At 64.4% G+C, this 56,284-nt stretch carries 49 protein-coding genes; 23 read left to right on the forward strand and 26 right to left on the reverse strand.

The genetic code is table 11. From position 1 onward, the window contains the following. Nucleotides 1–116 precede the first annotated feature (116 nt). Nucleotides 117–809: a Crp/Fnr family transcriptional regulator gene (locus tag ACOI1H_RS09370; protein ID WP_422436910.1), complete on the reverse strand. Its 693-nt coding sequence runs from the start codon at nt 807–809 to the stop codon at nt 117–119. Nucleotides 810–943: 134 nt separating this feature from the next. On the opposite strand from ACOI1H_RS09370, the gene ACOI1H_RS09375 reads away from it, so the two are divergent. After that, complete coding sequence (locus ACOI1H_RS09375; RefSeq protein ID WP_422436912.1) at nt 944–2,047, forward strand: AAA family ATPase; 1,104 nt, start codon at nt 944–946, stop codon at nt 2,045–2,047. After that, nucleotides 2,044–3,267, forward strand: a complete 1,224-nt coding sequence (locus ACOI1H_RS09380) for a DUF2201 family putative metallopeptidase (protein WP_422436913.1) — start codon at nt 2,044–2,046, stop codon at nt 3,265–3,267. Before ACOI1H_RS09375 ends, ACOI1H_RS09380 begins: the two co-directional genes overlap by 4 nt. Here the strand turns inward: ACOI1H_RS09380 and ACOI1H_RS09385 are convergent. Beyond that, nucleotides 3,264–3,938, reverse strand: coding sequence for a hypothetical protein (locus ACOI1H_RS09385; protein WP_422436915.1), 675 nt, complete (start codon nt 3,936–3,938; stop codon nt 3,264–3,266). The genes ACOI1H_RS09380 and ACOI1H_RS09385 overlap by 4 nt on opposite strands. Before the next feature lie 208 nt (nt 3,939–4,146). On the opposite strand from ACOI1H_RS09385, the gene treZ reads away from it, so the two are divergent. The 3 genes from treZ (at nt 4,147) to glgX (ending at nt 10,306) form a co-directional block, all read left to right on the forward strand. After that, nucleotides 4,147–5,883 (forward strand): malto-oligosyltrehalose trehalohydrolase, encoded by a 1,737-nt coding sequence (gene treZ, locus ACOI1H_RS09390; protein WP_422436917.1) that lies wholly within the window; start codon nt 4,147–4,149, stop codon nt 5,881–5,883. After that, nucleotides 5,880–8,108, forward strand: coding sequence for a malto-oligosyltrehalose synthase (treY, locus tag ACOI1H_RS09395; protein ID WP_422436918.1), 2,229 nt, complete (start codon nt 5,880–5,882; stop codon nt 8,106–8,108). The genes treZ and treY overlap by 4 nt, the downstream gene beginning before the upstream one ends. Before the next feature lie 131 nt (nt 8,109–8,239). Further along, nucleotides 8,240–10,306, forward strand: a complete 2,067-nt coding sequence (gene glgX / locus ACOI1H_RS09400; RefSeq protein WP_422436919.1) for a glycogen debranching protein GlgX — start codon at nt 8,240–8,242, stop codon at nt 10,304–10,306. Between the two features lie 43 nt (nt 10,307–10,349). On the opposite strand, the gene ACOI1H_RS09405 is transcribed toward glgX, so the two are convergent. Next, a complete protein-coding gene (locus tag ACOI1H_RS09405) occupies nt 10,350–11,879 on the reverse strand; it encodes an alpha-amylase family glycosyl hydrolase (protein WP_422436921.1) in 1,530 nt (509 codons plus the stop codon). After that, nucleotides 11,869–12,723: a glucose 1-dehydrogenase gene (locus tag ACOI1H_RS09410; protein WP_422436923.1), complete on the reverse strand. Its 855-nt coding sequence runs from the start codon at nt 12,721–12,723 to the stop codon at nt 11,869–11,871. The genes ACOI1H_RS09405 and ACOI1H_RS09410 overlap by 11 nt, the downstream gene beginning before the upstream one ends. A 144-nt stretch (nt 12,724–12,867) precedes the next feature. Here ACOI1H_RS09410 and ACOI1H_RS09415 point away from each other — a divergent pair, with 144 nt between their 5' ends. From ACOI1H_RS09415 to ACOI1H_RS09485, 15 genes are all read left to right on the forward strand, one after another. After that, nucleotides 12,868–13,650 (forward strand): SDR family NAD(P)-dependent oxidoreductase, encoded by a 783-nt coding sequence (locus ACOI1H_RS09415; protein ID WP_422436924.1) that lies wholly within the window; start codon nt 12,868–12,870, stop codon nt 13,648–13,650. Next, nucleotides 13,650–14,486, forward strand: coding sequence for an alpha/beta hydrolase (locus ACOI1H_RS09420; RefSeq protein ID WP_422436925.1), 837 nt, complete (start codon nt 13,650–13,652; stop codon nt 14,484–14,486). Before ACOI1H_RS09415 ends, ACOI1H_RS09420 begins: the two co-directional genes overlap by 1 nt. 78 nt (nt 14,487–14,564) lie before the next feature. After that, on the forward strand, nt 14,565–17,420 hold the full coding sequence (locus ACOI1H_RS09425; RefSeq protein ID WP_422436926.1) for a monovalent cation/H+ antiporter subunit A: 2,856 nt from the start codon (nt 14,565–14,567) through the stop codon (nt 17,418–17,420). A gap of 2 nt (nt 17,421–17,422) precedes the next feature. Next, nucleotides 17,423–17,800, forward strand: coding sequence for a Na+/H+ antiporter subunit C (locus tag ACOI1H_RS09430; protein ID WP_422436927.1), 378 nt, complete (start codon nt 17,423–17,425; stop codon nt 17,798–17,800). After that, nucleotides 17,797–19,392, forward strand: coding sequence for a monovalent cation/H+ antiporter subunit D (locus ACOI1H_RS09435; protein ID WP_422436928.1), 1,596 nt, complete (start codon nt 17,797–17,799; stop codon nt 19,390–19,392). Before ACOI1H_RS09430 ends, ACOI1H_RS09435 begins: the two co-directional genes overlap by 4 nt. A 1-nt stretch (nt 19,393) precedes the next feature. Next, the gene (locus tag ACOI1H_RS09440; RefSeq protein WP_422436930.1) at nt 19,394–19,897 is read left to right on the forward strand and encodes a Na+/H+ antiporter subunit E; all 504 of its coding nucleotides are present in this window, start codon (nt 19,394–19,396) and stop codon (nt 19,895–19,897) included. Then, nucleotides 19,894–20,163 (forward strand): K+/H+ antiporter subunit F, encoded by a 270-nt coding sequence (locus ACOI1H_RS09445; RefSeq protein ID WP_422436931.1) that lies wholly within the window; start codon nt 19,894–19,896, stop codon nt 20,161–20,163. The genes ACOI1H_RS09440 and ACOI1H_RS09445 overlap by 4 nt, the downstream gene beginning before the upstream one ends. Continuing rightward, on the forward strand, nt 20,160–20,519 hold the full coding sequence (locus tag ACOI1H_RS09450) for a Na+/H+ antiporter subunit G (RefSeq protein ID WP_422436933.1): 360 nt from the start codon (nt 20,160–20,162) through the stop codon (nt 20,517–20,519). Before ACOI1H_RS09445 ends, ACOI1H_RS09450 begins: the two co-directional genes overlap by 4 nt. Nucleotides 20,520–20,660: 141 nt before the next feature. Beyond that, nucleotides 20,661–21,695, forward strand: coding sequence for a LacI family DNA-binding transcriptional regulator (locus ACOI1H_RS09455; RefSeq protein ID WP_422436934.1), 1,035 nt, complete (start codon nt 20,661–20,663; stop codon nt 21,693–21,695). A gap of 113 nt (nt 21,696–21,808) precedes the next feature. Further along, nucleotides 21,809–23,122 (forward strand): ABC transporter substrate-binding protein, encoded by a 1,314-nt coding sequence (locus tag ACOI1H_RS09460; protein WP_422436973.1) that lies wholly within the window; start codon nt 21,809–21,811, stop codon nt 23,120–23,122. Nucleotides 23,123–23,262: 140 nt separating this feature from the next. Then, the gene (locus tag ACOI1H_RS09465; protein ID WP_422436935.1) at nt 23,263–24,129 is read left to right on the forward strand and encodes a carbohydrate ABC transporter permease; all 867 of its coding nucleotides are present in this window, start codon (nt 23,263–23,265) and stop codon (nt 24,127–24,129) included. A 13-nt stretch (nt 24,130–24,142) separates the two neighbouring features. Next, nucleotides 24,143–24,973, forward strand: coding sequence for a carbohydrate ABC transporter permease (locus ACOI1H_RS09470; protein WP_422436937.1), 831 nt, complete (start codon nt 24,143–24,145; stop codon nt 24,971–24,973). Between the two features lie 10 nt (nt 24,974–24,983). Continuing rightward, nucleotides 24,984–25,988: an ABC transporter ATP-binding protein gene (locus tag ACOI1H_RS09475; protein ID WP_422436938.1), complete on the forward strand. Its 1,005-nt coding sequence runs from the start codon at nt 24,984–24,986 to the stop codon at nt 25,986–25,988. Further along, complete coding sequence (locus tag ACOI1H_RS09480) at nt 25,985–26,758, forward strand: L-iditol 2-dehydrogenase (RefSeq protein ID WP_422436939.1); 774 nt, start codon at nt 25,985–25,987, stop codon at nt 26,756–26,758. The genes ACOI1H_RS09475 and ACOI1H_RS09480 overlap by 4 nt, the downstream gene beginning before the upstream one ends. A 41-nt stretch (nt 26,759–26,799) precedes the next feature. Further along, nucleotides 26,800–28,266: a mannitol dehydrogenase family protein gene (locus tag ACOI1H_RS09485; RefSeq protein ID WP_422436940.1), complete on the forward strand. Its 1,467-nt coding sequence runs from the start codon at nt 26,800–26,802 to the stop codon at nt 28,264–28,266. A 17-nt stretch (nt 28,267–28,283) separates the two neighbouring features. Here the strand turns inward: ACOI1H_RS09485 and ACOI1H_RS09490 are convergent, their stop codons facing one another. From ACOI1H_RS09490 to uxaC, 10 genes are read right to left on the reverse strand one after another with little or no spacing between them, the layout of a single operon-like run. Next, nucleotides 28,284–29,807, reverse strand: a complete 1,524-nt coding sequence (locus ACOI1H_RS09490) for a UxaA family hydrolase (RefSeq protein ID WP_422436942.1) — start codon at nt 29,805–29,807, stop codon at nt 28,284–28,286. Beyond that, nucleotides 29,800–30,984, reverse strand: a complete 1,185-nt coding sequence (gene uxuA, locus ACOI1H_RS09495) for a mannonate dehydratase (RefSeq protein WP_422436944.1) — start codon at nt 30,982–30,984, stop codon at nt 29,800–29,802. The genes ACOI1H_RS09490 and uxuA overlap by 8 nt, the downstream gene beginning before the upstream one ends. Further along, nucleotides 30,981–32,414 (reverse strand): mannitol dehydrogenase family protein, encoded by a 1,434-nt coding sequence (locus ACOI1H_RS09500; RefSeq protein WP_422436945.1) that lies wholly within the window; start codon nt 32,412–32,414, stop codon nt 30,981–30,983. Before ACOI1H_RS09500 ends, uxuA begins: the two co-directional genes overlap by 4 nt. Next, nucleotides 32,392–33,132: a 2-dehydro-3-deoxy-D-gluconate 5-dehydrogenase KduD gene (kduD, locus tag ACOI1H_RS09505; RefSeq protein WP_422436946.1), complete on the reverse strand. Its 741-nt coding sequence runs from the start codon at nt 33,130–33,132 to the stop codon at nt 32,392–32,394. Before kduD ends, ACOI1H_RS09500 begins: the two co-directional genes overlap by 23 nt. Further along, entirely contained in the window at nt 33,129–33,953 is an 825-nt protein-coding gene (gene kduI / locus ACOI1H_RS09510; RefSeq protein WP_422436947.1) for a 5-dehydro-4-deoxy-D-glucuronate isomerase, read from the reverse strand. Before kduI ends, kduD begins: the two co-directional genes overlap by 4 nt. Nucleotides 33,954–33,971: 18 nt before the next feature. Further along, nucleotides 33,972–34,277, reverse strand: a complete 306-nt coding sequence (locus ACOI1H_RS09515; protein ID WP_422436949.1) for a cupin domain-containing protein — start codon at nt 34,275–34,277, stop codon at nt 33,972–33,974. A gap of 11 nt (nt 34,278–34,288) precedes the next feature. Beyond that, nucleotides 34,289–35,569 (reverse strand): TRAP transporter large permease, encoded by a 1,281-nt coding sequence (locus ACOI1H_RS09520; RefSeq protein WP_422436950.1) that lies wholly within the window; start codon nt 35,567–35,569, stop codon nt 34,289–34,291. Beyond that, nucleotides 35,570–36,097, reverse strand: coding sequence for a TRAP transporter small permease (locus tag ACOI1H_RS09525; protein ID WP_422436951.1), 528 nt, complete (start codon nt 36,095–36,097; stop codon nt 35,570–35,572). Nucleotides 36,098–36,156: 59 nt separating this feature from the next. Then, entirely contained in the window at nt 36,157–37,137 is a 981-nt protein-coding gene (locus ACOI1H_RS09530) for a TRAP transporter substrate-binding protein (RefSeq protein ID WP_422436953.1), read from the reverse strand. Nucleotides 37,138–37,165: 28 nt separating this feature from the next. Beyond that, nucleotides 37,166–38,572, reverse strand: coding sequence for a glucuronate isomerase (uxaC, locus tag ACOI1H_RS09535; RefSeq protein WP_422436954.1), 1,407 nt, complete (start codon nt 38,570–38,572; stop codon nt 37,166–37,168). Between the two features lie 153 nt (nt 38,573–38,725). On the opposite strand from uxaC, the gene ACOI1H_RS09540 reads away from it, so the two are divergent. Beyond that, nucleotides 38,726–39,451, forward strand: a complete 726-nt coding sequence (locus tag ACOI1H_RS09540) for a GntR family transcriptional regulator (protein ID WP_422436955.1) — start codon at nt 38,726–38,728, stop codon at nt 39,449–39,451. Then, nucleotides 39,448–40,347, forward strand: coding sequence for a sugar kinase (locus ACOI1H_RS09545; RefSeq protein ID WP_422436956.1), 900 nt, complete (start codon nt 39,448–39,450; stop codon nt 40,345–40,347). The genes ACOI1H_RS09540 and ACOI1H_RS09545 overlap by 4 nt, the downstream gene beginning before the upstream one ends. A 13-nt stretch (nt 40,348–40,360) precedes the next feature. On the opposite strand, the gene ACOI1H_RS09550 is transcribed toward ACOI1H_RS09545, so the two are convergent. The 7 genes from ACOI1H_RS09550 to chvE form a co-directional block, all read right to left on the reverse strand. Then, nucleotides 40,361–41,884 carry an aldehyde dehydrogenase (NADP(+)) gene (locus ACOI1H_RS09550; RefSeq protein WP_422436957.1) on the reverse strand — a complete coding sequence of 508 codons (1,524 nt, stop codon included), beginning with the start codon at nt 41,882–41,884 and terminating at the stop codon, nt 40,361–40,363. Between the two features lie 16 nt (nt 41,885–41,900). Further along, nucleotides 41,901–42,812: a Gfo/Idh/MocA family protein gene (locus ACOI1H_RS09555; RefSeq protein WP_422436975.1), complete on the reverse strand. Its 912-nt coding sequence runs from the start codon at nt 42,810–42,812 to the stop codon at nt 41,901–41,903. Between the two features lie 52 nt (nt 42,813–42,864). Continuing rightward, nucleotides 42,865–44,607 carry an L-arabinonate dehydratase gene (gene araD, locus ACOI1H_RS09560; RefSeq protein WP_422436958.1) on the reverse strand — a complete coding sequence of 581 codons (1,743 nt, stop codon included), beginning with the start codon at nt 44,605–44,607 and terminating at the stop codon, nt 42,865–42,867. 9 nt (nt 44,608–44,616) lie between these two features. Continuing rightward, a complete protein-coding gene (gene araD1, locus ACOI1H_RS09565) occupies nt 44,617–45,606 on the reverse strand; it encodes an AraD1 family protein (protein ID WP_422436960.1) in 990 nt (329 codons plus the stop codon). Nucleotides 45,607–45,609: 3 nt separating this feature from the next. Next, nucleotides 45,610–46,821 (reverse strand): multiple monosaccharide ABC transporter permease, encoded by a 1,212-nt coding sequence (gene mmsB / locus ACOI1H_RS09570; RefSeq protein ID WP_422436962.1) that lies wholly within the window; start codon nt 46,819–46,821, stop codon nt 45,610–45,612. Continuing rightward, on the reverse strand, nt 46,818–48,350 hold the full coding sequence (gene mmsA / locus ACOI1H_RS09575; protein ID WP_422436963.1) for a multiple monosaccharide ABC transporter ATP-binding protein: 1,533 nt from the start codon (nt 48,348–48,350) through the stop codon (nt 46,818–46,820). Before mmsA ends, mmsB begins: the two co-directional genes overlap by 4 nt. Before the next feature lie 124 nt (nt 48,351–48,474). Continuing rightward, on the reverse strand, nt 48,475–49,518 hold the full coding sequence (gene chvE / locus ACOI1H_RS09580) for a multiple monosaccharide ABC transporter substrate-binding protein (protein ID WP_422436977.1): 1,044 nt from the start codon (nt 49,516–49,518) through the stop codon (nt 48,475–48,477). 202 nt (nt 49,519–49,720) lie between these two features. Here chvE and ACOI1H_RS09585 point away from each other — a divergent pair, with 202 nt between their 5' ends. Continuing rightward, nucleotides 49,721–50,701, forward strand: a complete 981-nt coding sequence (locus ACOI1H_RS09585) for a LysR family transcriptional regulator (protein ID WP_422436964.1) — start codon at nt 49,721–49,723, stop codon at nt 50,699–50,701. On the opposite strand, the gene ACOI1H_RS09590 is transcribed toward ACOI1H_RS09585, so the two are convergent. The 5 genes from ACOI1H_RS09590 to ACOI1H_RS09610 all read right to left on the reverse strand — a co-directional run. Beyond that, entirely contained in the window at nt 50,693–51,562 is an 870-nt protein-coding gene (locus ACOI1H_RS09590; RefSeq protein ID WP_422436966.1) for an NAD-dependent epimerase/dehydratase family protein, read from the reverse strand. The two genes, ACOI1H_RS09585 and ACOI1H_RS09590, sit on opposite strands and share 9 nt — an antisense overlap. Beyond that, the gene (locus tag ACOI1H_RS09595) at nt 51,559–52,362 is read right to left on the reverse strand and encodes a glycosyltransferase (RefSeq protein ID WP_422436968.1); all 804 of its coding nucleotides are present in this window, start codon (nt 52,360–52,362) and stop codon (nt 51,559–51,561) included. Before ACOI1H_RS09595 ends, ACOI1H_RS09590 begins: the two co-directional genes overlap by 4 nt. Then, nucleotides 52,362–53,576: an NAD-dependent epimerase/dehydratase family protein gene (locus ACOI1H_RS09600; RefSeq protein WP_422436970.1), complete on the reverse strand. Its 1,215-nt coding sequence runs from the start codon at nt 53,574–53,576 to the stop codon at nt 52,362–52,364. The genes ACOI1H_RS09595 and ACOI1H_RS09600 overlap by 1 nt, the downstream gene beginning before the upstream one ends. Before the next feature lie 133 nt (nt 53,577–53,709). Next, nucleotides 53,710–55,098: an NAD(P)/FAD-dependent oxidoreductase gene (locus tag ACOI1H_RS09605; RefSeq protein WP_422436971.1), complete on the reverse strand. Its 1,389-nt coding sequence runs from the start codon at nt 55,096–55,098 to the stop codon at nt 53,710–53,712. Nucleotides 55,099–55,318: 220 nt separating this feature from the next. Beyond that, nucleotides 55,319–56,284: LysR family transcriptional regulator (locus ACOI1H_RS09610; RefSeq protein ID WP_422436972.1), on the reverse strand; the 966-nt coding region annotated here is incomplete at its 5' end.

Below are 56,284 nucleotides of genomic sequence, written 5' to 3' on the forward strand. Positions count from 1 at the left end.
CATTCTGTGTCATCGGTCAGTTCCTTCTGTCTGTGAGTTGCGACTCACCTGTAGGCTATCGCACAGCATCTGTCGGTGACCTTGTCACCGACCCAAGACAAAACGGAAAAATTGTGCTAAGCGGCCTGCGCCAAACCGGCGATGGCGTCGCGGTCCAGCAGCGTGACGCGCCCCCGCGATTGGGCAATCCAGCCCCGGCGCTGAAATTCGGCCAACTGCCGAGAGATCACTTCCCGTGCGGTTCCCAGTTCCACCGCAAGCTCCTGATGGGTCGTCTGCACATCCTCGGCATCACCGGCAAGCACCTGCAATCGCTGGGCCAACCGGATGTCGAGACGTTGGAACGCGATCTCCTCGATCACATGAAACAGGTCGGTGATGCGCTGCGAATAGGCGGCGAAGACAAAATTGCGGAACGGCACCGACCGAGAGATCAGGTCGTCGAAGACCATTCGCGGAATGCCAACCGCGCGCACGTTTGAATCGGCATGGCCTTCGGCGGAATAGGTGTCGTGGGCCAGCATGCACGCCGTCGTCAGCACGCAGCTTTCGCCGGCGTTCACGCGGTACACGCAGCTTTCGCCGGCGTTCACGCGGTAAAGGACGATCTCGCGCCCCTGATCCGATGTCTGATGCACACGCACCGTCCCTTCAAGCAGCAGCAGAAGGTTTTCAGGCGACTGTCCGGGACCGAAGACGCGGGTGCCCTTCGGCACCTCGACAATCGCGCTTTTGCTGACCAGCGTGTCGCGCACGTCAGGCGACAGGGCAGCCAGGCCGGGAAATCGCGCGATCCAGTTTTCGGGCATGGGGCTCTCTGATGTGCGGTTGCTATCACATCTAGGGACGGCGCGCCCCGAAATCCATTGCTATCGCGTGGTGTCGCCGCCGACTTGTCCTGTTGTTGCGATCCGCTACCCTACCGGTCTGCGCAGGAGGCTTCATGACCGTCAACACCACCCCGATTTCGGCCGGTCGTGCCCTGGATGCGCTGCGGGCCGGTCACGCGGCACAGCGGGCGGGCACGTTGACCGCATCCTGGATGCTGCATGGCCGCCCCGGCATCGGCAAGACCGAGATCGTGAGCCAATTTGCGCGAGAGACCGGCAGTCGCCTGTGCGACCTGCGGCTGACGACCATCGAACCACAGGACCTGCGCGGCCTGCCCTTCTACGATCACGACACCCAGCGCACCGTCTGGTATCCGCCGCAAGACCTGCCCGACGATCCCGCGGTGCCGACGATCCTGTTCCTCGACGAACTCACCGCGGCCGCACCGAGCCTGCAACCGACGGTCTATGGCCTGTTGCAGGAACGGCGGGTCGGTCTGCACGTCCTGCCCGCAAACACCTTCATCGTCGCGGCGGGCAACAGCGTCGATGACGGGGCCATAGCCTACGAGATGGGCACGGCCCTGTCGGACCGCCTGATCCACCTGTCCGTCGTCGCCGAAGCCGGCGACTGGATCACGCGATATGCCGTGCCGCATGGCCTGCACCCGGCCGTGACGGCCTTCATCCGGACTCGGCCCGATCTGCTGGACACGACCGAAGCCGCGCTGCAAGGCGGTCGCACGATCGCCTGCACACCGCGCAGTTGGGCGCGGGTCAGCGCGATCATGGGCGCGATCAAGGATCGTTCGCTGCGCGACACGCTGATCGCCGGCACGATCGGCGATGCCCCCGCGGCCGAATTCATCCTGTTGGAGCGGGACATCGCAGCGACCGTGCAGGTCGCCGACATGATCGCCGCCCGCCCCGTGGACCGCGCGGCGCTTTACCCGGCCAACCTGCACGGGCTGACCGCACTCGTCTATGCCCTCGTCACGCTGGCGGAACGGAATACGCTGCCCGACACCATCGCGATCATGGCTGACATCCGCAGGCTGGCGACCCTGCGTGACGACAGCTTTGCGCGGCTTCCGCTGGCAGAGCTTGCGACCTACGGCATGGAGCTGCTGATCGACCGGGCCTTGGCGCAGGGCTGGCAAGAGGCGTTTCGCGGCTCGCCCGCCTATGACGCCTACCTGCGCGACCGGACGACGTGACTCAGCACCACAGCAGCCGCGCGCGGGCCGCCCTGACCACGTTGGCAGAGGAGGACCCGGCGCTTGGCGCGCTGGCGCTATGGTGCGAACACCGGGACGGGGACGCGACGCGCACCCGCGGCACGACAATCACCTATGGGCCGGATTTCGCGGCTCTGCCGCGTCACGAACAGGTCGGCCTTGCCGCCCATCACATCTTGCATGTGGCCCTGCGCCACCCAGCTCGTCTGGCCGATCTGCAGGGCCGCTACGGCATGGCCTGCGACGCCGACATCTTCAACCTCGCCGCCGACGCATTGGTGAACACGGTGCTGGAGGGTGCGGATCATGCCCTGCCGCGTCCTGCCGTCACCCTTGCCAGCCTGAAGGCCGAAGGGTTGCCCCTCGCGACCGACCTTGCGGACTGGGATGTCGAACGGCTGTATTTCGCGCTGATGCCGCGCGACGGCTCCGGCAGCGACCGGGACGACACCGACTGCGTCAGGGCTTACGCCAGACGACAGGGCTTCAAGGCCGACCTCGACCCGGAGGACGCGGCAGATGGTGACGCCGCCGCCGAGGCCGCCCGGTGGCGTCAGCACCTGTCGCGCGCGGCCGACGCCGGCCGTGCGGCCGGACGCGGCATCGGTGCCGCGCTGCATCGCCTGACCGATCTGCCGGACCCGCAAACACCGTGGAACGTGATCCTGCGCCGCCTGCTCTCGCGTGCCGTGATGCAGGAAAGGCAACCTGCCACGATCCGACCCGCGCGTCGCTGGATCGCGACGGTTGCCGAGGCGCAGCGTCGTGGCACGCCGCAACCTGCCTTTCAGCCCGGCCATGCAGCGCAGACCCAGGTGCCACGTGTCGTCGTGGCCATCGACGCCTCCGGCAGCATCGACGACGCTCGCCTTGCCCTGTTCTGGGCCGAAGTCACGGGCATCGCCCGCCGCCTGACCATCGAGCTTCATCTGGTCGTCTTCGACGACGCGATCAGACATACCGCCCGCATCGCGCCACAGGACACGCGCCTGTCCCTGCCCGACATGCCCCGTGGCGGCGGCACCGCCTTTGCGCCGGTGATCCTGCATGCCCGGTCCCTGATGGCCAGCGCCCTCGTCATCCTGACGGACCTTGACGGCGACCCTGGCCCGGCCCCGCCGCTGCCCGTCGTCTGGGCGGTGCCGGACGGTCACGCAACGATCGCCCCCTTCGGGCAGCTGATCGACCTGTCGCGCTAGTCCTGCGCCAAGGCCGCGGCCAGACGCGCGTGTGCCGACACGGCGCGCGCGTCCAGCATGATGTCGCGCAGAAAGATGTTCTGCGATTGATTGATCCGGTGCAGCACCCCTTCCGACAGGGGCGGCTGGAACAACTGGTCGCGCAACACCTGTCGCTCCGTCGCCGTCAGGGCCAGCACCTGCGGTCCGTCCTCGGATTGGACGGACACATAGGTCAGCGGCGGCAGGCCGCGCAGATCGGACTGTTCGATGACAAGGTGCAGCATACCGCTGCGCAGACCGCGCCCGGCACCGATCCGGGTCAGCGCGGCCCGCCCCTGCACCCGCAGCAGATCAAGCCCCCGCTCCGCCGCGGCGGGGTCGATCAGCGACGACCGCTTGCTGGCCTTTACCCGCAGCACCCGCATCTCGATATACCAGATGATGAACAGCATCAGCAGCGGGGCCTGCGCCAAGGGCAACGCCGCACCGTTCCACACCAGCCCGACCACCACCAGCGGCAACAGTGCCAGCATGTAGCGGACGGTCTGAAGCTCGATCAGCAGACGAAGACGCTGGCCCATACCGACGGCGCGGGGCCGCGGCGTGACCCGGTTGAAGAAGCGACGCGGCAGTTGCCTGACCTGCAGGATCGCCGGATTGCGCAGGGTCGCGTGGGTCAGGATCAGCATTGGTGGGGGCCGCGACCCATGATGCTGCGGCTCACTGCTGCGGCGTGGCACTTTGGCCCTGTCGGCCGTTTGGACATGGCGCCCCTTTCCTGCATCACCGGCACCCGCAACCTAGATTGCCGCGACCGATTGACCAAGCGTCGGCGTGCACGGATTAGGGAACCCCGGCGGGCTTCGCAGGTTTTGTGCAGAGCAAAGAGGATTTTCGATGAGGACGCGAGACCGGCAGTACTGGGGAGCCTTGCCAAAGGCGGACGGCATCTGGTCCGTCGCGATCTGGGCCCCCGCCGCCAAGGCAGGGTTTGTCAATGTGGACGGCAAGGCGCATCTCCTGACGAAAGCCGACGACGGCACCTTTCGCGGCCTGATCGACGCAGTCCCCGGCGCGCCCTATCACTTCGTGATCGATGATCAGCGCCTGCCGGACCCCGCCGCCCGCCTTCAATCCGGCGACGTGCACGACGATTCCCGCCTCGCGACCTTGACCGCAGACCGGACGGGGCGCGACTGGCGCGGACGCGATTGGCGCGACAGCGTCATCAGCGAGATCCACATCGGCACGTTCACCGCCGAAGGCACATTTGCCGCTGCCGCGCGCCGTCTGTCCGATCTGGCCTCCCTTGGCATCAATACGGTCGAGGTCATGCCCATAGCCCAGTTTGCCGGACATCGCGGCTGGGGCTATGACGGCGTGCTGCCCTATGCCGTTCAACCGGACTACGGCACGCCGGATGACTTCGCGGAATTTGTGAGGACCGCCCACTCTCTGGGCGTCTCGGTCATCCTCGATGTGGTCTACAACCATTTCGGTCCAGAGGGAGCCTATCTGGGTAGCATCTGCCCCGCCTTTTTCGATGCAGACCGCACCACACCGTGGGGGCCCGCGATCGACTTCACCCGGGCCCCTGTGCGAGAGTTCTTCATCCAGAATGCGATCATGTGGGTCAGGGACTACGGTGTCGATGGCCTGCGCCTGGATGCGGTGCATCAACTGCAGGACCCCTCCACACCCGAGTTTCTTGCGGAACTGGCGACGCGCCTTCGCGCGCTCGATCTGCCCCGTCCGGTCCACCTGATCACCGAAGATGAACGCAACCTGTCCGTTCACCGCGACGTGGGCCTTATCGACGCGACCTGGAACGACGACTACCACCACAGCCTGCATTGCCTGCTGACCGGCGAGTCCGAAGGGTATTATGCCCCCTTCGCCGTCGATCCCATCGCCGACCTTGCCAAGGCGCTGACCGAAGGCCACGTCGCGCAGGGCCAAGCGCGGCCAGACGATGCGCACGACGGTTCGCCCCGCGGTGCGCCAAGCGCCCATCTGCCGCCCGACGCCTTCGTCAACGCCAATCAGACCCACGACCAGATCGGCAACCGGGCCTTGGGCGACCGCCTGATCGCACTGACGTCACCGCAGCCGATGCGGGTTGCCCATGCCATGCTGCTGACTTCGCCGTTCGTGCCGATGCTGTTCCAGGGCGAGGAGATCGGGGCCCGCACGCCGTTTCCCTTTTTCTGCGACTTTCAGGGAGATCTCGCCGATATCGTTCGCAAGGGCCGCCTGGCGGAGTTCTCGGCTTTTCAGGGCTTCGGGGGTGACTTCCCCGATCCGCTGGAGGTTGAAACCTTTTCCCGCGCCCGACCCTACGACTCACCGCCCGACGATGCCGATGAGTGGCTGACACTGACGGCCCGTCTGCTGGCCTGGCGACGCGACCGGGTATTGCCCTTGCTGCAGAGCGGCCAGACCGGCTCCAGCGCGACGGTCATCGGGCCAAGGGCGTTGGCGGTGACGTGGTCTTTTGGTGCGGGCGATCTGCACAGCGTCATACAACTGGGGCAAGCCATCGACAAGGATCACTGGCCCGGTGGCGGCGACAGCCTAGCTATAGGCGCATCCCAGGACGATTTCGCCTTTTGCACATGGACCAGTCCCACATGATTCCCCTGACCGCCACCTACCGCCTGCAACTACGCGATGGCCTCGATTTCGCGGCGGCCGGAGCGTTCCTGCCGCATCTGGCCGACAACGGCATCAGCCATCTTTACCTGTCGCCGATCTTTTGCGCGCAACCGGGATCGACCCACGGCTACGACGTGATCGACCCCAACGCGATCGAACCCGACCTTGGCGGCGAGGCGGGGTTCGCGGCGCTGGCGCAGGCGGCAAAGGCTGCGGGTATCGGCATCATCATCGACATCGTGCCGAACCACACGGCCTTCACGCTGGACAATCCCTGGCTGCGGGACGTGCTGCGCCACGGCACCGACAGCGCCTTCGCCCCGCACTTCGACATCGACTGGTCGGAACGCCTGCTGCTGCCCTTTCTGACCGACAACTTCGAGGCGCTTGTGGACGCGGGGGCAGTCAGCGTCGACCGCGCCGCGGACGGTCCGGTCCTGCGGGTGGGCGACCTTGCCGTGCCGCTGAACCCCGCAACAGCCGCCGACACCGACGATCTTGCCGCCCTGCACGCAGCACAGGCATGGCGGCTGACGCCCTGGGCGCGCGAACGCGACAGCATTACGCATCGCCGCTTCTTCAACGTCACGGGCCTGATCGGCATGCGGGTCGAGGATCAGGCGGTTTTCGACGACATGCACCGCAGGGTGTTCGAACTGGTCGATGCGGGGCTGGTCCAGGGCCTGCGGCTGGATCACATCGACGGACTGGCCGATCCCGACGCCTATCTGGCACGGCTGAAGGCGCGTGTCGGCGATACGCCGGTCTGGGTCGAGAAGATCCTGACCGGCGACGAGGCGCTGCCTGACTGGGACATCGCCGGCACGACAGGCTACGAGGCGGCCCGCCAGATCGCGCGGTTGCTGACGGACGGCAGCGGCCATGCCCACCTGCTGGCGGCCTGGCTGGATCAGACCGAACGCGAGGGGACGTTTCACGCCACCTTGATCGCGGCCAAACACGAGGTCCTGCGGCAGGACCTTGCCGCCGAGTTGCAGCAGATGATCGGCCTTGCCGATGCCGCCGCACGCGCCGCCGATGACGAACAGGGGCAGGAAGCGTTGCGTGAAGCGGTCATCGCCCTGCTGATCGCCTTTCCGCGCTATCGCACCTATCTGACCGGATGCAGCAACCGACCCGAGGATCTGGCCCTCATGCAATCCGTGGCTGACACGGCCGCGCTCGACCTGCGCAACGACCACGTCGTGCGCCTGCTGACCGACTGCATCGTCTCACCCCAGACGCCAGAGGCGCAGCGGCTTCAGATCCGCTATCAGCAGGTCACGGGCGCGCTGCTGGCGAAGTCGCACGAGGATACCGCCGGTTTCCGCTGGAACGCCTATATCGCCGCGAACGAGGTCGGGGCCGACCCGGACGTCGTGACGATCACGGATGAGGGCATGAACGCCTGGCTGGCCGACCGCCAGCCCACGGCGCTGACGCTGACCTCGTCCCACGACACCAAGCGGTCAGAGGATGCGCGGATGCGCCTTGTCGCATGCAGTCATCTGCCGGACGACCTGCTGCACCTGATCGCGGACAGCGCCCTGCTGGATGGCGCGGATGCCGTGCAGCCCAACACGCGCTGGTATCTGGTGCAAAGCGCGCTGGCGATCTGGGACACATGCGCGCATGTCGATGTTCGGCTGAAGGATCACATGACGAAGGCCCTGCGCGAGGCCAAGCGCGTGACAAACTGGACCTATCCGGATACCGAGGCCGAGGCCCGCGTGCTGGACCTGATCCCGCATCTGACCGCCCGTTGGCGCGACACGGCCCCGGCCGCCTTGGACCGCATCGTCGCCCTTGGCGAACGGCTGTCCCTGATCCAGACCGCCCTGAAGATCACCATGACCGGCACGCCCGACATCTACAGGGGCTGCCTTGGCCCGCACTTCGCGCTGACCGACCCGGACAACCGCCGCCCGGTCGATCTTGCGACTTTGCGCAGACTGACTGAAGCGGAGGGTTTTGCTGGGGCCAAGGCGCGGCTGTCGCGGCACCTGCTGGGCCTGCGCCATGCGGACCCTGCCTTCTTTGCAGAGGCCGAATGCCGCGTCGAGCGGGACGCTGACGGCGCGGTCGTGCTGCACCGCACCACCGGTCGACGCAGCCTGACGATCCGTTGCGATCCGACGTCGCATGATCCCGTCCACGTCACGGACAATGACGAACCCGCCGCTTTGCCGGGCGCGGTCGCTTGATCCGGTGGCATCGCGGGTCCTTTCTGCAATGCAGCGGAACAGGTCATGCCGACCGGCGTTGAAACGGGAATGCGGTGGGTCACCCTCCGCAGGAATGGCGCAGACCCGCGCTCCCACAGGATGAACATGACATGAAAGACCAATCGCCCGTCGATGTGACCTTCGACCTGTCGCTAGCACGACCGGACAAGATGGGGGCCGACGTCCGCGACGGCGGCACCAACTTCGCGCTTTTCTCGAACGCCGCCGAAAAGGTGGAGCTTTGCCTCTTCGACGAGGCGGGCCAGACCGAAACGGCACGCATATCTCTTCCCTGCATGGAAGGCGGGGTCTGGCACGGCTTCGTTCCCGGCGTGTCGGCGGGCCAACGCTATGGCTACCGCGTCCACGGCCCCTACGACCCCGAGAACGGTCACCGGTTCAACCCCAACAAGCTGCTGCTGGACCCCTATGCCCGCGCGCTGATGGGCAAGATCACCTGGGACGACGCCCTGTTCGGCTATCAGGTGGGCGAGGACGACCTGACCTTCGACGACCGCGACAGCGCCGCATTCATGCCCAAGGGCGTCGTAGTCGACGACAACTACCAGTGGGACCGGGCCGATGCCCTGCGCACCCGCTGGGACGAGACGGTGATCTACGAGGCGCACGTCAAGGGCCTGACGATGCAGCACCCCGGTGTCGTGCAGGCGGACCGCGGCACCTTTGCCGCCCTGTCCGCCGACCCGGTGCTGGACCATTTGACCAAGCTCGGCGTCACCGCGATCGAACTGCTGCCAATCCACGCCTTCAGCAACGACCGCTATCTGGTGGACAAGGGCCTGTCGAACTATTGGGGATACAACACGCTGTCCTTCTTCGCGCCGCATCAGGGCTATCTGCAGGGCTGGGATATTCAGGAGGTCAAGCAGGCCATCGACCGCTTTCATGCGGCCGGGATCGAGGTGATCCTCGACGTGGTCTACAACCACACCTGCGAAGGCAACGAAATGGGGCCGACGCTGTCATTCCGCGGCATCGACAACGCAACTTATTACATGACGGGTGACGACAAACGCCACGTCTATGACACCACCGGCACCGGCAACACGCTGAACGTCAACCACCCCATGGTCCTGCGGATGGTCATGGATTCCCTGCGCTACTGGGTCGAGGTCATGCATGTCGACGGCTTCCGCTTCGACCTCGCCTCGACCCTTGCGCGCGATGCGGACGGTTTCGATCGCAGCGGCAACTTCTTTGCCACGATCCGGCAGGATCCGGTGCTGTCCGCGGTCAAGCTGATCGCGGAACCCTGGGACATCGGCCACGGCGGCTATCAGGTGGGCGGCTTCGTCTGGCCGTTCCGCGAATGGAACGACAAGTCGCGCGACGACATCCGCGCCTTCTGGCGGCGCGATGACAGCATGACCGGCCCGCTGTCCGAACGGCTGTCAGGTTCCCCGGTGCAGTTCGACCATGACAACCGGCCTGCGACATCCTCGGTCAACTTCGTGGCGGCCCACGACGGCTTCACCCTCTGGGACACGACCGCCTACAACGACAAGCACAACGACGCCAACGGCGAGGACGGCCGCGACGGGCACGACAACAACCTGTCCGACAACCTCGGAACCGAAGGTCCGACCGACGATCCCGCGATCCTCGAGGCACGCAGGCGGCGGGTCAAGGCGATGATGGCCACTGTGGTGCTGAGCCAGGGCGTGCCGATGATCCTGGCAGGCGACGAATTCGGCCAGACGCAGGGCGGCAACAACAACGCCTATTGTCAGGACAACGAGACCGCGTGGCTCGACTGGGACAATGCGGATGACGGGTTGATCCGGTCGGCGGCTGCGGCCATCGCCCTGCGCCGCGACATCGACGGCTTCGTCGACAGCGCGTTTCACGACGCGGGCACGGGCGACGGCAAGGCGGTGCGCTGGCATCACCCCGAAGGCCGCGAGATGACCGAGGACGACTGGCACGACGGCGGCCTGCGCTGCCTTGCGCGCCGCACGATCACCACAGGCGGACCGGACGTGCTGATGATCTTCAACGCCGGCGACCCTGCCGCCTTCACCTTGCCGGACGGCCAGTGGACACGACGCCTCGATACCAGCAGCGACGAGCCCGCCGCAGAGATGACGTGCGAAGACACGCTCGAGATCGACTGGCAGTCGGTGGTGGTCCTGACCAAAGAGGCCGACCTGTCCTGAACCGTCGCGCCGCCCGGTTCGCGAGATACCGGGCGGCAGCGCGTCACAACCGCCAGATGGCCCCATGCCAACCCTTCGGGTCGCGCGGCGGCCGAAGGCGGTCCGCGCTGACCAGCACATTGCCCGTCGGAGCGTCATCGGCGCGTCCCGACCCATGACAGAAGATTCCGCGATACCGCGCGCCCGCGGTCGTGGCGATGGTCAGATCAAGCCGGTCATCATTGGCATGACAGGCCTCGACCGACGCCGTATGCCAGCCCAGGTTGCTGCGCATCTCGAGAATCTGGCGATAGAACGGGACAAGCTGTGCCTGGGCGCGTTGCAGATCCGCTCGATCCCAGGACATCGGCAGCCAAGGTGTGCCTTTGGTAAAGGCATAGTTGTCCGCCACGGCGTCCCATGGCACGGGTACACGCGCGCCTTCGCGCCCCGGCCCGTCGGGCCAATACAGCAGATCGAAAGGGTCGGTCACGTCCCGAAACGCCAGATCGGGCTGCGGCAAACCGTACTCCTCGCCCTGATAGATGATCCACGGCCCCGGCAGGACCGCCATCTGCAAGGCCAGAACCGCATCTGACGCATCGCCCCTTCCATGGCGCGGCTGATCATGGCTCGACAGCCAGCCGACGATGCGTTGCAGGCTACCGGCACGGCCGATCATGTCCGCCACGGTCGCCGGATTGCCTCGGTTCGCGGGCAGATCGGTCGTGTAGACGGCGTCGAGGCGCCCCGGTTCGGTAAAGGCCATCGCCAGTTCGATGGAATGGTTGCCAGAAGTGTTTTCTCCGAAAAGATAGGCGTCGTCCCCCGCCCAGGCCCGCAGCTTTTCGGCATAGGACGCGCCGTCGCCGGGCAGCATGTCATAGACATGGTCCTGATAGGTGTAGGGGTTGAAGACCTCGCCCGCGACCTTGCGATGGACCTCTGGCGTGGCGGGAGGGTTGTCCAGCATCACCGTATCCCAGAGAAATGCGGTCACGACGTCAAAGCGGAAGCCGTCCACCCCGCGATCCTGCCAATGCTTCATCTGCGCGGCGATGGCCGTCTGCACCCCCGCGCAGCGCAGGTTCAGCGCGGGTTGCTGCGGCAGGAACTGCGTATAGTAATACTGCCTCCGCTTGTGATTCCAGTGCCAGGCCGGCAGCCCGAATTGCGACAGCCAGTTTGTCGGCGGCGTGCCGTCGGGCTTTGGGTCGCACCACAGATAGCGTTCCGCCATGGCTTCATCGCCGTCAATGGAGGCAAGGAACCAGGGGCTTTGATCGCTGGTGTGGTTCAACACCTGATCGAGGTAGACCTGCAAGCCAAGGTCATGCGCCCGCGCCACCAGTGCGTCGAAATCAGCCATCGTGCCGTAAAGCGGATCAATGGCGGTGTGATCGATGATGTCGTAACCACCATCGACCATGGGCGAGACATAGATCGGCGACAGCCAGATCGCGTCAACCCCCAGCCCGGCGATGTGGTCGAGCCTGCGAGTGACGCCCTCCAGGTCGCCGACGCCGTTGCCGGTCGTATCCTGAAAGGACCGGGGATAAATCTGGTAGATCGCCGGCGCGGCGTTACGCGCCAACGATCATGCCTCCGTTCGGGTGCAGGGTCTGGCCGGTGAAATAGCTGCCGTCAGAGGACGCCAGGAACAGGAACGCGGTCGCCACCTCCCACGGTTGACCTGCGCGACCCATCGGTGCGCCCGACCCGAAATCCTTCACCTCCTCCGCTGGCATGGAGGCCGGAATGAACGGCGTCCAGATCGGTCCCGGTGCCACCGCGTTCACGCGAATGCCCTTGTCCACTAGGTTCGACGCCATCGACCGGCTGAAGGCCAGCGTGGCGCCGCGCGTCGTGGAATAGGCGATCAGGCTGTCGTTGCCCTTGAAGGCATTGACGGACGTCGTGTTCACGATGCACGCCCCTTCCTTCAGATGCGGCAAGGCCGCCTGCGTGCAGAAGAAGCACGCCATGACGTTGCTGTCCATCGTGCGCCGCAGGCGTTCTTCCGACAGTTCGGTAAGGTCCTCGTCCACCCATTGCATCGCCGCATTGTTGATGAGGATGTCGAGCTGACCGAATGCGGCGACCGTCCGTTCCACCGTATCCGTGGCATGCGCCTTTACGCCAAGATCGCCGGCAATCAGCAGCGCTTCCGATCCCTCTGCCTCGACCAGACGCTGCGTTTCCTGCGCATCCTCGTCCTCATCGAAATAGGCGATGGCGACCTTTGCTCCTTCGCGGGCGAACAGCACGGCCACGGCACGGCCGATGCCGCTGTCGCCGCCGGTGATCAAGGCAACCTTGCCCTTCAGCTTGCCGACGCCAGCGTGGCGCGGCATGTAATCGGGGGCAGGGTCCATGCGGAACTCGTCGCCGGGCATGTCGTCTTGCGTCTGGGCGGGAATATGCGGTGCGTCGGTCATCTGGGGCATCCTTGGTATCTCGAGCCGTTGCGCCACAACCAATCCACGACACAGAGGTTCCCATCCGTGACACTTCGCCCTGTGCGTGGAACCCGACGACCCCGGCCTCTGTTGACCGCCGACAACAATAAACTGGAGCAAGACGTGGATCTTGGAATAAAAGGCAAACGCGCGCTGGTCACCGGCGGGTCTGGCGGCATCGGCATAGAGACAATCAAGCGATTTATCGAGGCGGGCGTGGAGGTCACTGCGACCGACCTCAAGGAAGAAGACCTTGCCCCCGTGCGCGACGCATTCGGCATCATCTGCATCGCCGGTGATCTGTCCAGCAAGGCAGGGGTCGACGCCTTCATCGGGCAGGCGGGGACCGATTTCGACATCTGGGTCCACGCCGCCGGCGTGACGGGCGCCAAGGGCGATCCCCTGACCATGACCGAAGAGGACTGGGACGATGCCCTGAACATCGACTTTCTGTCCGGCGTCCGTCTGGCGCGGCACCTGTGTCCGACGATGATCGACCGGGGCTGGGGCCGCGTCGTCTTTGTCACGTCCGAAAACGTGGCCCAGCCCTACCCCGAGGAAACCGTCTACAACGCGGCAAAGTCCGCCTTGCTGAGCCATGCGAAAAGCATCGCCATGGCCCATTCGGGCAAGGGCCTGCTGGTCAACTGCATCGCGCCGGCCTTCATCGAGACTCCGATGACCGACGGCATGATGAAGAAGCGGTCGGAGGAGGAGAATTGCTCCCTCGACGAGGCCGTGGAGAGTTTTCTCGACGAGGAACGCCCCTATCTCGTGCTGAAGCGGCGCGGCAAGGTCGAAGAGGTCGCCCCGGTGATCGCGTTCCTGTGCAGCGAACTGTCGTCCTTCGTGACCGGTGCCAACTGGCGCGTCGATGGCGGGGCCGTGGGGTCGATCAACGTCTGATGGACCGCGCCGCACTGGAAAGACACATCAAGGCGACGCCGGTGGAAGGGTCGCCCGCAGACATGCGGGCGGCCTTTCTGCGACTGGCTCATCCGTCTGGTGTCCCGGATCTGCCGGAAGTGACTGCTGTCGGCGGGTGTCCGGGTCGCTGGTTCGGTCAGGGCGGCCGCCCGATTTTGTGGCTGCACGGTGGCGGCTATGTCTTCGGCGGGTCCGCCAGTCACGCGGCCCCGGCCCGCGCGCTGGCCGATCAGACCGGAAGGCCGGTCTTCGTGCCGGATTACCCGCTGGGTCCCGACCACCCTTGGCCCGCCCAGCGCGAGGCGGGTCAGGATGTGGTGCGGGCATTGGGGGTTTGCGATGTGGTAGGCGACAGTGCCGGCGGGCATCTGGCGCTGGTGCTTGCCCCCCGCATGGCAGGTCATGTGGGGCGGCTTGCCGTCCTGTCGCCGAACACCGACCGCACGGGGCTGAGCACAACGCGCCGCCGCAACTCCGGGTCCGACCTGATGAACGACGACGCTCAGGATCGCGTACTTGGCGATATGGCCCTGTCAGCCCTGCCTGACGACGATCCCGAGGCTTCGCCCCTGCTGGCCGACATGACCCGCATGCCGCCCCTGTTCATCTCGACCACGACGACGGAAGTATTGCTGGACGATGCCCTGCTGCTGGCGACACGCGCCGCACGGTCGGGGATTGCCGTGACGCTGGACGTGCAACCAGATCTGTTCCACATGTGGCATCTGTGGCCTGACGCGCTGCCAGAGGCACGACGGACGCTGGCCGCGGTGGCCGGCCATCTTGTGGCACCTGCGAGAAATTGTCCCACATGACCCAAATCCGTGCTGTCCTGCGCATGAAACCACCCGAAAGGGCTGGTCGTTCGCCACGGTGTCCGCGATAACCACGCCATGTCGCTGTTTCTGATCGTTGCCCTGCCCTTTCTTGGTGCGCTGCTGCCCGGCCTGATGATCAGGGCCGGACGTCAGGCGTGCTTTGTCGCCACCTTCACGGTCACAGCGTTGGCGCTGATCGGCCTGCTGACGCACCTGCCCGCCCTTTGGCGAGGCGAAGTCGCGTTGGCCCGGCTGGACTGGCTGCCGGGGCTCGGGTTGAACGTGAACCTGTTCCTTGATCCGCTGGGATTCATGTTCGCGGCCTTGATCCTCGGCATCGGACTGCTGATCATCATATACGCGCGCTGGTATCTGTCCCGCGACGACAACATGGGCGAATTCTTCAGCTACCTGCTGCTGTTTCAGGGTGCCATGGTCGGCATCGTGCTGTCCGACAACATCCTGATGCTGCTGGTGTTCTGGGAATTGACGTCGCTGTCGTCCTTCCTGCTGATCGGCTTCTGGAAACACCTGCCGGAAGGGCGCCAGGGTGCGCGCATGGCGCTGACCGTGACCGGTATGGGCGGGCTCGCGATGATCGGCGGCATGTTGATCCTCGGCCAGATCGCGGGCAGCTACGACCTGACCGTGATCCTCGAGAACCGCGACATCATTCAGGCTTCACCGCTTTACGTGCCGGCCCTTCTGCTGATCCTGATCGGCTGCTTCACCAAATCCGCCCAGTTCCCGTTCCACTTCTGGCTGCCCCACGCGATGAGCGCACCAACACCCGTGTCCGCCTACCTGCACTCTGCGACGATGGTAAAGGCCGGGCTGTTCCTGATGGCCCGCCTTTGGCCGGTGCTGTCCGGCACGGAGATCTGGATCACGCTGGTCTGCTCTGTCGGCCTGATTACCATGGTGCTTGGGGCCTTCATCGCCTTCTTCAAGCATGACCTGAAGGCGCTGCTGGCCTTTTCGACCGTCTCGCATCTTGGTCTGATCTGCTTTCTGCTGGGCACCGGCACCACCTTTGGCGCGATGGCTGCGGTGTTTCACATCCTGAACCACGCCAGCTTCAAGGCTGCGCTGTTCATGGTGGCAGGCATCGTCGATCATGGTGTCCACACCCGCGACATGCGCCGCCTGGGCGGCCTGCGCCACGTCATGCCGCTGACCTTTCTGCTGGCCACCCTTGCCGGGCTGTCGATGGCGGGGATTCCATTGCTGAACGGTTTCGTGTCCAAGGAAATGATGCTGGAAGAGGCCTTGCACACGACCCTGTTCGCCAGCCCCCTGCTCGTCGCGGTCGTCGCCTCGCTGGGCGCGCTGTTCTCGGCGGCCTATTCGTTCCGCTTCATCTCTCATACGTTCCTCGGGGCGGAGCGGCAGGATTATCCGGCGCATCCCCACGACCCCGAGCCGGGTCTGTGGCTGCCACCCGCGCTGCTGATGATCCCGGTCATCGGCCTTGGCGTGGCCCCGTTCCTGGCCGAACCCTTTGTGCGGCTTGTGACGCAGGCCGTCATCGGCGGTGTCGGTGAGATGCCCGAAGAGCATCTGGCCCTGTGGCATGGTTTCAAGCCCGCCCTGTTCCTGTCGATGATCGCCGTCGCCGGCGGGCTGATCTGGCTGGCCCTGTTCCGCCCCTTGTCCCGCCTGTGGGAGGCCACACCGCGGCCTGAGGCAAAGGACATATTCGACAGCCTCATCAAGGCGCTAGCCGCCTGCGCCCACCGCTTCAGTCAACGCCTGCACGATGGCAGCTTTACCCGTTACGCCGCGATCTTCGTGCTGACGGTCGTCGGGCTGGGCGCGCACGCCTGGTTCACCGGCACCGCCGCGGCCACGACGCGGACCATGCTGCCAATGTCGCCAGTGGCGGTAGGACTTTGGGTGATGCTTGTCGCGACAGCCGGGTCGCTCGTCATCTACCACCGCAACCGTCTGGTGGTCCTGATCCTCATGGGGATTATCGGCCTGATCGTCTCGGTCAGCTTCAACTACTTTTCGGCACCTGACCTCGCATTGACGCAGATCTCGGTCGAGGTGGTGACGATCATCCTGCTGCTATTGGCGCTGAATTTCCTGCCCAACCGCAGCCCTGGTGAATCGAGTGCCCTGCGCCGCAGCCGCGATGCGGCCATCGCAGCAGTCGGCGGCGTCGCGGTGACCGGGCTGATCTGGACTGTCCTGATGACGGACTTCCCGCTGGCTTCGATTTCGGACTACCACCTTGCCAACTCCTACAAGGGCGGCGGCGGCACGAACGTCGTGAACGTGATCCTCGTGGACTTCCGGGGCTTCGATACCTTCGGAGAAATCATCGTCCTGGGCATCGCCGCGCTGGTGATCTACGCCCTGACCGAAGCGCTTCTGAATGGCGCTGTCCGCGCCCGGTTGCTGAACCGCACGTTCGAGGAAGCGCGGGCCGGCGACGCCCACCCGATGATGATGGTCGTGCTGACCCGCGTGATGATGCCGATCATCCTGATGGTCGGCGTGTTCATCTTCCTGCGTGGCCACAACGAGCCCGGCGGCGGTTTCGTCGCCGGGCTGGTCGTGGCGATTGCCGTGGTCATGCAGTACATGGCGTCGGGATTTGCCTGGGCAGAAAAGCGTCAGCGCTATCCCTATCACGGCATCATCGGCGCAGGCGTGCTTGTCGCCGGTCTGACCGGTATCGGATCATGGTTTGCGGGTGTCCCGTTCCTGACATCGGCCTTCGGATACTTCCGCATTCCGCCGATGGCCGAATTCGAACTGGCCACCGCGATGGGCTTCGACCTTGGCGTGTTCCTGGCCGTTGTCGGCGCCGTGATGCTGTCGCTGGAAAGCTTCTCGCGGCTCGGACGCCGCGCCGGCACGGAAGACAGCGAATACGCGATGGACATCGACCCGTCACGCGACCGCACGGCGGGGGAGGACTGACCATGGAACTACTCGTCGCAACCGGGATCGGCGTGCTGACAGCCGCGGGAATCTACCTGGTGCTGCGCCAGCGCACCTTTCCGGTCATCATCGGCACATCGCTTCTCAGTTATGCCGTGAACGTCTTTCTCTTCGCTTCCGGTCGATTGGCGGTAAACGCGCCGCCGGTGCTGCGCGACGGCGTCACGGTCTATACCGACCCGCTGCCGCAGGCCCTGGTGCTGACGGCCATCGTGATCTCGTTCGGCATGACGGCTGTGGTCGTGATCATGGCGCTTGGATCGTATCTGAGCAATGAGGACGACCTTGTCGATGTTCCGGCACCGGATGCGACGATCCCCGAGGCCCCGCAGCCCTTGCGAGGGGAAGCTGCCCGATGACCCATTGGATCGTCGCCCCCATCATTCTGCCCGCCATGCTGGCCGCCATTCTGGTGCTGGTCGCACGGTTTCACATATCGCTGCAACGTGTGCTGTCGGTCGCCAGTTCGGTTGTCATGCTGGCCATCGCTGCGGGACTGTTCTGGCAGGCGCAGGACGGCACCATCAGCGTATATCAACTGGGGCACTGGCAGGCCCCCTTCGGTATCGTGCTGGTCGCGGACCGGTTGTCGACGCTGATGGTGCTGATCACGGCCGTTCTGGCCCCCTTGGTGCTGCTTTACGCGATCGGCTCGGACTGGGACGCGCGCGGTCAGCATTTCCATCCACTTTACCAGTTCCAGCTCATGGGGATCATGGGGGCCTTCCTGACGGGCGACGCCTTCAACCTTTTCGTCTTTTTCGAGGTGCTGCTGATCGCGTCTTACGGCTTGATGATCCATGCTGGCGGGGCTGCGCGGCTGCGGGCCGGCACGCAATACGTGCTCTACAACCTGCTCGGCTCGACGCTGTTCCTGTTCGCACTCGGCACCCTTTACGCGCAGACTGGCACGCTGAACATGGCCGATCTGGCACAGCGTGTGGCGACCCTTGACCCCGGCGACAATGCGGGCATCCGGGTTGCCGCCGTTCTGCTGCTGCTGGTCTTCGCGGTGAAGGCTGCACTTCTACCCTTGCACTTCTGGCTACCCGCCAGCTATGCTGAGGCCCCTGCCCCGGTTGCCGCCCTGTTCGCGATCATGACCAAGGTCGGTGCCTATTGCATCATTCGCGTCTATACCCTCGTCTTTCCGCCGGACCTCGCGCTGACGCAGGGATTGTTCGATACATGGCTGATGCCGGCCGCCCTGCTGACGCTGGCATTGGGGATGATCGGCGTATTGGGATCCAAGCGCATCGACCGGCTCGTCGCGTTTTCGGTCATCGGATCGATGGGCATGCTGCTGAGCGCGGTCGCCGTCTTTACCCCGGCCGGCATCGTCGCAGCGCTTTATTACGCCATCCACTCCACCTTTGCGACGGCGGCCCTGTTCCTGCTGGTCGACGTGCTGCGCACGAGACGCACCGAGGTCGGGGTCTGGCTGCGCGACGCGGTGCCTTTCTCTGGTGGACCGCTGGTTGCCGGCCTGTTCTTCGTCTCGGCCATCGCGATGACGGGCCTGCCGCCGCTCTCGGGCTTCGTCGGCAAGTTGCTGATCCTCGATGCAGCACGCGCATCGGGACTGGTCTGGTGGGTCTGGGGAACCGTTCTGGTCGGATCGCTGGTTGCGGTCGTCGGCTTCAGCCGCGCAGGAAGCCAAGTCTTCTGGCGGTCGCATCAGACCGCAAGCAACGCCGAACCCTTTCCCGAAAGCGAAAAGAGCGAGGCGAACGTCCCCGATTCTTCGCCGCCGCAGCCGGTCCTGCCGATGGTCGCAATCGGCAGCCTGATCGCGCTCCTCGTCGCGCTCACGGTGTTTGCCGGACCGACCACGCGCGTGCTGTCTGCCACGGCGTTGCAACTGTTCGACCCGGCACCCTATGTCGACGCGGTCTTGTCGATGCCGGGCAAGACGATCACGGACGATTACGCGGCAGAGGGGGATCATTGACATGCCATTGCGCCTGACCCGCCGGCTGCTGCCGCATCCCCTTCTCACGCTTTTGTTGATCGTCGTCTGGTGCCTTCTGTCGAACACCCTGACGCTGGGCACTATCGTCTTTGGTGCCATTCTGGGTCTGTTGATCCCGATTTTCACCGCCGCCTACTGGCCCGACCGGCCGCCGGTCGCCCGTCCTTTCGGCATGATCGGCTATTGCCTGATCGTGATGTGGGACATCATCAAGTCCAACCTGACCGTCGCCGTTCAGATCCTGTTCAAAAGCAATGCGGCCCTGCAACCTGCGTGGATCGTCATCCCCCTCGACCTGAAAAAACCCGAGGCGATCACCATTCTGGCCGGTTCGATCACGCTGACCCCCGGCACCCTCTCCGCCGACCTAAGCGATGACGGCACGGCCTTGTTGGTGCACGCCCTGCACGCGCCGGACCCCGACGCGGTACGCGACGACATCAAGAACCGCTACGAACGTCGTCTGAAGGAGATATTCCAATGACCGAGATCGCCCTTTTTGTGGCCATCGGTGCCGTCGGACTGGCCCAGATCCTTGCGATGGTGCGCCTCTTGCGCGGTCCGCACGTGGGGGACCGCATCATTGCGCTGGACACGATGGTCATCAATGCCATCGCATTGATCATTCTGGCGGGCCTCTATTTCGGCACGCAGGTCTATTTCGAAAGCGCGATGATCATCGCCATGCTCGGTTTCGTATCGACAGTTGCGCTGTGCCGCTTCGTGCTGCGGGGGGACATCATCGAATGACGGACACTGCCTTCATCGTCGATCTGATCGTCGCAGGCCTTTTGCTGGTCGGTGCCATCCTGACACTGGTGGGGTCTTTCGGGCTGTTGAAGCTGTCGGACCCGGTGTCGCGCCTGCACGCGCCGACCGTCGCATCGACCCTGGGTGTGGGGACGCTGCTGTTGGCATCGATGTTCGATGGTTTCGCCTCTGGCGCGCCGTCGCTGCACGAAATGCTGGTGATGGCGTTCCTGTTCGTGACGGCGCCGATTTCCGCGCACTTCATGGCTAAGGTACATCTCCACCGCTGCGGCGATCTGGGCGACGTGCCGGAGCCGCCGAACGACCGGGTATGGGCGACACGCACCGACCCCTGAGAGCAGGGTTGTGCCTGCGGGCAGGACAATTGCCAGCAGCACAAATAAATTTTACACCTGTAAACAAAAATTCAGAGACGCGTCTCTGAATTTGACGTATCGTCAAGTTTCAAGTTGGAAAACGACAGATTAGGCCAGCCCTTGAAACCGAAAATTCACACGATGGAAGAATTGGCCGCGGCGATCGGTGTCTCTCGGCCGACGCTGTCCCGCTACTTTCAGGATCCAAGCAAGGTCAGCCGAACCTCTATCGAACGGATCGTCGATGGCCTGGCCCGGGTCGATTACACGCCGAACTTCTTTGCGATGCGCATGAATCGCAAGACCACCGGCATGATCGGCGTCATCATCCCCTACTTGAACGACCTGTTCTTTACCCGCCTGCTGGAATCGATCGAAACAGCGGCCATGCGCGCAGGTTACACGGTGATCACGCAATGCTCGCATTCCGACCCGGTCATAGAACGGCGCGCGGTCGAAACCCTTTTGTCCATGAGTGTCGACGGTGCCATCGTCGCCCCCTTGGGCAACAACAGCGACATGGAGGTCTATGCGCGGCTGAACGCCCGCTTGCCCTTCGTGCTGATGGATTCGCGCCCGGTGCCGCTGAAAGATGTCGATTTCATCGGGTCGGATCACAGGCAAAGCACGGGCGCGATCACCTCATATCTTTGCCGGGTGGGCGATCCGCCGATCTTCCTTGCCATGCCGCGGGTCAACTTCAACGCGCTTGAACGCGAAGCTGCCTATATCGAGAAGATGACCGAACTGGGCCTGGAACCCCGCGTTATCGGAACCGAAGCCATCAACGACGCCTGGCATTTCGAGTCGCACGGTCTGGCCGTCATGGGAAGGGCTTTTGCGCGCGGTCAATACCTGACGGCGTCGATCCTGTGCGCCAATGATCGTGTCGCCATCGGAGCCCTGCGCGCTGCAGCGAAACACGGGTTGGAGCCGGGCACCCAGCGCCGCGGCGGCCTGCGAATCGCCGGACATGACGATTATCCACTTTGCCCCTTCACTACACCCAGCCTGACCACGGTCGCACAGGATGTGACGGCCATCGGGCAGGCTGCCATCGACAGGCTGCTGGAAAAGTTACGCGCTGAAAATGTGCCGGAAACACAAGTCATTCGGTTGATTGACGGGGTGCTTAAAATCCGTGAATCGGCCTGACGCGAGACGCAATGCTGCGTTGCAGCGCCGCGCAATGAAATTTTGTGTTGACGCATCGCATTCCCAAGTCTTAGAATTGACGCATGTAAAACTTCTTGGGAGGAAGAATTATGATGACGAAGCAGCAACTGCTCGGCTCCGCGATCGGCTTTGGCCTCGCAGCCGGCCTTGCCTCTGCCGCGATGGCCGAGGAAATCACGATCGCAACCGTCAACAACGGCGACATGGTGCGCATGCAAGCGCTTTCGCCCCAATGGGAAGAAGCGACCGGGAACACGATCAATTGGGTCGTCCTGGAAGAGAACGTCCTGCGGCATAACGTGACCACCGACATTTCCACCGGTGGCGGTCAGTACGACGTCATGACCATCGGCACCTATGAGGCACCGATCTGGGGCGCGAACGACTGGCTGGTGTCCCTGAACGAAGGCATGGCCGACGACTGGAATGCCGACGATCTGCTGCCCGCCATTGCAGGCGGCCTGACCGTCGACGGCACGCTGTATGCGGCACCGTTCTACGGCGAATCCTCGATGGTCATGTACCGCAAGGACCTGATGGAAGCCGCCGGGATGGAAATGCCCGAAGCCCCGACCTGGCAGTTCATCCGTGAAGCCGCCGCCGCCATGACCGACCGCGACGCCGACATCAACGGCATCTGCGCCCGCGGCAAGGCCGGCTGGGGCGAGAACATGGCCTTCCTGACCGCCATGTCCAACTCGTTTGGTGCCCGCTGGTTCGACATGGATTGGAACGCCCAGTTCGACAGCCCCGAATGGGCCGAGACGATCAACTTCTACCTCGACATGATGAACGAATCCGGCCCCGCCGGTGCCGCCAACAACGGCTTCAACGAAAACCTGACGCTGTTCCAGCAAGGCAAGTGCGGCATGTGGATCGATGCGACCGTCGCCGCATCCTTCGTGACGAACCCCACCGACAGCACCGTTGCCGATCAGGTCGGTTTCGCACTGGCACCGGACACGGGTCTGGGCAAGCGCGGCAACTGGCTCTGGGCATGGTCGCTGGCGATCCCGACGTCCTCGCAAAAGCAGGACGTGGCCAAGGACTTCATCAGCTGGGCGACCGGCCAGTCCTACACCGAACTGGTCGCCGCGAACGAAGGCTGGGCGAACGTCCCCCCGGGCACCCGCACGTCCCTGTACGAAAATCAGGAATACCTGGATGCGGCGCCCTTCGCACAGATGACGCTGGACAGCATCAACTCTGCCGACCCGACCAACCCCTCGGTGCAGGAAGTGCCTTACACCGGCGTCCAGTTCGTCGCGATCCCAGAGTTTGCGGGCATCGCAACGCGGGTCGGTCAGCAGTTCTCTGACGCATTGGCCGGCAACCAGACCGCCGAAGAGGCCCTGGCCGCAGCCCAGTCGTTCACCACCGAAGAGATGGAAGCCGCAGGCTACTAAACCCGCCGGTCCTCCCTGCCGGGGGCGTCGAAGCCCGCCCCCGGCACCTTTACTTTTTGCATGATTCCTTCAGGCTCTTTCGCAGGTCCGGTCCCGGCCCTTCGCAAGGTCCTGTTCGCCATCGCCAAAAGGAGCCTGTCATGGCAACCGCCCATTCCAGATCAGCAGCCCGCATCATGATCGCGCCAGCCGTTTTCGTGCTGCTGGTCTGGATGCTGGTGCCGTTGCTGATGACGCTCTACTTTTCGTTCGCTGACTATCGCCCGCTCCGCGCGACCTTCGATACCTGGATCGGCTTCGACAATTACGTGTCGTTCCTGACCTCGTCATCGTTCCTCAGTTCCGTCGCCGTCACCCTGCAGATGGTCGCCGGAATCCTGGTCATCACCATCGGCGGCGGGGTCGTTCTGGCCTTGCTGCTGGATCAGCCGATGTTTGGTCAGGGGATCGTCCGCATCCTCGTCATTGCGCCGTTCTTCGTCATGCCTACCGTGTCCGCCCTGGTGTGGAAGAACATGTTCTTCAACGTGGACAACGGGTTGTTCAGTTATCTTTGGCAGTTCTTTGGCGCGCAGCCCTATGATTTCCTGTCACAGGCCCCGCTGTTCTCCATCATCGTCATCGTCGCCTGGCAATGGTTGCCCTTTGCCACGCTGATCCTGCTGACGGCCGTGCAGTCGCTGTCGTCCGAACAGCTTGAAGCAGCCGAGATGGACGGCGCCCCGCCCCTGTCGCGGTTCTGGTACATCATCCTGCCGCACCTTTCCCGCGCGATCACCGTGGTCATCCTGATCCAGACCATCTTCCTGCTGTCGATCTTTGCGGAAATCTTCGTCACCACCAACGGTGCTTTCGGCACACGCACGTTGACCTACCTCGTCTATCAGCGGGTGCTGGAAAGCCAGAACATCGGTCTGGGCAGCGCGGGCGGCATCGTTGCCGTCATCCTTGCCAACATCGTTGCCATCTTCCTGATGCGCATCGTCGGCAAAAACCTCGACAACTGAAGGGACCCGGATCATGGCACGCGCTATCACGACCCGCAAAAAGATCATGTGGACGGCCCTGGCCTGGGGCATCGGGCTGCTGATCTTCTTCCCGATCCTCTGGACGTTCCTGACCAGCTTCAAGTCGGAGGCCGCAGCGATCTCCGACCCGCCGGTCTGGTTCTTCTTCGATTGGACGACGGTGAACTACACCGACGTTCTGGCGCGGTCCAACTATCCGCTGGCGCTCACCAACTCGATCATCATCGCCGTGGGCTCCACGATCCTCGGCATCATCATCGCTGTCCCCGCCGCTTGGGCGATGGCCTTTGTGCCCGGTAAACGGACCAAGGACGTGCTGCTCTGGATGCTCTCGACCAAGATGCTGCCCGCCGTCGGCGTGCTTTATCCGCTGGTGCTGATCGCGAAGTATCTGAACGTCTATGACAGCCGCATCATGCTGATCGTCGTGCTGATGCTGATCAACCTGCCGATCATCGTCTGGATGCTCTACACCTATTTCCGAGAGATTCCGGGCGAAATTCTGGAAGCCGCGCGCATGGACGGTGCCAGTCTGCGCAACGAGATCATCTATGTCCTGACCCCGATGGCCGTGCCGGGGATCGCCTCGACGATCCTGCTGAACATCATTCTCGCCTGGAACGAGGCATTCTGGACGATCCTGCTGACAACGGTAGACGCCGCACCGCTGACCAAGTTCATCTCCAGTTTCTCGGCACCGGAAGGGCTGTTCTACGCGAAACTCAGCGCCGCCTCGATCATGGCCGTCGCGCCGATCCTTGTCATGGGCTGGTTCAGCCAGAAACAACTTGTCCGGGGTCTGACCTTCGGCGCGGTCAAATAAGGAGACCACCATGGGACGCATCACGCTTGATAAAGTGCAGAAGAAGTTCGGCGAAGTCGAGGTCATTCCGCCGCTTGATCTGACCATCGAGGACGGCGAGTTCGTCGTCTTCGTCGGCCCTTCGGGCTGCGGCAAGTCGACGCTGTTGCGTCTGATCGCGGGACTGGAGGATGTGTCTGGCGGTGAGATCCGCATCGACGGCAAGCCCGCCACCGACTTGCCGCCCGCCAAGCGCGGCCTTGCGATGGTGTTCCAGAGCTACGCGCTTTATCCGCACATGAGCGTGCGCAAGAACATCGCCTTCCCGTTGAAGATGGCGGGGATGCCGAAGGACGAACAGGACCGCCGCATCGCCAAGGCGGCGACAGCGCTGAACCTGACCGACTACCTCGATCGCAGGCCCGGCCAGTTGTCGGGCGGCCAGCGCCAGCGCGTCGCCATCGGCCGTGCCATCGTGCGGGAACCTGCGGCGTTCCTGTTCGACGAACCGCTGTCCAACCTTGACGCCGCTCTGCGGGTCGGCATGCGGATGGAGATTTCAGAGCTGCACAAGTCGCTGGCAACGACGATGATCTACGTCACCCACGATCAGGTCGAGGCGATGACGATGGCCGACAAGATCGTCGTGCTGCGCGCCGGCAACATCGAGCAGGTCGGCTCACCTCTCGAACTCTACAAGGCACCGCGCAATACCTTTGTTGCGGGCTTCATTGGGTCTCCCAAGATGAACCTGCTGACCGGCCCGATTGCGGCGCAACACGATGCAACGACCATCGGCATTCGGCCTGAACATCTTGACGTTGTCGAAAGCGGTGGCACGTTCACGGGCCGCGTCGGTGTGGCTGAACACCTTGGCTCTGACACCTTCTTTCACGTTCACATCCCGGAAATGGACGAACCGATGACGGTCCGCGCCGGGGGTGAGGTCGGCCTGACTCACGGCGACACCATCCATCTGCAACCGCGCGCCGAACATATCCACCGCTTCAACGCACAGGGACAACGCATCGCATGACACGGCTGGCAGGAAAATCTGCATTGATCACCGGATCGGCGCGCGGAATCGGACGCGGCTTTGCCGAACGCTACATCGCGGAAGGTGCCACCGTCGCAATCGCCGACATCAACATGGCGGCCGCCGAACAGACCGCCGCCGAGATTGGCAACAATGCCTATGCGGTGCATCTGGACGTGACCGATCAGGCCAGCATCGACGCGGCCATCGCATCAGTCGTGGACAAGTCAGGCAAGATCGACATCCTCATCAACAACGCCGCCCTGTTCGATGCGTCGGAAACCGTCGACATCACCCGCGCGTCCTATGACAAGCTTTACGCGGTCAACGTCGCCGGCACGCTCTTTACCATGCAGGCCGCGGCCAAACGGATGATCGCGCAGGGCCACGGCGGCAAGATCATCAACATGGCCTCCCAGGCCGGGCGGCGCGGCGAAAGCCTTGTGCTGGTCTATTGTTCGACCAAGGCCGCCGTCATCAGCATGACGCAATCCGCCGGGCTGAACCTGATCCGGCACGGCATCAACGTGAACGCCATCGCCCCCGGCGTCGTGGACGGAGAGCATTGGGAACACGTCGACAGCATGTTCGCCAGGCTCGAAGGCAAGCCACAGGGCCAGAAGAAGGCCGAAGTCGCCGCGGGAGTGCCGGCCGGTCGCTTTGCCGTGCCAGCCGACCTGACAGGCATGGCGGTCTTTCTCGCCTCGTCCGAGGCCGACTACATCGTCTCGCAGACCTACAACGTCGACGGCGGCCAGTGGATGAGCTGACGACCCGCGACACGCCTCAAGACCCCTTAGAAAGCCCCATCATGGCCACCCCCCTTTCCCTGTCCACCCTGTCCGACCTGCCCGGCGACGTGCGCGTCCCGTCCTATGATCGCGCGACCCTGTCACCCGGTATCGTGCATATCGGCCTTGGCAACTTTCACCGCGCCCATCAGGCGTGGTATCTGCATCGGCTGATGGAGCAGGGGCAGGCGCAAGACTGGGCGATCCTTGGTGCGGGCGTGCGCCCTGCCGACGCCGCTGCGCGCGACAAGATGCTGGCGCAGGACTGCCTGACCACGCTCATCGAACTCGATCCGTCCGGCAAGTCGGCAGAGGTGACGGGGTCGATGATCGACTACATCCCGGTCGTCGACGGCAACGCCGCGCTGGCCGACGCGATGTCTGATCCCGCGATCCGCATCGTCGCGTTGACCGTCACCGAAGGCGGCTACTACCTGAACGCCGATGGTGGTTTCGATGCGGCCCACGCCGACATGACCCACGATGCAGCCCACCCCGGCACGCCGCGCAGCGCGTTCGGTGCGATGGTGGCCGCCTTGCGTCGCAGGCGCGATGCGGGAACCGGGCCGTTCACCTGCCAGTCCTGCGACAACCTGCAAGGCAACGGCGACATCCTCCGGCAGACGATCACCGGGCTTGCCCGCCTGTCCGACCCGACCCTTGCGGACTGGATCGACGCGAAATGCACCTTTCCGAATGCGATGGTCGACTGCATCGTCCCTGCGACGGGACCATCCGAACTGGCGCTTGCCCGTGATTTCGGCATTGCCGACAACGTCCCCGTCACGCACGAGAATTTCCGCCAATGGGTGATCGAAGATCGCTTTTGCGCCGGACGTCCCGACTGGGACAAGGTGGGGGCCACCTTTACTGACGATGTCCACGCCTACGAATCCATGAAGATTCGCATCCTGAACGGCGGACATCAGGTCATTGCCAACGCGGGCGAGATCCTGAGCGTCGAAACCATCGCCGGCTGCATGGAACATCCCCTGATCCACGCCCTGTTTCGCAAGGTCGAGATGGAGGAGATCGTGCCCCACGTCCACGCCGTGCCCGGCATGACGCCGCAGGCCTACGTGGACCTGATCGACAGCCGCTTTTCCAACCCCGAAATCCGTGACACGACGCGCCGCGTCGCGTTTGACGGATCGTCGCGACATACCGGGTTCATCCTGCCGGTCGTGCGCGACGCGCTGAAGGCGGGCACGCCGATCCAGGGACTTGCGCTGGTCGAGGCGCTGTGGGCGCGCATGTGCGACGGCACGCGCGAGGACGGCACGACGATCGCGGCCAACGATCCCGTCTGGGCCGATCTGCAAGCCGCCGCCAAGGCCGCCAAAGACCGGCCTGCCGCGTGGCTGGACCAGCGTCGCCTTTACGGTGATTTGGCGCAGGACGCGGCATTTGCCGGGGCTTTTTCCGCATGGCTGACGCTGATCTGGTCGGACGGGACCGAAGCCGCTTTGTCAGCCTACGCAGGCTGACAAGGTCACGGACGGACCTACATCGTCGCGCCGACCTGCCAGGGCACGAATTCATTGTCGCCAAGGCCCAAGGCTTCGGACTTCGTGACCTGCCCCGACGCGACAGCACGGATCATGTCGAAGATTTCTTGCCCCTTGTCCGCCATGCTGACGCCGCGTGTCACGATATCGCCCGTCGTCATGTCCATGTCGTCGGGCATCTGCGCATAAAGCGCGTCAGAGGTCGCAAGCTTGATCGTCGGCGCAGGCTTCGACCCGAAGGCGGACCCCCGCCCGGTCGTGAAAACGACGATCTGCGCGCCACCGGCGATCTGCCCGGTGACGGACACCGGGTCGTAACCGGGGCTGTCCATGAAGACAAAGCCGGGCTCGGTGACCTGTTCGGCATAGTCGTAGACCGCCGTCAGCGGCGTCGAACCGCCCTTGGCGGCAGCACCCAGCGATTTTTCCAGGATCGTCGTCAGCCCGCCCTGCTTGTTGCCGGGACTGGGGTTGTTGTCCATCGAACCGCCGTTGATGGCGGTATAATTCTCCCACCAGCGGATCTGGCCGATCAGCTTGTCACCGACCGCCGCACTGGCGGCGCGGCGCAGAAACAGTTGTTCGGCCCCGTAGATTTCGGGCGTCTCTGCGAGGATCGCCGTCGCGCCCTGTGCCGCCAACAGGTCCGACGCCACGCCCAGCGCCGGGTTCGCGGTGATGCTGGAAAACCCGTCCGACCCGCCGCATTGCAGCGCGACGCGCAGCGCGCTCATCGGTTGTGGGGTGCGTGCGACGGCGGCGACCTGCGGCAGGATCTGCGCCACATGCGCCTTGATCGCGTCGATGGTGGCACGGGTGCCGCCGGTGCCCTGAATGGTCAGCGCATGAAAGCGTTCGGTGCCGGCATCTCCGAAATGCGACTGCATCCGCGCGATCTGCATCGCCTCGCACCCCAGGCCGACAAAGACCGTCGCACCCACGTTCGGATGCGTCGCATGGCCCCACAGCACCCGGTCGAGGATCGCGAACCCCGGCCCGTCCTGATCCATGCCGCAGCCGGTGCCGTGCGCCAGCGCCACGATCCCGTCGATGCTTGGATGGTCGACCAGAATCCCCGATGCCTCGATTTCGCGCGCCGCCTTGCGGATGACGGTGGCAGAGCAGTTGACCGTCGCGACAAGCGCGATGTAGTTGCGCGTGCCGACCCGGCCATCGGCACGCAGGTAGCCCTGAAAGGTCAGCGCCGCGGTTTGCGGCATGGCCGCGCGTGCGATGTCCAGATCGACGCCGATGACGTAGTCCTGATCGTGGTCGGAAAAGGCGCAGTTGTGGGTGTGGACATGCTCGCCTGCCGCGATGTCCTGCATCGCCGTGCCGATGATCTGCCCGAACTTCAGCACCGCCTGCCCCGTCGTCATCGCCTGCCGCGCAATCTTGTGACCGGGTGCCACGGGTTTGGCCAAGGGCGCGCCAAGGCCCAGCGGATCGCTGCCCGCAGTGGCGCGTTCGGTCAGGACGGCGACAGTATCGGCCGGGTGCAGGATCAGGGCGTCAGGCATGTGTGCTTTCATGGGTCAGGGCACGGATCACGCCGCGCAGCTCGGCCAACCCGCGCAGGCGACCGATCAGAGGGTAGCCGGGGATCAGCGTCCGGTCGAGGTCCGACAGGATGTGATGACCATGATCGGGCCTGAAGGGCATGGCATGGTCGGCCCGGCCGATGTCGCGCCGCCGGGTCTCCTCCATCAACAGGACGCGGCACAGGGCAACCATGTCCGTGTCGCCGTCCAGATGTGCCGCTTCCTCGAACGATCCGTCCCGGTCCTTGGCCACGTTGCGCAGGTGGGCAAAGTGGATGCGGTCGGCGAACCGTGCGGCGATGGCCGGTACGTCGTTCGCGGGGTTCGCACCCAGCGATCCGGCACACAACGTCAGGCCATTCGCGGGCGTATCGACCGCGTCCATGATCCATGCGATGTCATTCGCGTCCGACACGATACGCGGCAGGCCAAGGATGTCGCGTGGCGGATCGTCCGGGTGAACGCAAAGGCGCATGCCGAGGTCAGTGGCGGTCGGAATGACTTCCTCCAGAAAGCGCTTGTAATGCGCCCGCAGCGTTGCGCGGTCGATGCCCGCGTAGCTGTCCAGTGCGCGGCGCAGGCCCGGAATGTCGTAGCGGTCGAACGCCCCCGGCAGACCCGCCATGATCGCGGCAAGCAGCGCGTCGCGGTCGGCCTCGCTGGCTTGCTGGAACCATGCGGCGGCCTTGTTCAGAACCTCGGGTGAATAGTCCGCTTCGGCCTCTCTGCGGCCCAGCATGTGAACCTCGAAGGCGGCCATGCGCACGGCCTCGAACCGCAGGCACGTGCCGCCGCCCTTGACGGGCGCGGCAAGGTCCGTGCGGGTCCAGTCCAGCAAGGGCATGAAATTGTAGCAGATCGTGGTGATCCCCTCCGCCGCGAGGTTCGCCATCGACTGCCGGTAGTTGGCGAACAGTGTCGTCAGATCGCCGGTTCCCCGCTTGATGTCCTCGTGGATCGGCAGGCTTTCAACGACCACCCAGTCGAAACCCGCCTGCGTCACCCGCGCCTTGCGGGCGGCGATCGCGTCCTTGGACCAGACTGCGCCATATGGGATTTCATGCAGGGCCGTGACGATGCCACGCGCGCCTGTCTGCGCCACCTCGGCCAACGCAATCGCGTCCAGATCGCCATACCAGCGCCAGCTTTCGATCATGGGGCGACCTCTGCGGCAGCGGCGCGCGCGCCTTGCGACCAAAGAAGCGCTGCAGCCTGCATGACCGGGGCGGCCAGAAGCGCGGCGATGTCGGCGGGAAATATCTGTTCCAGCGACAGCAACGCCGTGACCGTGCCGGGCACGCTGTCGGTCGCCGTCTTGCGCAGCAGGACCGCCATCGGGTCGCGCACGTCGATGGGCGAACCCGCCTCATCCGTGCCCGCGACGTAACGCATCCAGCCTGCCACGGCGAGGCACAGCGCCGGGCTGTCGCGCCCCGCATCGATATTCGCGCGAAGGGTGCCCAGCAGGCGTTGCGGCAGTTTCTGGCTACCGTCCATCGCGATTTGCCACGTGCGGTGCCGGATCGCGGGGTTGGCGTAGCGGTCGAACAGCGCGTCGGCATAGTCAGGCAGGCTGACGCCCTCGGGCGCTTTGACGGCGGGCATGATCTCTGCCCAGCACCGATGGACATAGGTGGCAAAGACCGGGTCGGCGACGGTGTCGGCAATGGTTTCATGCCCCGCCAGATAGCCAAGGTAGGCCAGCGCCGAATGGGTGCCGTTCAGCATCCGCAGCTTCATGTCTTCGAAGGCGGTCACGTCGTCCACCATCTGCGCCCCGGCGGCGGCAAAATCGGGACGGTCACCGCTCACGAAATCGTCCTGCACCGCCCATTGGCGGAAGGGTTCGTGCACGACGGGGGCGGCGTCGTGGCGGCCGGTCAGGCGTTCCACCGTTGCGATATCGGCGTCGGTGGTGGCGGGCGTGATGCGGTCGACCATCGTGGCAGGGAACCGCCCCTCGGACGCGATCCAGTCCGCCAGTGCCGGGTCGATGCGGCGGGCGAGGTCGAGGATCACGCCACGCACCAACGCCCCGTTGTGCGGAAGGTTGTCGCAGGTCATCACGGTGAAGGGCGGTAGCCCCGCGGCCATCCTGCGTTGCAGCGCACGCACGATGTAGCCGGGGGCAGAGCGTGGCAACTCGTGGGACAGGTCGTGGCGGATGTCCGGATGATTGGCGTTCAGGTGTCCGGTCGCCGGATTGTGGCAGTAGCCCTTTTCCGTCACGGTCAGCGACACGATCTTCACGCGCGGATCGGCCATCGCGACCAGCACGGCCTCCGGGTCTTCCGGTGCCACAAGCACGTCGTTCAGCACGTCGATCACCCGCGTCTGTGGCCCGTCAGGTGCAAGCGTGACCGAGGTATAGGCCCAGCCCTGTGGCTTCAGGGCATCGCGGGTGTCGGGACTGCGCAAGGAGACGCCGACGATGCCCCATGCACCGCCAGACGCCTGCATCGCATCGGCGACATAGACGCAGCCGAAAGCGCGAAAGAACGCGCCGAGGCCAAGGTGAACGATGCCCGTCGCAGGGCGTGGCGTTTCGGGTCTGGTCAGGCGGTCAACGGGCAAGCCAGCCTCCATCCACGTTGAGGATCGCGCCGTGGACATAGGCGCTGGCGGGCGTGCAAAGATAGACGGCGGCCCCGGCGATATCCGACGCCTGCCCCCAGCGACCCGCCGGGATTCGGTCGAGGATCGCGGCATTGCGGCCAGCGTCGGCGCGCAGAGCCTGCGTGTTGTTCGTCTCGATGTAGCCGGGGGCGACGGCGTTCACGTTGATCCCACGGGCGGCCCATTCGTTCGCCAGAAGCTTCGTCAGGCCCGCGACACCATGTTTGGACGCAGTATAGCTTGACACGCGGATGCCGCCCTGAAACGACAATAGCGATGCGATGTTGACCACGCGACCCTGTGCGCCACGGGCAAAGACCGCCTTGGCAAAGGCCTGCGTGGTAAAGAACAGCGCCTTCAGGTTCACGTCCATGACGGCGTCCCAGTCGCTTTCCGTGAAATCCACCGCATCGTTGCGCCGGATGATGCCCGCATTGTTCACCAGAATATCGACGGGTTGATCCGTGAACAGCCCCTGCCCCGCCATCGGATCGCTGAAATCGACCAGCACCGACGACGCCGTGCCGCCTTCGTCTTCGATCAGGGCGACCGTTTCGTCACAGGCGCGGCGCCCGGCGCAGATCACTTCGGCGCCCGCCTGCGCCAGAGCGACGGCAATCGCCTGACCGATCCCGGTATTGGCCCCGGTGACCAGGGCGCGCTGGCCGGTCAGGGAAAACATGCTCACCGCAGCGCCTCCATCGGGATCATGTCCATGTCGGTGAAATCGACGTTATCGCCCGCCATCGCCCAGCAGAAGGTATAGGACCCGGTGCCGGCCCCCGCATGAACCGACCAGGGCGGAGAGATCACGGCCTCTTCGTTCGCCATGACGATGTGGCGGGTCTGGGTCGGTTCACCCATGATGTGAAACACGCGGCGGTCGGCGGGCATGTCGAAATAAAGATACGCCTCCATCCGGCGGTCGTGGGTATGCGCGGGCATGGTATTCCAGACAGAGCCTTCGGCAAACTGCGTGTAACCCATCAGAAGCTGGCAGGACTCGGCTACATCTGGGTGCAGAAATTGCAGGATCACACGTTCGTTCGCGGTTTCCGCCGATCCCATTTCCACCCGGCGGGCATCCGACAGCTTGATCAGCCGCGTCGGGCAGGTGCGATGCGCTGGCGCGGACAGGATGTAGAACCGCCCAGCCCCGGCAAAATCGACCGCCCCGGCCCCCATGCCGATATAGACGACCTCGCCCTTTTCCAGGGTATGCGTGTCGCCCCCAACCGTGACGGTTCCGGCGTCACCCACGTTCAGCACCGCCATTTCGCGGCGCGCAAGGAAGGTCGGGGTGCCCGTCTCCTCGACCCGGTCCAGCGTCAACGGGCCATTGCCCGGCACGGCAGAGCCGAGGATCAGGCGATCATAGTGACTGTAGACCAGCGTGATCTGATCCGCTGCAAACAGCCCGTCCACATGGAAATGGTCGCGCAGCCCCTCTGTATCCAGTGTGCGGGCGGTGGCGGGGTCAATGGCATAGCGGGTCTGGGTGGTCAGCATGGGTTTTCTTTCAGTCTCTTACAGGAAATCGTCGCGGCGGGGCGTGAAGGCGTCAATCAAATCTCCGGCCTCCACGCAAACGCAACCGTGGGTAACGTGGGACGGGATCACGAGGCTGTCGCCGGGCGTCAGGTCATGCGCCACACCGTCAAGGGTGAAGGTGAACCGCCCGGATTTGACGTAGGTTGCCTGCACATGGTGATGGCTGTGCGGCTTGCCGCAGGCCCCGGCAGCAAAGCCGACAGCGACCAGCATCATGTCGGGCGTCTCGGACAGGACCTGGCGGGTGACGCCGGGCTCGGGGGTGACGACGGGATAGGGCATTGCAAACCTTTCTAGCGAAACAGCGACGGCAACCAAAGTGACAGCGCAGGAATGTAGGTGACAAACATGAGCGTGACGAAGGCAGCCCCGTAGAACGGCCAGATCGTGCGCACCGCCTGCGTGATCGGAATGCGCCCGACGGCGCAGCCGACGAACAGCACCGCCCCGACTGGCGGCGTGCACAGCCCGATGCCAAGGTTCAGGATCAGGATCACGCCGAAATGCACCGGATCGACGCCAAAGGCAGTGGCGACCGGCAAGAAGATCGGCGTCGTGATCACGATCAGCGGCGACATGTCCATGAAAGTGCCAAGGATCAGCAGGATCACGTTCAAGAGCAGCAGGATCACGATGGGATTGTCGCTGACGCCCTGCATCGCCTCGATCATCATGGTCGGTACCTTGAGGTAGGCCAGCAGCCAGCCGAAGGAGGCCGCGCAGCCGATCACCAGCAGCACCATCGCCGTCGTGCGCACCGCCGCCATCGTCGCGGCGACGAAATCGTTGAAGGACAAGGTGCGATAGACGAAGAACGTGACGCCCAGCGCGTAGACGACGGCGATGTTCGACGATTCCGATGCAGTGAACACACCGGACCGCACACCGCCGAAGATGATCGCGACAAGGATCAGGCCGGGCAATGCACCGGCAAAGATCATGCCAAGCGCGCCGAAACCGGGAAAGACCTCGGTCGGATAGCCGCGCCTTACGGCCACGACCCATGCGGCGATCATCAAAGACAGCGCCAGCAGCAGACCGGGGATGATCCCTGCGGTGAACAGGTCCGCGATGGAAATGCGGCCCCCGGCACTGATCGAATAGATGATCATGTTGTGCGACGGCGGCAGCAGCAGCGCGATGATCGACCCGACGACCGTCAGGTTCACGGCATAATCGACATCGTAGCCGCGTTCCTTCATCTGCGGGACCATCAGACCACCGACGGCAGAGGCGTCAGCCGCCGCCGACCCCGACACGCCACCGAACATCACGGAAGCCAGCACGTTCACTTGCCCCAGCCCGCCGCGCAGATGACCGACCATCGCGCCCGCCAGCGCCACCAGCCTGCGGGCGATGTCGCCGCGCACCATCAGGTCGCCCGCATAGATGAAGAACGGGATCGCCATCAGCGCAAAGACCGACACGCCCGAATTCAGGCGCTGGAACACCACGACGGGCGGGAGGCCGAGGTAGAGGATCGTGGCAAAGCTTGCCACGCCAAGGCAGAAGGCGACCGGCGTGCCGATCACCAACAGGAACACGAATGATCCGAACAGGACATAAAGTTCCATTCAGGCGGCCTCCACTTCCGCGTCGTCGCCAAAGCGATTGGTGGGCAGGCCCGCCGCGCGGCGGGCGATGCGTTCGGCGGAAAACAGGACGATCAACGCCCCGCCAAAGACGACGGGCAGGAAATTCCAAGCGCCCGAGATGCCCAGCGACGGCATGTCGTTTCCGGATGTCTTGTAGGCCAATGAAGATCCATACCAGACCATGCCGCAGCCGAAGGCTGTGACGAATAAATCGGACAAGGTGTAAAGCACCATCTTCGCGCGATGCGGCAGGACATAGAGCAGCACGTCGAATGACAGGTGGTATCCTTCGCGGATGCCGACGGCGGCACCGAGGAAGATGAACCAGCCCATGATCATCACGGCCGCAGGTTCGGTCCAGATGATGCTGTCGTTCAGCACGTAGCGCCAGAAGACCTGTGCCGCGATGAAGGCGGTCATCAGGACAAGCCCGACCCCCGCGACCCAAAGGGCCAGCCGGGCAAGCGCGCCGGTCAGGTGCGCCACCTGCAACATGAAACGTTCCAAAACCTGTCCCCTGACATCAAAGTCCCGCGCCCGGATCAGTCCGGGCGCGGACGCGTGGCTTATTCAGTGGCCTGAATGTCGGTGACCATCTGCTTGAGCGTGTCGGAGGTGACATACTTTTCGTAGACCGGGACCATTGCTTCGATGAAGGGTGTCTTGTCGATGTCGGTGATGATCTCGACTCCGGCGGCGCGGACCTTGTCCTCGGACTCCTTCTCGCGTGCGGCCCAGAGATCGCGCATCACGGGGACGACGTCCTTTGCGGCCTGGCGCACGATCTCCTGATCCTCGGCGCTCAGCGCCTCGAAGCTGGATTTCGCCATGACCAGCACTTCCGGCACGATCAAGTGTTCGTCCATCGTGAAGTATTTGGCGACCTCGTAGTGCCCCGAGCTGTCGTAGGACGGCCAGTTGTTCTCGGCCCCATCGATGACGCCGGTCTGGATGCTGGAATACACCTCGCCATAAGGCATCGGGGTCGCATTGGCCCCCAGCGCACTGACCATGTCGACGAACATGTCGGACTGCATGACGCGGAACTTCATGCCGGCCAGGTCTTCCATCGCGGTGATCGGCTTTTCCGAGTTATAGAAGCTGCGCGAACCGCCGTCGAAGAACGCGAGGCCGACCAGGTCATGGTCGCTGAAGGCGTCCAGAATCTGCTGACCGATGGGTCCGTCCATCACCTTGTGCATGTGATCGACCGATCGGAAGATATAGGGCAGCGACGGGACCTGCGTTTCCTCGATCATGTTGTTGAACGGCCCGAGGCTGACCCGGTTCATGTCGATGACGCCGAACTGCGTCTGCTCGATGGTGTCCTTTTCCTCGCCCAACTGGGCCGAGGCGAAGACCTCGATGCACAGGCGGCCTCCGGTGCGTTCCTCCAGCAGCTTGCCCATTTCCTGCACGGCGACCACGGTGGGATAGCCGTCGGGATGGGTGTCGGACGACCGCAGCGTCGTCTCGCAGGCGGTGGCGGCGGTGGCCATTGCGGCGCTGCCCAGCAGGGCCGCGAAAAGTGAAGTCTTGATATTCATTGGATTTCCTCCCCAGGAATGTGGCTGATCACAGCCGGTAGGCCTGCTTTGCAAGCCGATAAGCAAGGTCATGGGCGACCTCGGGTGCTTCGTCCTCGGCCAGACGGCCGGTGGCGACGAGATTGGCCAGAAAGGCGCAATCGACCCGCCGTGCCACATCGTGACGGGCGGGAATCGAACAGAAGGCGCGGGTGTCGTCGTTGAAGCCCACGGTGTTGTAGAAGCCGGCGGTTTCCGTCGTCATCTCGCGGAACCGCATCATGCCTTCGGGGCTGTCGTGAAACCACCATGGCGGGCCAAGCCGTAGGCAAGGATAGACGCCGGCCATTGGCGCCAGTTCCCGCGCGTAGGTGGTTTCATCCAGCGTGAACAGGATGACGGTCAGGTCGGCACGGTGGCCGACAGCATCCAGCAAAGGCTTTAGCGCGTGGACGTAGTCGGTGCGCATCGGAATATCGTAACCCTTGTCGCGGCCATGACGGGCGGCGACCGGATCGGAATGGTTGCGGAACGCGCCGGGATGGATTTGCAGCACAAGCCCGTCATCCAGCGACATCCGCGCCATTTCCGTCAGCATGTGACCGCGAAAGGCGTCGGCCTCATCGTCAGTGCAGGTGCCTTGCAGGGCCTTGTCGAACAGTTGCGCCGCAACGTCTTGGGCCAGGTCTTCCGTCCGGGCGGAGGAATGGCCGTGGTCGCTGGAGGTCGCGCCGAAGGACTTGAAGTAATCGCGCCGGTTGCGATGCGCCGCGAGATAGCCTTGCCATGACGTCGCATCCTCGCCTGCCATCTCTCCCATCTTGGCCACGTTGTCGGCAAAGCCGGCGAAGGCGGGATCGACCACGGCATCGGGGCGATAGGCGGTGACGACCTTGCCGGTCCAACCCGATTCGCGGATCATGCGGTGCCATTTCAGATCGTCGATGGCGGATTCGGTCGTCGAGATCGCCTCGATGTTGAAGCGTTCGAACAGGGCGCGGGGGCGGAAGGCATCGGTCTGCAACTGCGCGTCGATCTGGTCGTATATCGAATCGGCGCTGGTGACAGACAGACGGTCGGTGACGCCAAAGACGTCGTGAAACGCATGATCCAGCCACATTCGCGACGGCGTGCCGCGAAACAGGTGAAAGTTCTGCGCAAACAGCCGCCAGACCTCACGCGGATCGACATCCGCCACGGTGCCGTCGGCACGCGGCACGCCCAATGCGTCAAGCGGGATGCCTTGGGACTGCAACATGCGAAACACGTAATGGTCCGGGGTTACGAAAAGTTGCGAAGGGTTTGCAAAGTTCTGATCCTGCGCGAACCAGCGCGGGTCGATATGCCCGTGCGGGCTGATGATCGGCAGGTCGCGGACACCATCATAAAGCTGTCGCGCCATGCGCCGCAGGGTCGGGTCCGCCGGAAACAGGCGGTCATCATCCAGATCTGACATGCGGCCCCTCTCTTGATGATGCCGGTCAGGCCGGGCATCATCCTTCAACTGAAATCCTAGTTTTTCAGTTTTAGCTTGTCAACTGATATCCCAGTTGCACGAAGCTGGTGTTTTCGTGATAGGGTCGGGTGACGAAGTGAAGGAGCCAACGGCATGACAATGGCAGCAATGCAGAATGCTAACCTGATGACTTTGCCCCCATTACGGCAGGTGTCGCAGCCGACCGTCGCGGATCAGGTCTTTGACATTCTGCAACAGCGCATCCTGACACTTGAACTTGCACCGGGTACCAAGATTTCCGAAACCGACGTCGCGACCCAGATCGGCGTGTCCCGCCAGCCGGTGCGCGAAGCATTCAAGCGTTTGGCAAAGCTTGGTTTCCTGCACATTCGTCCGCAGAGCGGCACGACAGTCACGCTGATCTCCGAGGCATCGGTCGTGAAATCGCGTTTCATCCGCCTCGCCCTCGAGGTGCAGACCTGCCGAAGTGCCTGCACGCACATGGCCCCCGACGGCCTGGCCGAATTGTCTGACCTGCTTGACCGCCAGCGGGCCGTGATTGCCAACGACGACCGCCAGACATTCCACGCCCTCGACGATGCGTTCCACAATCAGATCTGCGTCAGCGCCGGCGTCGGCTTTGCGTGGGAGGTGATCAGCGAGAACAAGGCTCATATGGATCGCGTGCGGATGCTGTCGCTTGATACGGCATCGCAGAACCTTGCGCTGGACGAACACGTCGCGATCTTCGATGCCCTTTCGTGCCGCGACGAGGCGGCGGCGATCGCCGCCATCACCGCGCATCTGTCGCGCATACTCGCGCTGGTCGATCGGCTGAAGACAGAGAACCATTCGTGGTTCACGGATGCGCTGGCATGACCCGTATTCTGTCCATCGGCGAATGCATGGTCGAAATGGCCCCCACCGCCGCGCCCGGCGAATTTCGCATGGGTTTCGCGGGGGACACGATGAACACGGCGTGGTACCTGCGCCGCCTGCTGCCTGCGACCGACAGCGTCGACTATCTTACCGCGGTTGGCACCGACGGCATTTCAGAACAGATGATTGCCTTTCTGACCGACGCTGGCCTTGGCATCGCCCATGTGCAGCGGCGGTCGGACCGCACAGTCGGGCTTTACATGATCCAGTTGGCGGCAGGAGAGCGCAGCTTCAGCTACTGGCGCGGGCAAAGTGCGGCGCGGACGCTGGCGCAGGACGACATCGCGCTGGAGCGCGCCCTGTCACAGGCAGACATCGCCTATGTGTCCGGCATCACCCTCGCGATCTTGCCCGAGGATGATCGGGCGCGGCTGATGACGGCGCTTGCGGCCCATCGTGCGGGTGGCAGGCAGGTGGTCTTCGACCCCAACCTGCGCCCGCATCTGTGGCAGGACACAGATGTCATGACCGCTGCGGTGATGCAGGCCGCACGGATCAGCGACATCGTCCTGCCGTCACACGACGACGAGGTGACGTGGTTCGGCGACGCGGATGTGGCGGCGACGGCGCGGCGCTACGCCGACGCCGGGGCAACCTGCGTCGTGGTCAAGAACGGTCCGGGTCCGATGCTGTCGCTGGAGGACGGCAAAAGCCAGGAACACGCACCGGCCAAGGTCGACCGCGTCGTCGACACGACCGCCGCAGGCGATTCCTTCAACGCGGGCTATCTGGCCGCCCGGATCGCCGGGGCCGACCAGGCCACGGCGATCACGCGAGCGTCAGAGCTGGCCGCGCGCGTCATCGGCGCGCGCGGGGCACTTGTCCCGATCACCTGATCGCTGACCCGCGTCAGGCGGCAGGCTTGTCCCGCACGTCGTCGGGCAGCAAGGCCGTCGGCATGTTCTGGTAACAGACTGGCCGCAGGAACCGCCGGATCGCCAAGGTGCCGACCGAAGTCGCGCCGAAGTTCGTGCTGGCGGGATAAGGTCCACCGTGCACCATCGCATCCGCGACCTCGACGCCGGTGGGAAAGCCGTTGACCAGCAGACGCCCGGCCTTGCGTTCCAGAACGGGCACCAGCCGCTGACCCAGCGCGGTATCGCCGTCGTCCATCTGAAGCGTGCAGGTCAGTTGTCCGTGCAGGCCGCGCGCGATGGCCAGCATGTCCTCGTCAGAGGCGGCGCGGATCACGATACCAGCAGGGCCGAACATCTCGATCGCCAGATCGTCGTTCGCCAGCCAGTCCGCGGCATCGACGACGAACAGCGCCGGCCCGGCCTCGCGGCCGTCGCAGGCGGCGTTCAGGCGGGTCGACACGTTGGCGGCACCGGCGATTTTCTCGACACCGTGGCGATAACCTTCGGCCGTGCCGCCGGTCAACATCGGGGCGGGGGCCACGTCTTTCAACGCAGTCTCGGCCGCATCGATGAAGGCGTCGGCGTCCGCGTCGCGGATCACGACGATACCGGGGTTGGTGCAGAACTGGCCGACACCCATCGTCAGCGATCCGGCCCAACTTGTGCCGATGTCTGCGGCGCGCGCACCAGAGGCGGCGGGCAGCACGAAGACCGGATTGATCGCACCCAGCTCTCCGAAGAACGGGATCGGTTCGGGGCGCGACATCGCCAGATCGAACAGCGCCTTGCCACCCCGGAACGATCCGGTGAAGCCCACGGCGCGGGTCAGCGGGTGCTGCACCAACGCCTCGCCCGCCGCGTTCGTGTTGGACTGGACGAAGCCGAAGGTGCCCTTGGGCATCCCGGTCTTTTCCACGGCAGCCGCGATGGCCTGCGCGACGATCTCTCCCGTCGCGGGGTGGCCGGGATGGCCTTTGTAGACAACGGGGCAGCCTGCGGCGAGGGCAGCTGCGGTGTCGCCGCCGGCCGTGGAAAACGCCAACGGAAAGTTTGACGCGCCGAAGACACCGACGGGGCCAAGCGGGCGCTGGATCATCCGCAGGTCGGGGCGCGGCAGGGGCGCGCGGTCCGGCATGGCCGCGTCAAGGCGCACATCAAGGTAGTCGACCTTGCGGATATGGTCCGCGAACAGGCGCAACTGTCCAGTTGTGCGGCCGCGCTCGCCATTCAGGCGGGCTTCCGGCAAGCCGGTCTCGGCAGTCCCGTAGGCCGTCAGGTCATCGCCGCGCGCCTCGATCTCGTCGGCGATGGCGTCCAGAAAGGCAGCGCGGTCGGCGCGACTGGTCCAGCCGTAAGTCTCGAACGCGGCCTCGGCGGCCTGCATGGCAGCGTCGATCTCTGCCGCGCCGCCGGACTGGAAGGTCTGCGCGTCGCCGGTGACGGGGTCGGATTGAAAGGACGCGCCTCCCGCGACCCAGGCCCCATTGATGTAGTGGTTGCCGGTCAGCTTGGTCATGTCGTCTTCCTTCTTGTCAGTCGTGAAAAGCCGCGACGCTGGTGCGGCGGCCCAGCATGAAGGCATCCGCCACATGCTGGAGGGGGCTGGTGTCCACGTCGGACTGGCCAGCCTCGATGAGTTCGGCAAAGCGGTGATAGAGACCGGGGTATTCGCCCGGCCCATCCGTCGCCTGCGCCATGCCGTCGATATGCAGGGTCGCCCCGCCATCGGTCAGGCGCACCTGTCCAACGGTTGTATCGACCGTGATGTTCCAGCTTTGCGGGCCTTGCTGTCGCCAGTCGAAAGCGGCACCAACAGTCATGCCCGCAGGCCCGGCAAAGGTCAGGTCGGCGGCGATGGGCGTGTCGCGGTTTTCCGGAAAGGCAAGCGTCGCGGCGGTCAGATGCACCGGGTTCGGCAGGATCGCAGTCATGATCGACAGGGCATTGATGCCGGGGTCGAATACGCCAAGGCCACCCGCCTGCCAGATCCACTCCTGTCCCGGATGCCAACGCCGCACATCTTCCTTCCAGTCGATCTGGACGTGCCGGATCGTGGCATCGCGCAGATGCGCGCGGGCCTGTGCCACGCCCGCCGCCTCTCGCGAATGCCATGTCGTGTAAAGCGTCACGCCTTTCGCGCGGGCCAGGCGTTCCAGTTTCAGCACCTCTGACACGGTGGCACCGGGCGGCTTTTCCAGCATGATATGCTTGCCTGCCGCTAGTGCTGCGGTGGCGATATCAAAACGCGGCACAGGGGGCATGCAAAGCGACAGGACACGGATGTCGGGGCGTGCCTTCAGCAGGTAAGCGATGTCCGCGTGATTTTCCACGCCGTCGATGCCGCCGGACCGGCTGACGGTCGCGGCCAGATGAAACGCGCTGCTGCCCGCGATGGCTGGAATGTGCTGGTCACGGGCAATCTTGCCGATGCCCAGGAGGGCGATGGGTTCGCTGACGAGCTGGCGGCCCACGCCGCCTGCACCGGCTCCTCGTACGTCAGTGACTGTCACGTGGCACCTCGTGTCCGCGGTTTCCTTTCAGGATGGTGAAATCGGCACCGGTGTCGGCCCCTTCGACCATGTCGACGAACAGCTTGGAATAGCCGCTGGTGAACATGGGCGCGGGCGGGGTCCATGCGGCCAGCCGCGCGGCCAGTTCGCCGTCCGAGATATCCAGATGGATGCGCCGGGCTGCGACGTCGAGTTCGATCATGTCGCCGGTCCGCACGACGGCCAGCGGACCACCCGCCGCAGCCTCGGGTGCCGTATGCAGGACGACGGTGCCATAGGCGGTGCCGGACATGCGCGCGTCCGAAATCCGCACCATGTCGGTGATGCCTTTCTTCAGCACCTTGGGCGGCAGGCCCATGTTGCCGACCTCTGACATGCCGGGATACCCTTTCGGGCCGCAGTTCTTCAGGACCATCACGCAGGTTTCGTCGATGTCGAGCGCGTCGTCGTCGATCCGCGCCTTGTAGTCGTCGATATCCTCGAACACGACAGCCCGGCCGCGATGCTTCATCAGATGCGGGCTGGCGGCAGAGGGTTTCAGCACGGCCCCGTTGGGCGCCAGATTGCCGCGCAGCACGGCGATGCCGCCGGAAGCAGCCAGCGCCTTTTCCACCGGCAGGATGACGTCGTCGTTCCAGTTGATTGCGCCCGCCACCTCCTCGCCGATGGTGGTGCCGCTGACGGTCAGCGCGTCGTCATGCAACATTCCCGCCTCGCTCAGGCGTTTCAGCACGACGGGCAGGCCGCCGGCGTAGAAGAATTCCTCCATCAGGTATTTGCCCGACGGCATCAGGTTCACGATGGTGGGCACGTCGCGCCCGCAGCGATCCCAGTCGTCCAGCGTCACATCGACGCCGACACGCCCCGCCAGCGCCAGCAGGTGAATGACCGCGTTGGTGGACCCACCGATGGCGCCGTTGCAGCGGATCGCGTTTTCGAAAGCGTCCTTGGTCAGGATGTCCGACGGCTTCAGGTCGTCCTTGACCATCTGCACGATGCGGCGGCCCGTCAGTTGCGCCATGACGCGGCGGCGTGAGTCCACACCGGGAATAGCCGCGTTGCCGGACAGCGCCATGCCCAGCGCCTCGGCCATGCTGGCCATCGTGGAGGCTGTGCCCATGGTGTTGCAGCTGCCGGACGATCGGCTCATCGCCTGTTCGGCGTCCAGAAATTCTCCGGGACTCATCTTGCCGGCCTTGATGTCTTCCGACATCTGCCACAGCGCCGTGCCGGACCCGACCCGTTCACCCCGGAACCAGCCGTTCAGCATCGGTCCGCCGGTGACGACGATGGACGGAATGTCGGTCGATGCCGCGCCCATCAGCAGCGACGGCGTGGTCTTGTCGCAACCGACCAGCAGCACCGCGCCGTCGATGGGTTGTGCGCGCATGACCTCTTCGACCGCCATTGCGGCAAGGTTGCGATACATCATCGCCGTGGGGCGAAAGGTGTTCTCGGAGGCTGAAAAAACCGGCACTTCGACCGGGAAACCGCCCGCTTCCCACACACCGGCCTTCACCTTTTCAGCCAGTTCGCGCAGATGACCGTTGCAGGGCGTCAGGTCGGACCATGTGTTGAGGATGCCGATCACTGGGCGCCCGTCGAACAGGTCGTCCGGGTAGCCTTGGTTCTTCAGCCAGCCCCGGTGGTAGATGTTGTCGCGGGACGTGCCGCCGTACCATTCCTGCGAACGCAAACGGCGGGGCCAGGGGGCGGGGGTAAAGGGCATGAGCGTTTCCTACAGGGTTGCGACGGTGACACGGCCCGCGTGGGCTGCATCCTCTATGGCCAGTGCGTTGCGCAGCGGCAACCCGAAGGCGGGGGCGGTGATTTCGAACACGTCCCCCTCTTCGCAGGACAGGCCGGTGGCGAAAGACAATGTCGCCGTGCCGAACATGTGGATGTGCACGTCGCCGGGCTGGCAGAAGATGCCATACTTGAAGTGGTGGTGTTCGAGGTTCGCGATGGTGTGGGACATGTTCGCCTCTCCGCTCACGAAGGGCGCGTCGAAGATCGCGGTGCCGTCGCGGATCACGCGACTTTGGCCCTGAATATCGGCGGGCAGATCGCCGACCAGCAACTCCGGCCCGACGGAACACACGCGCAGCTTGGAATGGGCGAGGTAGAGGTAGTTCTGCTTTTCCGTCACATGGTCCGAAAACTCGTTCGCCAGTGCGAACCCGACGCGGAACGGCGTGCCGTCCGAACCGATGATGTAGAGGCCCGCGATTTCCGGCTCCTCTCCGCCATCCAGCGCGAAACTGGGTGACGGCAAGGGCGCACCGGGCGCGATCAGCGCGTGGCCGGTGCCCTTGTAGAACCATTCGGGCTGCACGCCGGGGCCGTCTCCCTCGGGCTTGCCGGACTCCACGCCCCAGCGGAACATCTTCATCGAATCCGTCTCGGCCTTGTCCTCTTTTTCGTGCATCGCCGACCGGGTCGAGGCAGACCCCAGATGGGTCAGGCCGGTACCGGTCAGGTAGGTATGCGCAGGGTCCGGGTGGAACAGCGGCGGCAGCATGCGACCCTCCGCATAAAGCGCCTCCAGATCCACATTCTCGCCCATGCCAAGCTGCCCGATGCGATCACGCAGGGACGTCCCTGATGCGGCGCAATCCATTGCCAGATCGTAAAGCGACATGTCCGTCTTGACGGCGCAGGCCTGCGTGCCGTTGCGCGCGACTAGCTGGATGCCACCGGTGTCGGTGCGGTATTGGGACAGGAGCATGGTTCAGGCCTTTCGCTTGTTCATCACGTCGAAGATCACGGCGGCCAGCAGGACCAGCCCCTTGATGCATTGTTGCCAGTCGATGCCGATCCCGAGGATCGACATGCCGTTGTTCATCACCCCCATGATGAAGGCACCGATCACGGCCCCTACCACGGTGCCGACGCCACCGGCCATCGAGGCACCACCGATGAAGACGGCGGCGATCACGTCCAGCTCGAACCCCGCACCCGCCTTGGGCGTTGCGGTGTTCAGGCGGGCGGCAAAGACGAGGCCCGCAAGGGCTGCCAGCACGCCCATGTTGGCGAAGGTCAAAAAGGTCAGGCGCGGCGCATTGATGCCCGACAGCATCGCCGCCTTCTCGTTCCCGCCGATGGCATAGATGCGCCGCCCAATGGTCGTGCGGCTGGTGACGAAGGAATAGACCGCGATCAGCAGGGCCATGACGATGAACACGTTGGGCAGGCCCCGAAAGTCGGCCATGAGGTAGCTCATGTAGATCAGCGCCAGAAAGATCAGGCCATTCTTGGCGGCGAAAAAGGCAAAGGGCTCCTCGACGCTGCCGGTCTTGGCGGCCTCGGACCGCGACCGGACAGCAAGGAACAGGATGGTGGTTGCCACGATCACGCCGATCGCGAGCGAAAAGAGGTTCAACTCCTCTCCTCCGAACAGGTCGGGAATGAAGCCGGAGGAGATCAACTGGAATTGCGCCGGAAACGGGCCGACCGACTGGCCCGCCAGCAGCCACAGGGTCAGCCCCTTGAAAACCAGCATCCCCGCCAGCGTGACGATGAAGCTGGGGATCTTGAAGTAGGCGACCCAGAAACCCTGCGCCATGCCGATCACGGCCCCGGCAAACAGGCAGATGATGCCCGCCAGCAGATAGGGGATGTCGAAGTTCACAATCATCACGGCGGCCAGTGCGCCGATGAAGCCCATGACGGACCCGACACTCAGGTCGATATGCCCCGCCACGATGATCAGCAGCATCCCGATCGCCATGATGATGATGTAGCTGTTCTGCAGGATCAGGTTCGTCAGGTTGACCGGCTTCAGCAGGATGCCCCCTGTCGCCACCTGAAAGAACGCCATGATCGCGATCAGCGCGAACAGGATGCCGTATTCGCGCATGTGACCGCGCAGGAAGGACCAGCTCGTCTTGATCTGCACGGGCGGCAGATCGGCGTTGTCCGGGTTCGTGGTGGTCTGGGTCATGTGCGGTCCCCCGATCTGATGATGGTTGCCATGATCTTTTCCTGACTGGCGTCCGCCGTCGGCATCTCGCCGACGAAGCGGCCTTCGTTCATGACGTAGATGCGGTCGGTGATGCCCAGCAATTCCGGCATCTCGGAAGAGATGACGATGATTGCCTTGCCCGCCGCAGCGAGGTCGCGGATCACGGTATAGATTTCGTATTTCGCGCCCACGTCGATGCCGCGGGTGGGTTCATCGAGGATCAACACGTCCGGGTCGGCAAACAGCCACTTGGACAGCACGACCTTTTGCTGATTGCCGCCGGACAGGTTCACGGCTTCCTGCTCGATGCTGCTCGACTTGATGTTCAGACGCTTGCGGTAGCGGGCGGCGACCTCTGCCTCGCGTTCGCGGTTGACGACCATGCCGTCTGACACGCCGGGCAGGTTGGCCAGCGGCACGTTGCGGCGGATGGTGTCGTCAAGGACGAGGCCATAGGTCTTGCGGTCCTCGGTCGCGTAAGCGAGGCCCGCGTTGATTGCGCGGCGGACCGTCGACAGGTTTACGTCGACCCCGCCGATCTGCGCGTTGCCGGTGATATGCGCGCCGTAGCTGCGCCCGAACAGCGACATGGCGAGTTCGGTGCGCCCGGCCCCCATCAGTCCCGCGATACCGACGACTTCACCCTTGTTCACGTGAAATGACACGTCCTTCACGACCTGCCGGTCACTGTGCAGGGGATGGGTCACGCACCAGTTCTGCACCCGCATTGCGACTTCGCGCGTCGTCGTGTTGACCTTCGGCGGATAGCGGTCGTCCAGCGACCGGCCCACCATGTCGCGGATGATGTCGCCTTCGCTAATGCCGGTGCGGCAATCAAGACGGGACACGGTCGCCCCGTCGCGGATCACGGTGATGGTGTCGGCCACCTTGCTGATCTCGTTCAGCTTGTGACTGATCAGGATCGACGTTACCCCCTGCCGCTTGAATTCCAGCAGCAGATCCAGCAGCTTGGTGCTGTCGGTCTCGTTCAGGGACGACGTCGGCTCATCCAGGATCAGCAGGCGCACGTCCTTGGACAGCGCCTTGGCGATCTCGACCAGCTGCTGCTTGCCCAGCCCCAGTGCATCGACCAGCGTGTCCGGATGCTCCTTAAGCCCGACGCGGGCCAGCAGCTTGGCCGCGCCGGCGCGGGTGGCGCGCCAGTCCATGATGCCGCGCGTGGCGCGTTCGTTGGCCAGATAGATGTTTTCCGCCACCGACAAAAGCGGCACCAGCGCGAGTTCCTGGTGGATGATGATGATGCCGCGCGATTCTGAATCGCGGATGCTGCCGAAGGATTGCACCGCGCCGTCATACACGATGTCGCCGGTATAGCTGCCGTGCGGGTAGACGCCGGACAGCACCTTCATCAGCGTCGACTTGCCCGCCCCGTTTTCACCGACGAGGGCGTGGATCTCGCCTTCCTCGACCGACAGGCTGACGCGGTCCAGCGCCTTCACGCCGGGAAATTCCTTGGTGATCGCGCGCATTTCCAGAAGTGTCGACATTGCGCCCCCCGCTGCCAAAGCGAAACCTGAAAGGATAAAAAGGGCCTCCGACCCGTGCCTCGCGGTCGGTGTCAGAGGCCAGCGCGGCGGCGGCGCGATGATGCGCCGCCCCCGACAGGGAGGATCACTTGATCTGGTCTTCGGTGTAGTAGCCACCGTCGATCAGCACGGACTGGATGTTGTCCTTGGTCACGGCCACAGGCTCCAGCAGGTAGGCCGGAACGACCTTGACACCGTTGTCATAGGTCTCGGTGTCGTTGATCTCGGGCTCTGCGTCGTTCAGCAGCGCCTCGACCATGCCGACGGTAACGCGGGCCAGTTCGCGGGTATCCTTGAAGATCGTGGAATACTGCTCGTCGGCGAGCATCGACTTGACCGAAGGCACTTCGGCGTCCTGACCGGACACGATGGGCATCGCCATGTCGCCGGACCCGTAACCGACGCCCTTCAGCGACGACAGGATGCCGATGGAAAGGCCGTCATAGGGCGACAGGACCGCGTGGACCGGCTTGTCGGTGTAATTGGCAGACAACAGGTTATCCATGCGGGCCTGTGCGACGGACCCGTCCCAGCGCAGCGTGCCGACCTGATCCATGCCCATCTGGCCGGACTGGATCACGATATCGCCCGCGTCGATCAGCGGTTGCAGCACGGACATGGCTCCGTCGTAGAAAAAGTAGGCGTTGTTGTCGTCCGGGCTACCGCCGAACAGTTCCACATTCCACGGCTTGGCATCGGGAAAGCGTTCGTTCAGGCCGTCCACCAGCGTCGTCGCCTGCTGCACACCGACCTTGAAGTTGTCGAAGGTTGCGTAATAGCTGACGTCGCCGCTGTCGCGGATCAGGCGATCATAGGCCACGACCTCGATATCGGCAGCGGCGGCGTTGGCCAGCGCGTTCGACAGGGTGGTGCCGTCGATGGCGGCGATGACCAAAACGTCGACGCCCTTGGTGATCATGTTCTCGATCTGGGCCAACTGGTTCGGGATATCATCCTCGGCGTATTGCAGGTCGGTGGTAAAGCCGGCCTCTTCGAACTGCTTGACCATGTTTTCGCCGTCGGCGATCCAGCGGGCCGAGGATTTGGTCGGCATGGCGATGCCGACATAGCCCGCGTCCTGCGCCCAGGCTCCGGTGGTCATGGCGACGAGTGCCGTCGTCGCCAGCATGGATTTCAGAATGTTCATGTCGTCCTCCCTTGCGCGGCTGCCACCAGTTTCCCCCCGATGGTCGCGCTTTTTTCAATGCGCAGTCCGGCCGACGCATCGGCCAGAGCACGGGCGCAGATTGACCGCGTTGGATATATCGATCAAATGAATTGTTCACGCATGGATATATCTCCCATGTCATAGCATCGAAAATGGGGTTCACATGCCTGCACACATGCCCCGTGACGGTTCAGCCGCAGCGTTGATCCAGCGCGGCCTGCGGTTGCCGCAACTGCGTCTGCTGATTGCTGTCGCGGACCTGGGACAGATTTCAGGTGCTGCGTCTCTGGTCGGCATGACCCAGCCCGCAGCCTCGCGGATGTTGACGGACCTTGAACGCACTGTCGGCACGCAACTGTACCAGCGTCATCCGCGTGGCGTGGCGCTGACGGCAGCTGGTGCGCTGCTGGCAAAGCGGGCGCGGCTGGCTCTGCAACACCTCGAGGTCGCGTTCGACGAGATGGACGACATTGCAAACGGGTCGGGCGGTCTGGTTCGCATTGGCACCGTGACGGGGCCGGGTGTCGCACTGATCCTGCCGCTGATCCGCGACCTGCGCGTGACCTACCCCGAGATCGCCTTTGACGTGTTGGTCGATACCTCCGACGTGCTGGCGGATGCGCTGCTGGCGCACCGGGTCGACTTCTACCTCGGGCGGATGCTTGCGAATGTCTCGGCGCAGGATGTGACGGCCATCACGGTCGGGGCGGAACCGATCGCGCTGATCGTGCGCAAGGATCATCCGCTGATGACCCGGCCCGCACCGACGCTGTCCGATACGCTGGCCTACGACTGGGTAATGCAGGCCAGTGCCGGCCTGATGCGGCAGGCGGTCGAGGCTTATCTGCTGCAATGCGGCCTCGCCCCGCCGCAGCGTATCCTGACCACGTCGTCGCTTGTCCTGACGTTGGGCATCGTGTCCGACACCAACGTCGTGGCCCCCGTGGCGCGGTCGGTGGCAGAGGTGCTGGTCGCGCCGACACGGATGAACAGCGACATGCGGATTCTGGACCTTGCCCCGGACATGGCGGTGTCGCCCTATGCGCTTGTCTGTCGCCGCGACGCAGAGCCCAATGCGGCGGTTGCCCGCGTCCTGACCCTGCTGCGCGACCGCATTGCCGCGCGGGCCGCAGGGTCAGGTTGAACCGGTCAACAGGGCGGCGACGGTCGGGCGCAGACCGGACAAACCGCGCGGCGTCCAGCCCAGATCGCGCAGACGGTCAGTTGTCATGACACCGACCATAGCGGGATCGGACCGCTTTGGCAGCGGACGGTCCTTGCCGGTCAGATCGTTGACGCAGGCCAGCAGATCGTGGTGATCCAGCAGGATGTCAGAGGCATTGAACGTGACGGGCGCAAGGCACCCCGGGGGGACCGTCAGCAACAGGCCGACCGCGGCGGCGATGTCGTCCTCATGCACCTCCGACCCGACCCGCGCCGGCTGCACTTGGCCCGAAAGATGGGCGGCAAAGAGTGCGTCCCACTTGTGCGGCTGACCGGGCACCCCGGCACCGTAAACGCCGGTCGCCCGCAGGCTCGCCACGGCAAGGGACGGGCCAGCGGATCCGGTCAGCCATGCTTCTGCCTCGGCCTTCACCTCTGCGTATAGGGTGGCGGGTCGTGCGGACAGTCCGTCGGCCAGCACCGTGCCGGGCGAATAGCCATCGTAGACCGCCCGCGACGACAGAAAAACGATCCTCGCCACACCGGATGATTTGGCGTGCGCGAACAGCCGCAGCGTGCCATTCAGATTGAGGGCGCGGAACCCAGCGGGATCATCGCCCTCGCCACCCCGGTAGCGTCCCGGCACATGGGCGAATGCAGCGTGAACCAGCGCGTCGAAATCCGACAGGTCCGGCGGCGGCAGATCGAGGCTCCAGTCCAGATAAGACAGGCCGGGCACGGGCCGCCGCCCAAGCGTCGTGACGCTGTGACCCTGCGCCGCGAGATTGCGTGCCACGGGATAGCCGACGCGGCCCGTCGCCCCAGTGATCGCGATCCTCATGTGGGCGGCGGCAGGTCCGCGGCCACCGGCACCGGACCGTCCCCGGCATAGGCGTGCCACAGCGCCGTCAGCGGGGCCAGCGCAGCACTGCGCGCATGGGCCGCCTGCCACGGCTTCTCATACTGGTAATGCAGCACATGAATGTCGGGCCAGTGCCACAGGTCCGGCAGATTGAACCAGACGTATTGCAGCATGTTGTAATGGATAGGCAGGCCATGCCAGTCGGGAAAGTAATCCTGCAGAAAGCTCTGGTCCGTGCGCGGCCAAAAGGCCCCCGCTGCATCCACCCGGTCCATCATCGCGGCAAATGTCGCGGGATCGGGGCGCGCCGTGAACACGCCGGAGTTCATGCGGCGAAAGTCGGCGAGGCCTTCGTAGACATTGGGGGCCGCACAGAATTCCGGATAGTCGAACAGCCGGTCGCAGTTGCGCAGGACCAGCGTGTCGGCATCCAGAAACACCACCTGGTCATAGTCCAGCTGCCAAAGCCGCAGCTTGGCGAAATTGTCGAGCGGTGTGTGGAATGCGGGTTTGCTGCCCTTGGTGAACGGTGCGCGGCCATGCAAAGCTGCGCGGTCATGCGCCGCGTTGAAGGCGGGCGAGGTGTCCAGAAGATCGACGGGTATCAGCCGCGCACCCAAACGTGAGAGCAGGTCTAGCGCATCGGCGGCAACGCCCCCCGTGTGCATCACCACCAGATCGGCCGTCGTGCCGGTCAGCGTCAGTGACCGGATCAACGCCCGCGCCCCCAGCGCAAAATCCGCGTTGGTGACAAGCGTGACATAGGCGCGCCGCGTCATCAGACGGCGCGCAGCTTCTTGCCTTCGGGGTCGTGTTCCACCTTTTCGGCCAAATCGCGCGTCCAGGCCGACACGGCCGGCACGCGGCTGCGGTCGATGCGGTGCGCATACTTGCGGGCGACTTCGACGACCTCGGCCAGCAGACCTTCGGCCAGCGTCGTGGGGTTCAGGCCAAGGGCCAGAAACTGCGCGTTGCGCACGATCAGGTCATTCTCCGCGGCTTCCTTGCGCGGGTTCGGCAGGTTCAACACCTTGGCCCCGGTCTGCTGCGCGATCAGCGCGGCCAGATCGCGGACACGGTGCGTCTCGGTCATCTGGTTAAAGATTCGCACCCGGTCGCCGGCCTTTGGCGCGTCGCCCATCGCAAGCTCGATGCAGCGGACAGAGTCCTGAATGTGGATGAAGGCCCGCGTCTGTCCGCCGGTGCCATGCACCGTCAGCGGATAGCCGATGGCTGCCTGGATCAGGAAACGGTTCAGCACGGTGCCGTAGTCGCCGTCGTAATCGAAACGGTTGATCAACTGATCATGCCGCCGAGTCTGCGCGGTATGGGTGCCCCAGACGATGCCCTGATGCAGGTCGGTGATCCGCAAGCCATCGTTCTGCGCATAGAACTGGAACAGGATCTGATCCATGCTTTTCGTCATGTGATAGACCGAACCGGGCTTGGTCGGATACAGAATCTCTTGCTCTTTCGGGCCGGCCGGCGTGTCGATCTGGACGTCGAGGTAGCCTTCGGGGATCGGGGCCCCGACCGAGGAATAGCCGTAGACGCCCATAGTGCCCAGGTGGATCACATGCGCGTCGATGCCGGTTTCCACCAAGGCGGCCAACAGGTTGTGCGTGGCGATGATGTTGTTGTTCACCGTATAGACCTTGTGACGGTCGGTCTTCATCGAATAGGGTGCTGCGCGTTGTTCGGCGAAATGGATCACGACATCAGGCTTGTGGTCGCCCAGCCACGCCTTCGCCCGCTCGTATTCCTGCGCAAGGTCAAGCAGGTGGAAATGGATGCGCCGTCCGGTGACGTCATGCCAGATGCGGCAGCGTTCCTGGATGCTGTCCATCGGCGTCAGCGACTGCACGCCCAGTTCCGCGTCGATCCAGCGGCGAGAGAGGTTGTCGATGACATGCACCTCGTGCCCCTGGTCCGACAGGTGCAGCGTGGTGGGCCAACCGACGAAACCGTCGCCGCCCAGAATTGCAATTTTCATGACCCATCCTCCTGCTGATGCGACTGTTGCGCAGACGCGTGACAGCGGTATGACGCGACTTCGCCCGGTCCGCCAGATTGCCGGTGGTGCGCACTGGCAGGATTTCGCCGCCAATACGCCTGACCGGACAGCGTCAGAGGGGAAAGCCCATCGCATGCACCAACCGCAGCCAGTGCCTGCGCCACCCGCCCTTTTCGTCGGCCTCGTCCAGTGCGCGCATGGTGATGCCCGCGCCGATCCATCGAAACGGTTCGCGCGGGATACGGCGCGGCAGGCTGGTCGCCAGTGCCAGTTGCAGTTCCGGCACGCCGGTCTTGTCCAGCATCTCGAGTCCCATGCGCGCGCCGAACCGGGACGCGGTCACGCCGAAACCGGAATAGCCGCCGACATAGACGGCCTTGCCGTCATGATAGGGCTGGAAATGCACCGCAAGCCGGGTGGTCATGTCGATCGGACCCGACCACGCATGCGTGAAGCGCACATCGGCAAGCTGCGGAAAGGTGCGCAGAAAATACCCCGCAAGCCGGTCGTAGACCGCGATCTGGCGATCACCGGGAGGATCGATGTCATCGTTGAAATGATAGCCGATGCGCCCGCCGTAGACGATGCGGTTATCCCGCGTCAGGCGCATGTAGTTCAGCTGCGTCCGGGTATCGTAAAGGCCCTGCCGGTGTGTCCACCCGACGCGGTCGAGCTGTTCCGGGCTCAGCTGTTCGGTCGCAAGGACGCGGTCCCGCATGGCGACGACATAGCGCTTGATGTGTTTGTGTCCGGCCCCCCAGGCATTCGTTCCGAACAGGACACGCGGGGCGTCGATGCGACCGTCGTGGGTCGTGATCCGCAGACGCGAACCCAGATCGTCGACACGTTCCATCCGAGTGTGTTCGAACAGCCGCACGCCCAGCGTAATGGCGGCGTCGCGAAGACCCCAAGCCAGTTTCGCCGGATTGACGGTCCCCGTCCGGTCACGCGACCACAGCCCCGCCTGAAACAACGGCGAGGCGACTTCGGCCTGCACCCCGTCGCGGTCTAGCCAGAGGACGTCATGTCCGTGCGCTTGATGCAGGTCGTATTCCTGCCGCAGGTCCGGGATGCTGGCTTTGCCGATGGCGACGGTCATCTCGCCGCCCCATTCCAGATCGGCGTCGATGCCGAAGTCCTCTATCGTCTGCCGCCAGCCGTCGAGGTTGTCGATCCCCAGCCGTTCCAGCAGCGCAAGGTCGTGGGGAAAGACCCGCTGCGCGTTCGCCAGACCGTGCATGACCGAGGTGGACACGATGCCGCCCGGACGCCCCGACGCACCGTGCGCGACCTTGCCCGCCTCGATCAGGACGACATCGCGGCCGGGATCACGCTGCTTGGCGATGATCGCGGCCCAAAGTCCGGTAAAACCGCCACCGACGATCAGCAGATCGGCGTCGGTCGGCCCGACAAGATGCGGCACGGCGGTCGGGGCGGCAGGATCGTCCAGCCACAGCGGATACAGCCTGGCATCCGACAGGCACTTGTGTCTGATCGTCAAGGCTCACGCTCCCGCAATGTCACGGTCACAGCCATAACGCCGTTCGGCACATGACGAAAGGTGCCGATCCCCGATCCGATTGCTCGGACCGGCCATCCGCGCGACATCTGGGGGCGACATCATCGGAGAGTTGAAGGGCCGAACCCGCATTGGCCTAATAGCAGAAACATCGTGCCCCGCATGGTTCGAACCACCGGTATGATGGGCCCGTTCTGCCCTTTCAAAGCAGATATGGAGCGTCTTCGCGTTGCAGGCCACCCGGCAGGAGCGACGCGGTCTTGCGGCAGATATCCAGCATGTCCGTCTGTGCCGTCGTGGGCAGCCAATCGGTCCGGGTCGTCATGCCGATGGGGCGGCCGGGCCAGTCGATCCCGGTTTCAAGCGCGATCATCTGGCCTGCGGCGATCTCGGGGGCGGCTTGACCGGAGGACACGCACCCCAGATGCAGGTTGTCCTGCAAGAGCCCACGCATCAGCAGGACGGAACCCGTCTCGATTACCGGCAAGCGGGGCAGATGGCGCGCGATCCGGTCATCGAACTGGTCCCGCGCGGGTGTGCCGCGACGGGCCACCACCCAAGGAAAATCCGCCAGTCGGGATAGCGGCACCGGACCCTGGCCGACCAGCGGATGCCCCAATCCCGCCACGACGGACATGCCGTCATGATACCACGCGTCCTGCACCACGTCACGGATGGGCAGCGGATCGCGCATGGCACCGATCATGAAATCGATCTCTCCTCGGCGCAAATAGCCAAGGAGTTCGTCGTAAATCCCGTCGATCACGGTGATCCCCTGCAGGGGGCGGCGCGCGCGGAACGCGGCCAGCGTCCGTGGCAGCAAAGCGGACCGTGACAGGGGCAATGCACCGATGACGATCTGCCCTTCGGTCCGGCCATCGAGTTCGGCCAGATCGGCGGAAGCCTGATCGAGTTCCGTCAGCGCCAGCCTTGCGGCAAGCCCCAATGCCTGCGTCGCACGTATAGCGACGGTGCCATGCGGGGCGCGGTCGAACAGCGGGCGACCCGCCTCGGATTCCAGCAGCGCAATTGCGCGATGCACGGTCGGCTGCGCCAGTCCCAGTCGGCGGGCAGCGATGGTGAAATTCTGCGCTTCGACCACGGCGATCAGCGCCCGAAGCTGCGCCGTCGTCGCGGTCAGGACCAGACGCGGTGCCACGGCCGTCAG

The sequence above is a fragment of the Loktanella sp. DJP18 genome (assembly GCF_049310965.1).
GTDB lineage: Bacteria > Pseudomonadota > Alphaproteobacteria > Rhodobacterales > Rhodobacteraceae > Loktanella.

Bases quoted from the DNA above. Each gene is read 5' to 3' on its own strand.
- ACOI1H_RS09420 (WP_422436925.1), top strand. From the start codon at position 13,650: ATGGACCGCGCCGCACTGGAAAGACACATCAAGGCGACGCCGGTGGAA.
- chvE (WP_422436977.1), bottom strand. From the start codon at position 49,518: ATGCTGGCGACGACGGCACTCGTCGCCATGACCACCGGAGCCTGGGCG.
- ACOI1H_RS09430 (WP_422436927.1), top strand. From the start codon at position 17,423: ATGGAACTACTCGTCGCAACCGGGATCGGCGTGCTGACAGCCGCGGGA.
- mmsB (WP_422436962.1), bottom strand. From the start codon at position 46,821: ATGACCCAGACCACCACGAACCCGGACAACGCCGATCTGCCGCCCGTG.
- araD1 (WP_422436960.1), bottom strand. From the start codon at position 45,606: ATGCTCCTGTCCCAATACCGCACCGACACCGGTGGCATCCAGCTAGTC.
- ACOI1H_RS09460 (WP_422436973.1), top strand. From the start codon at position 21,809: ATGACGAAGCAGCAACTGCTCGGCTCCGCGATCGGCTTTGGCCTCGCA.
- ACOI1H_RS09425 (WP_422436926.1), top strand. From the start codon at position 14,565: ATGTCGCTGTTTCTGATCGTTGCCCTGCCCTTTCTTGGTGCGCTGCTG.
- ACOI1H_RS09375 (WP_422436912.1), top strand. From the start codon at position 944: ATGACCGTCAACACCACCCCGATTTCGGCCGGTCGTGCCCTGGATGCG.
- ACOI1H_RS09540 (WP_422436955.1), top strand. From the start codon at position 38,726: ATGACAATGGCAGCAATGCAGAATGCTAACCTGATGACTTTGCCCCCA.
- ACOI1H_RS09545 (WP_422436956.1), top strand. From the start codon at position 39,448: ATGACCCGTATTCTGTCCATCGGCGAATGCATGGTCGAAATGGCCCCC.
- kduI (WP_422436947.1), bottom strand. From the start codon at position 33,953: ATGCTGACCACCCAGACCCGCTATGCCATTGACCCCGCCACCGCCCGC.
- ACOI1H_RS09435 (WP_422436928.1), top strand. From the start codon at position 17,797: ATGACCCATTGGATCGTCGCCCCCATCATTCTGCCCGCCATGCTGGCC.
- ACOI1H_RS09480 (WP_422436939.1), top strand. From the start codon at position 25,985: ATGACACGGCTGGCAGGAAAATCTGCATTGATCACCGGATCGGCGCGC.
- treY (WP_422436918.1), top strand. From the start codon at position 5,880: ATGATTCCCCTGACCGCCACCTACCGCCTGCAACTACGCGATGGCCTC.
- ACOI1H_RS09515 (WP_422436949.1), bottom strand. From the start codon at position 34,277: ATGCCCTATCCCGTCGTCACCCCCGAGCCCGGCGTCACCCGCCAGGTC.
- ACOI1H_RS09385 (WP_422436915.1), bottom strand. From the start codon at position 3,938: ATGCTGATCCTGACCCACGCGACCCTGCGCAATCCGGCGATCCTGCAG.
- ACOI1H_RS09445 (WP_422436931.1), top strand. From the start codon at position 19,894: ATGACCGAGATCGCCCTTTTTGTGGCCATCGGTGCCGTCGGACTGGCC.
- ACOI1H_RS09500 (WP_422436945.1), bottom strand. From the start codon at position 32,414: ATGGAGGCTGGCTTGCCCGTTGACCGCCTGACCAGACCCGAAACGCCA.
- ACOI1H_RS09520 (WP_422436950.1), bottom strand. From the start codon at position 35,569: ATGGAACTTTATGTCCTGTTCGGATCATTCGTGTTCCTGTTGGTGATC.
- araD (WP_422436958.1), bottom strand. From the start codon at position 44,607: ATGCCCTTTACCCCCGCCCCCTGGCCCCGCCGTTTGCGTTCGCAGGAA.
- ACOI1H_RS09465 (WP_422436935.1), top strand. From the start codon at position 23,263: ATGGCAACCGCCCATTCCAGATCAGCAGCCCGCATCATGATCGCGCCA.
- mmsA (WP_422436963.1), bottom strand. From the start codon at position 48,350: ATGTCGACACTTCTGGAAATGCGCGCGATCACCAAGGAATTTCCCGGC.
- ACOI1H_RS09600 (WP_422436970.1), bottom strand. From the start codon at position 53,576: ATGAAAATTGCAATTCTGGGCGGCGACGGTTTCGTCGGTTGGCCCACC.
- treZ (WP_422436917.1), top strand. From the start codon at position 4,147: ATGAGGACGCGAGACCGGCAGTACTGGGGAGCCTTGCCAAAGGCGGAC.
- ACOI1H_RS09370 (WP_422436910.1), bottom strand. From the start codon at position 809: ATGCCCGAAAACTGGATCGCGCGATTTCCCGGCCTGGCTGCCCTGTCG.
- ACOI1H_RS09595 (WP_422436968.1), bottom strand. From the start codon at position 52,362: ATGACGCGGCGCGCCTATGTCACGCTTGTCACCAACGCGGATTTTGCG.
- ACOI1H_RS09490 (WP_422436942.1), bottom strand. From the start codon at position 29,807: ATGCCTGACGCCCTGATCCTGCACCCGGCCGATACTGTCGCCGTCCTG.
- ACOI1H_RS09475 (WP_422436938.1), top strand. From the start codon at position 24,984: ATGGGACGCATCACGCTTGATAAAGTGCAGAAGAAGTTCGGCGAAGTC.
- ACOI1H_RS09585 (WP_422436964.1), top strand. From the start codon at position 49,721: ATGCCTGCACACATGCCCCGTGACGGTTCAGCCGCAGCGTTGATCCAG.
- ACOI1H_RS09410 (WP_422436923.1), bottom strand. From the start codon at position 12,723: ATGACCGACGCACCGCATATTCCCGCCCAGACGCAAGACGACATGCCC.
- ACOI1H_RS09470 (WP_422436937.1), top strand. From the start codon at position 24,143: ATGGCACGCGCTATCACGACCCGCAAAAAGATCATGTGGACGGCCCTG.
- ACOI1H_RS09530 (WP_422436953.1), bottom strand. From the start codon at position 37,137: ATGAATATCAAGACTTCACTTTTCGCGGCCCTGCTGGGCAGCGCCGCA.
- ACOI1H_RS09440 (WP_422436930.1), top strand. From the start codon at position 19,394: ATGCCATTGCGCCTGACCCGCCGGCTGCTGCCGCATCCCCTTCTCACG.
- uxuA (WP_422436944.1), bottom strand. From the start codon at position 30,984: ATGATCGAAAGCTGGCGCTGGTATGGCGATCTGGACGCGATTGCGTTG.
- ACOI1H_RS09485 (WP_422436940.1), top strand. From the start codon at position 26,800: ATGGCCACCCCCCTTTCCCTGTCCACCCTGTCCGACCTGCCCGGCGAC.
- ACOI1H_RS09450 (WP_422436933.1), top strand. From the start codon at position 20,160: ATGACGGACACTGCCTTCATCGTCGATCTGATCGTCGCAGGCCTTTTG.
- ACOI1H_RS09550 (WP_422436957.1), bottom strand. From the start codon at position 41,884: ATGACCAAGCTGACCGGCAACCACTACATCAATGGGGCCTGGGTCGCG.
- glgX (WP_422436919.1), top strand. From the start codon at position 8,240: ATGAAAGACCAATCGCCCGTCGATGTGACCTTCGACCTGTCGCTAGCA.
- uxaC (WP_422436954.1), bottom strand. From the start codon at position 38,572: ATGTCAGATCTGGATGATGACCGCCTGTTTCCGGCGGACCCGACCCTG.
- ACOI1H_RS09590 (WP_422436966.1), bottom strand. From the start codon at position 51,562: ATGAGGATCGCGATCACTGGGGCGACGGGCCGCGTCGGCTATCCCGTG.